Source organism: Staphylococcus sp. mip270_02, from assembly GCF_054031535.1.
The window spans coordinates 2,249,188-2,306,858 of record NZ_CM132934.1; the positions used below are offsets into that span (position 1 = coordinate 2,249,188).

Genomic DNA, 57,671 nt, shown 5'->3' on the forward strand with positions numbered 1-57,671 from the left:
GTAATGACTAACGGATAATCAATATACTTTGCATTCCGACCTATATATCGAAAAAATTGTTTCACATTATTCATTTGACATATCATCCAATTCTCATTATTTATTATCACTAATTAAATACTTTGTATTAATTCGACTTATGTTCAATAACTTAGTTGTCTTTAAAAACTTTTTTTCAACATGTAAAATAAATTGTACTTCAAATATTATAACAAACATTCTATCAATTTTCCGAATAAATATAACAAAACATCATTTTTTAGATACTCATTATTTAACTATTTAAACATGACAAAGGTGGCTAAGATATAATCAACAATTATTGATATCCTAGCCACCTGCAGTATACTTATGTAGTTTAATAATGAACACCATATAAGTTTTTATATTTTTTGAACGTGGAACACAAGTTTCCCAGCTATAAAACTATTTTATTTAACCCAATTAAACGTTTGTAAATGCATCATGCAATTTAGAAAGTTCTTTTTCTAATCGAAGCATTAAATCTTTGCCCACTTCTCTATCAACTAAACCAAGTTGTACAGCGAAATCTACTTCTTTTTGTAATCCAAACATCTGTGTATCAAGTACTTCTTCATACAATGGGCATTGAGGTAATGTAAGATTATCCATTTGTACTTTAATAAGTTGGAGAATCCTATCAGCATCTTTATTCAACTGGTCATATGCCACATTACTAATATTTTGATTTTTTACCAAGACATACTCCCCCTATCAATTGTAACTTTATATGACGAGTTTATCTTAATGCATACTAAAAAGCAAGTGAATTCAGGAATATACGTAATACTAGTATTTGTGATAAAATTGTAATTAACAATTATTTATTTTGATTGAATTTATAACGATACTAAGTGTCAGACGCGCAATGCCAATATATTAGCTGATTGTTGTCAGAATATTTCGCTTTAACAATAAGATATACTTTTTTATTTCAAACATGTATTTGTTCACAAAAAAGTCAGATTCAATATAATATATTAACGTTGTGATTGATTACTTAATAACGTTTTAATTCTGAAACAAGATATCAAATAGGAGTGGGATTATGATTCAAATTAAGGGTGAAGTTAAATTTCCAATTACTTTAGACAGTACAACTTGGATTTTTGACGACAGAAAAGTTCAACTAGAAGATTTAGAGCAAGGTATATTCGACGGTACCAAACCAATCAATTTTGATGATAATCGTGAATGGAATAGAGCAATTTTAGAAGGTCAAACTAATCCACCAACGTTAAATTCTGAAATTAAATATAAAAAAAGAGCCGTTTTAGAAAATTCATTTGTCATTAATATGGCTCCATTTTTCAAAAATGCTGAACCGTTTGATCACGCAAAAACGATTCGTTTATTTAATGATAACGAGTCAATAGAATTACCTATTGACTTATTACCATATCTTTTTTTCCAATTTGCAAAAGACGGTAAAAAATTATATGACGATTATTCAGTAGATAGCTTTGTATATATTCCTGATGAAGGTTATTCATACGAATTTAAGTATGTCACTCATATCGAGGTGATTTAATATGAAAAAAGTTCAATGCATAATTTGCGATACTGAAGTATTTATAGATCAAAATACTTTAGAAGCTAAAAGATTACGCAATGATCCAATGCATACTTTTATGTGTGATGAATGTAAAAGTAGACTTGATACACCTAAACAACGTAATCAAATAACTACTTATGATCACCGTTAATATAAATCACCCCATCTTTTTTGCGACGGGGCTTATTTCAGACTGCCAACAAAGTCGGGGACTTTGTTGGCAGTTTTTTTGTGAATGCTTTCCACCAGCACTGCCTGAACCAGTTGTCTCCGGTTATTGCTCTGCCCTCAAGAGTCAGTCTAATTACTGCCAATATTCACTAAAAGATTATAATATATAAATAAACCTTAGGTGAACTATCACCTAAGGTTTATCTAAGTTCTGAGCCCATCATTTTTACGATCTGACTGATTTATTAACATATATCACGCTATTACTTTAACAATAAATAGAACTGAGACATTTATGTCCCAGCTCTATAATCATGCTTATTTTAATTTCGTATTTTATTCATCTTCTTGCATTAATTGTTTAATACGTTTCGCTTCTTTTTCACGAGCATTTTTTTCTAATACAGTTTTTCTAATACGGATATTTTCTGGTGTAGCTTCTACAAGTTCGTCGTCATTAATAAATTGTAAAGCTTCTTCAAGAGTTAAAGTTCTAGGACGTTTCATAGTTACTGTTTGATCTTTGTTAGAAGAACGTACGTTGGTTTGGTTTTTCTCTTTCGTAACATTGACTGTTAAGTCATTTTCACGATTATGTTCACCAACAACCATGCCTTCATAAACTTCAGTACCTGGTTCCATGAAGTTAATACCACGGTCTTCTAAGCCCATAAGTGCATACGAACTTGCTTTACCCGTGTCTAATGATACTAATGCACCATTTCTTCTACCGCCAATACGACCTTTAACACGAGGTTTAAATTCTTCAAATGTGTGGTTTATAATACCATATCCACGTGTTTGAGACATAAATTCAGTAGTATAACCAATTAATCCACGTGCTGGTACCATGAAGATAATACGTGTTAAGCCATTATCTGTAGTTACCATATCTAACATTTCACCTTTACGTTGGCCTAATGATTCAATAACAGCACCTGTGTATTCTTGTGGCACTTCACATTGTACACGTTCAAATGGTTCACATTTCACGCCATCAATTTCTCTTAAAATAACTTGTGGTTTAGAAACTTGTAATTCGAAACCTTCACGTCTCATATTTTCAATTAAAATAGATAAGTGTAATTCACCACGGCCGGCAACAATCCATTTATCTGGTGAATCAGTTTCTGTAACTTTTAATGACACATCTGTTTCTAATTGTTGATCTAAACGTTCTTGAATTTGACGAGATGTTACATAATCACCTTCACGACCAGCGAATGGAGAATTATTTACTCTGAAAGTCATTTCTAATGTTGGTTCGTCAATTCTTAATACAGGTAAAGCATCTCTATTATCTATTGGTGTAACAGTTTCACCAACATTGATGTCTTCCATACCTGATACAGCAATTAAGTCGCCTGCATGTGCTTCATTAACTTCTTCACGTTTCAAACCAAAGTAACCAAATATCTTAGTTACACGGAAATTTTTAACTGTACCATCTAATTTAATTAGTGAAACATTATCACCTACACGCATTGTTCCTCTGAATACACGTCCAACACCAATACGACCTAAATAATCACTATAATCTAGTAACGCCGTTTGGAATTGTAATGGCTCATCTCTATTGTCAACAGGAGCCGGAACATAATCAATAATCGTTTCGTATAATGATTGCATGTTTTCGTCTTGTTTCTCTGGATCTAAGCTTGCTGTACCATTAACAGCTGAAGCATAGACTACTGGGAAATCTAATTGCTCATCATTTGCTTCTAATTCGATAAACAAGTCTAATACTTCATCAACTACACCTTCAGGTCTAGCTTCAGGTTTATCGATTTTATTAACTACAACTACTGGTTTTAAGTTTTGTTCTAAAGCTTTTTTCAATACGAAACGAGTTTGTGGCATTGTGCCTTCATATGCGTCAACTACTAAGACAACGCCATCAACCATTTTCATGATACGCTCAACTTCTCCACCGAAATCGGCGTGACCTGGTGTATCTAAAATATTAATACGATTATCTTTATAATTCACTGCTGTATTTTTAGCAAGGATTGTAATACCACGTTCTCTTTCGATATCATTTGAATCCATTGCTCTTTCATCTACATGCTCATTCTCACGGAAAATTCCTGATTGTTTTAATAATTCATCTACAAGTGTCGTTTTACCATGGTCAACGTGAGCGATGATTGCTATATTACGCACATCTTCTCTTAATTTAGTCATTTTATACAATTTCCTTTCTCGAGTAAATTCCCACTTTTCTTTGCAACTTTTTTATTATATCATATAATTGGTTAAAGAAAACTATAAAGGTGTGGTATAATGCAACAAAAAAAATCCAAATCAATTTTCTGGGTACTCGCTATAGTAGCTATTGTCTTTTTGCTATTATTCAGCTTTAGTATAGCTGCTACAAATGTTCCATTCATGATTTTAACATTTATATTATTCATTGCAACATTTGGTTACGGTTTCACATTAAAAAAGAAATATCGTGAAAATGATTGGCTGTAATTGAATGATTTTGACTATATTTAATAACTAAGTGTCCCATTCCCTCAAAACAGGATTGAGACGCTTTTTTTATAAGTTTATCTATAACATATACACTAATTCCTAGTTTTTTAATCGCTGCTGTAATAACTCAATAATTTCGTTATTTTTTTGAAAATGATGTTCGATTAATTCAGAGTGTAACTGTGCATTGGCCATAACAATTGAATTTGGTTCATAAATTGATAATGTATCTCCCATTAAATTTGTACCAAGTCCTCCTACTTCATTTAAAATAATCAAACCACCTGCGAAATCCCAAGGCTGTAATCTGGGGGTTACATAACCGCCCAATTTGCCTGTTGCGACATGTATAATCTCTAACGCTGCAGAGCCATATGCTCGTGCACTCCTAGCTTCCTCTACTATAGGTTTGAACACTTCTCCTAATTTCGGCTTTGTAAGCCAATTTGGATTAATTCCAATAATACTTGTCTTTAATGGCGTACTCACGATTTTAGGTAACAATGTACCATTTTCATACGCACCTTCACCAGTTTTAGCATGATACAACACATCATTCATAACATCGTAAACAAATCCAGCATATGGATTCCCGTTATTATAAATACCAATAGATATTGCAAAATTTTCTTTTTGATGTACAAAATTTAACGTACCATCTATTGGATCGATGACCCAAACTACACCTGTTTCATCTTTTAAGTCATGCCCGTGTCCTTCTTCTCCAATCACTAAATGATTAGGATAAGTTTCCGTTATATTATCAAAAAGATATTTTTCTGTAGCTTTATCGACATTTGTCACTAAATCATTAGGATTAGATTTAGTTTCTACTTTTATATCTTCTTTCATTATTTTTCTAACATTAATTCCTGCTTCTAATATAAGACCTTTGGCAAATTCATAGACAGTCATCGTATCAGCTCCTTATTCATCCTTCATTATACATTAACTAACTTTCAAAAAGATATTAACCAACCTTTATTATTTCAATAATTATACGAATTAAGAATAAGGTGAATTTAAGATTATTCAATATATTTTACCTTTACCCTGTTCAAACATAGTGTACACAATGCATAGCAAATCATTTACTATTTAAAAAATAAGAAGCATGTAAAATGTCTATCAGAGTATAATGTGCTACAATACATACAAAAATAATGATTATAGGAGGCACAAATGACTCAATATACATTTAAACCTAAAGACTTCAAAGTATTTACAGTAGATGGCTTAGATGCCAGAATGGAAGCACTTAATAACCATGTTAGACCACAATTGCATGCTTTAGGTGATTATTTCTCACAATATTTAGAAACTGCTACCGGTGAAGTATTCTATCCTCACGTAGCCAAACACGCTCGTCGAAGTGTTAATCCACCTAAAGATACATGGGTTGCATTTGCAACTAATAAACGCGGTTATAAAATGCAGCCTCATTTTCAAATAGGGCTATTTGAAAATCAATTATTTATTATGTATGGTGTTATGCATGAGGCGAAGGATAAAGCACAGCAAGTTACAGCTTTCGAAAATCAATTTGAAACATTAAAAAATCTACCAAATGATTTTAGTATAAGCTTAGATCATATGAGCCAAGAAAAAACATACATACACGAAATGACCGATGAAGACATATACAAAGCATTTAAACGTGTTAAAGAAGTTAAAAAAGGTGAATTTTTCGTAGCTCGTACGTTAGCTCCAGGCTCTGAAGTACTTGAGAATGATAAGTCATTTTTAGAATTTTTAGAAGACACATTTGAATATCTATTGAAATTTTACAAATAAACAAATAAAAATGGAAATATGATGATAGTCATTTTCTCTATAATACTTGCGTTATATTATTCTATTACAAATAGTAATTGCATAAGAAGAGCTTGGGACATATATACTCATTCTCAAAATAAAGGACTAATCCATTTTAGAATGGGTTAGTCCTTTTTATATAAAAACTTCACGATTGCGCTCGTGCATGTTTGCCTGGTTTATGGTCCAAGCTTGGGGTCCTCTCCACTCATACTATCCTCTGGGGGTCAACACGTTACTATATCGGTTCAATTTGTTTATTAATATAGAATAAACCGCCCCCCTTTCCTATAATGAAATTAACATCGCATGATTTTGAAACGAGGTGGCGTATTTATAAAATTAATAACACGACTCAATTTACACTACCAGTAGCAACTTCAATATTTCATACAATCAAAAAACATCAATTTCTATATATTCAGTAGAAATTGATGTTCATTCTTTAGTCAGAGATATTTAAGTCCCGTACCCAATCATTATAGTGGTATTAACTTGAGGTTTCATTTTTTAAGGACACTTCTAAATTTATTGAGTTATCTGACCTTACACAAGAGCTTAAAATCTTGTGGATTGACTTAAAATTATCTTATCTAAAGGATTTTAGTAAATATATGGATCATCTTCTTTTTTCTTTTTCATTTCATTTTCTGGGTTAATTTCTGCTTGTTTACGCTGATTATTTTGCTCGTCAAAATTATGTTGAGGAAACTCTCTGTCATTTTGGTTTACCCCATCATACGGACCTTTTCTTACAAACAACATGATAGCAACAACAAACCATAATATCAGTGCAATAAAGTTTCCTGCAAATATACCAGTAATTGCTGCAATAATTAAAATGCAGCCTGCTAATATACGATTTCCCTTAATAGTCAATGTACCGATAATACCTAGTATCGTTGAAATAATTAAAAAGCTACCTTGGAAAATCATGGAAGTTTTAAATGCTTCAATTGACATTTCTACACCTTGTTGCTGATTCATCTCTTTAAATGTTTCTTGAAATTCTGGCACATTTAGGAAAGAAAATACAAGGATCATAAGTAACAAAAATAATATACTTAGACCATTTGCTACCCAGGCTGTGATTCTTTCAGCTTTTCTTTTCATAATCTTCCTCCTATTTTTTATTAATTCTATCATAGCAAATTTATATTGCTTTAAAAATCATCACGTCCTAATTGCTACGTATTTTTATTATATATGTTTAAATATAATAATTAATTCAGTAAAAATAAAATAACTTTCACTGCACTGTTTAGGTTGACCTAATCTTTTTTTTGGAGTAATCTATGAAATGTTAACAAATGTATATGGAGGTGAGGGTATTGAGCAAAACTATTCAATCCCATAATAAGAGTTTAGATGAAATCAATAATACAGTTTCCGTCAATACTCACGGCAAGTTTAGCCAAAAACTTTTTTCTTATCTAGGACCCGGCCTACTAGTAGCTGTAGGATATATGGATCCTGGTAACTGGATTACATCTATGCAAGGTGGTGCACAGTTCGGCTACATTTTGCTATTCGTGATTTTACTTTCAAGTCTGTCAGCCATGTTATTGCAAAGTATGACAGTGAGGTTAGGAATAGCAACAGGTATGGACTTAGCGCAAGCAACAAAACACTATTTAAATAAACCTATCGCTTTTGTATTTTGGATCATTGCAGAATTAGCAATTATCGCAACAGATATAGCTGAAGTAATAGGTAGTGCAATCGCACTTGATTTACTCTTTGGCATTCCATTATTGGTGGGGGCGTTAATCACTGTCTTAGATGTGTTTCTATTATTGTTCATTATGAAATTTGGCTTTAGAAAAATTGAAGCTATTGTAGGTACACTAATTTTTACTGTGCTTGTTATATTTATCTTTGAAGTCTTTGTAGCTTCCCCACATGTATCGGAAGTATTAAATGGATTCTTACCTAGTAAGACAATTATCACAGATAACAGTGCACTCTTTATTGCTTTAGGTATAATTGGAGCGACAATCATGCCTCATAACTTATATTTACACTCATCCATTGTTCAATCAAGGATGTATGATCGTAAAAGTACTAAATCTAAAGCGCAAGCAATTAAATATGCAACTATAGATTCAAACATTCAATTGTCCATTGCTTTTGTGGTTAACTGCTTACTTTTAGTACTAGGTGCCGCTCTTTTCTTTGGTGTCAATTCTGAACAACTTGGTGGGTTTTATGACTTATTCAATGCCTTACAAAACCAACCTATATTAGGAGCTTCATTAGGAGCAATTATGAGTACGCTTTTTGCTATCGCATTACTAGCTTCTGGCCAAAATTCTACAATAACAGGGACAATGGCCGGTCAAATTGTGATGGAAGGTTTTATAAATTTAAAAATACCAAATTGGTTACGTAGATTAATTACTCGTTCAATTGCAATACTACCAATCATATTATGTTTAATTATCTTTAAAGGCAATGAAGCAAAAATGGAACAATTACTAGTATTCTCACAAGTATTTTTAAGCTTAGCTCTACCATTCTCATTAATTCCATTACAACTTTCAACAAATGATTATAGTTTAATGGGACAATTCAAAAATAAATCGTGGGTTAATATCATATCTTGGATCTTAATCATTATTTTAAGTTTATTAAATATATACTTAATTATACAGACTTTCCAAGAACTATAAACGAAATAAAGAAAAGGAGTGAGACATCAGTCTCGCTCCTTTTTTAAGTTTCAAATGAACTAGCATATCTCATAGCACATTTTAAAATATTTGTATCTCATTTATTGTCTTCAGAGTTGTCCGATTCAGATGTTTCTTTACTATCATGTTCAGCCGTATCATCAACAGTTTGTGAAGTCATTTTTTTACGTTCTTCAAAATTTTGTCTGCGCTGATTTACTGCACTTGGTTGTTGTTTGCGTCTTTCTTTCTCACGTTTTCTACGTTCTTTCTTCTCTTCTTTAATACGAGCTTTTTCTTCTGCTTTCTCTTGTTTCAATCTTGCCGCTTCTTCTGCTTCAGCTTGCTTACGACGTTGTTCTTCTTCGTATGCTTCCTGCTTTCTTCGTTGCTCTTCTTCATACGCTTCTTGTCTTCTCTGTGCAGCTTCTGCTTCAGCTTGTTCATCATACTCTGTAGTTGTATTATCAACTCCAGTTTGATTTTGATTTGAAACTGCTTCTCCATTTTCATCATAAACATCGCTTACTGGACCAAATTCATCTGTTTGTTGTTGGTCATCTTCAGTTTGTTTTTTATGTTTATAATTGTATTTCGCTTGTCTCGAAAGTACTTGAGGTCCTTCATGTGCCTCTTGAGTATCAGAGTTCACTTTTTCTGCTACTTCAGAAGAATAGCCACCTCTTCTTAGTTGGTTCTCTTTTCTCGCTTGTTGTTCAACGTCAGAAGTATGTTCTCTCTCTAAATATTGCGGTGTTGGTTCAGCTTGTTGTTCATATTCTGAATAACGACCTTGGTAACCTTCACCATAATAAGTAGGCACCGTTTCCACCTTATCTTTACGTGCAAACATCATAACTGCTACGATTAAAAATAGGATTGGAATAATCAGCGGAACAAATAATAACACTAACGGCAACGTAACTATTGTAGCTAAGAGGAATAAAAACCCTGACAGCATTCTAATATTCATTGAGATAAGTGCTAAGAATGATAATAATAAACACACAATAAAGTAAACGATAATAGCCCACACACCATTTTGTAACCAAATCACAAATTGCGTCGTATTCAAACTATTATTAGCTAAAATTTGCTGAACAAAATCATTCCCATTTAATGTAGTTTCTAAATTTTGTATTGATGTCTCACTACTAAAAGATACTAGTGCAATAAACATCGTAATAATGGTTAGTAATAATAAAAATACCCAGCTTAACCAACCTAATACTTTTTCTGCTAGTCGACTCACAGGACGTCTAACTTGAGTATATTGCTCTCCTGACATGTCTATACAACTCCTTATAATGCTTTCAAACTATTATAGCGAAAATACGCTAAAATAACTACTAACTTAGATTTATTTTAATGACATTTTAAAATTTAAAAATCTTTCGTTATATTCACTTAATGTTTCTTTTCCTAAATCTCTATATACTTCTAAGTTTTCTTGTGACTCTTGTGATGGATAAAAGCGTTCATCATTTTTCACTTCATCTGGAAGTAAATGTCTTGCTGCTTTATTTGGTGTTGCATAACCAACCCATTCTGTATTCTGCTTATTATTTTGTGCGTCCAATAAGAAATTCATAAACTTATATGCGCCTGCTTTATTTTGAGCAGTTTTAGGTATTACCATATTATCAAACCATAAGTTCGAGCCTTCTTTAGGCACAACATAATCAAATTCATCACTACCTTGAACCATAGGAGCAGCAACACCACTCCACACAACAGCAATATTCGCTTCATGTTGTTCTAGCATCATAGTGATTTCGTCACCTACGACACCTTTAACATTCGGACCTAAATGTCTTAAATTTCTTTCCGCTTTTTCTAGGTGTTGTGAATTCGTATCATTTAAACTGTATCCTAATTTATTCAATGCTAAACCTATTACTTCTCTTGCACCATCTACTAATAATACATCATTACTATACTTTTTATTATATAATTGATTCCAAGAATCAAAATTATCATTAGGATATGCTTTTTTATTATAGATAATTCCTACAGTTCCAAAAAAATATGGCAATGAATATTGATTATTTTTATCAAAAGACATATTCATATAATCTGAATCTAAATTTTTGATATTAGGAATCTTATCATGATTTATTGGTAATAACATATTTTGTCTTTTTAATTTTTGAACAGTATATTCACTAGGAAAAGCGACGTCGTAATGTGTGCCACCGTTACGTATTTTTGCTTCCATAGCTTCATTAGAATCAAAAGTTTCATAGATTACTTCAATCCCTGTTTCCTTTTGGAATTTTTTAATTAAACTAGGATCAATATATTCTCCCCAATTATAAACATAAATTTTTTCACCATTTTTTGAATGGTCTTTCGCTGTAAACTTATGACTGATAAACAGACATATCAATCCAACAACAACTGAAACTATGATTAATTGTAAGAATCGCTTCATTACTGTATACCTCGTTTCACTTGCTTTTTATGTTTCATCATATTTTGGATGAAATAATAACCAAAAATACTTAACATAATGACTACAAATAATATTGTAGAAATAGCATTGATTTCCATGCTAATGCCTTTTCTAGCCATAGCATAAACTTCTACTGATAATACACTAAATCCATTACCAGTCACAAAGAAACTTACAGTAAAGTCATCTAGTGAATATGTGAGGGCCATAAAAAAACCACCAATGATTGCAGGCATCAGATGCGGTAACATTACTTTATTTAATACTTGGAATTCAGTTGCGCCTAAATCACGCGCTGCATTTAGTGTGTAATCATTCATTTCATAAAGTTTAGGTAAAACAATGATGACAACGATTGGTATACAGAATGCAATATGAGAAATTAACACAGTCGTGAATCCAAGTCCTAGACCTGTAAAATGGCCAATAGCCGTAAACATAATTAAAAATGACGCACCGATAACAACATCTGATGAAACCATCAATACATTATTTAATGTTAATAATGAAACTTTTAACTTTTTATTTCTCAGATGAAATAAAACAATTGCACCCATCGTACCAATCACAGTTGCAAAGGCTGCTGCTAATAAAGCAACAGCAATTGTATTAAAAATAACTGCCATGAGACGTTCATTATTAAATAAAGATTGATAATGTTCCAATGTAAATCCTTCAAAGTGAATCATGTTACCTGCAGAATTAAAGGAATAAAGCATTAAAAATATAATCGGGATATACAATACTGCCGTTAATATGTAGATATATAACTTACCATACCATTTCACTTGTTTCACCCTCTTCCATTCGAAGATTTAGTATTAGTAATAATCAAGACTAGCGCCATAAATATAATAAGGCACAGCGCAATCGTTGAACCCATACCGTAATTTTGAATTACAAGAAATTGCTCTTCAATCGCAGTTCCTATATTAATTACTTTATTTCCTGCAATTAATCTCGTTATCATAAACAATGATAATGCAGGAATGAACGTTACTTGAATACCTGTTAATACACCTTGCTTAGTCAATGGAAGTATTACTTTTCTAAAAGTAGTAAACGGACTTGCGCCTAAGTCACTAGATGCCTGTAATATATTATTAGGAATGTCTTTCATACTATTAAAAATAGGTAAAATCATAAATGGAATATAAATATAACTTGCTACAATTAAAAACGCAGGAACAGTAAACAATAAATCAATTTCAGGTAAATGTAATAACCTTAACATTTGATTGATAATACCATCATGACTCAATAACCCAATAAATGCATAGGTCTTCAGTAGTAAATTAATCCATGTAGGTATGATTAATATCAATAACCATAAATTTTGGAATTTTGAGGACCTAATAAAATAAGCAGCTGGATAACTAACTAACAATGTAATGAGTGTGATAACAGCTGCAAAAACTACTGAGTCCCAAATCATACGAAAATATTTCCATGTCAGAATTTGCTTATAATTGTCAAAACTGAAATGCCCGTGTAAATCAAATAAGGAGAAGTAGACAAGCAAAAGTACTGGAACTATAATAAATAGTATCATCCATAACACATAAGGAATGAATAAGACTTTGTTTATTTTACGCATGGTTATGCTCCTCATAACTTTCGATACGTTGATCAAATTCTGCTTCAGTTTCTCCTGGGACCATAATATGAATCGCTTCAGGATCAAAATACAAGCCAACTTTACTTCCTATTTCTGCTTTTTTAGTGGAATGAATCATCCATTCATAGCCTTTTCTGTCTATACAATTAATTTCATAGTGAACTCCTCTAAATAGCATCGAATCAACAGTGACCTCAAATAAACCTTCTGCAGCTGCTATCAAACTAATATCTTCTGGTCTTATAACAACCTCAACCTTTTTCTGAGAAGCTATGCCCATATCAACACAGTCAAAATCTTGACCATAAATATTAACTAAATAGTCATCAATCATTGTACCTTCAACAATATTAGATTCTCCTATAAAGTCTGCCACGAAGCGATTGACCGGTTCATCATAAATATCAGTTGGTGTGCCGAATTGTTGAATTTTACCATCTTTCATAACAAAGATATAATCACTAAGAGCCAAGGCTTCCTCTTGGTCATGAGTTACAAAAATAAACGTTATCCCTAATCTGGATTGTATCTCTCTTAACTCATATTGCATTTGTGTACGTAACTTTAAATCCAGTGCAGACAACGATTCATCTAATAATAGTATTTCAGGCTCATTAACTATAGCTCGTGCAATTGCTATGCGTTGTTTTTGACCACCACTCATACCATCAATTGTGCGTGTCTCATACCCTGTTAATTTCACAAGCTGTAAAGCTTCTTCAACTTTCCTTTTAATTTCAGACTTACTCATTTTTTTAAGTTTTAATCCAAAAGCTATATTGTCATAAACATTAAGGTGTGGAAATAACGCATAATCCTGAAATACTGTATTTACTTTACGTTTATTTGCCGGTGTTTGGTTTATTTTCTTGTTTTGATAAATAATCTCTCCATTATCTGCAGCCTCAAAGCCAGCAATGAGTTTTAATATGGTAGTTTTACCACAACCTGATGGTCCAAGTAGTGTATAAAAATGACCTGACTCTATATCAATATCAATCTTGTCTAAAATCTGTAAATCATCATAACTTTTACTTACAGATTTGAAAGATAATAAAGGTTCCATGTATATATCCTCCTATAAATAAGAAGCAGTAACGACTATCATCACTTGAGCTTCTTCTGATGTTGGGTTTATTAATCTATGTAACTGGTTAGCCTTAAAATAAAGCGCATCGCCTTCTACAGCATGGTGCTCATTATCACCTAATTTCAAAGTAATTTGCCCTTTTAAACAATAGATAAAAGTATCTGATTCTGAAGGTTCAAAGTTTTTATATGAAGCATTTCCTTTCAACGTTAGTAATAATGGTTCCATTTCAAATTCATTAGATTGTGTAACCGGCCAATTTAATATATATCCTTTATCATATTCATCATAAGTAACTTGTGATGCCTTTTTATATAACACTTTTTCTGTTCGTGGTTCTTTGAAAAAATCACTGGGAGCCGTGCCCAATACTTCTAATATGCTCAAAAAGGTTTCCATACTTGGCGATGCATGTTGACTTTCTATTTGTGATATATAACCTTTTGATAAGTCAGTACGTTCTGCTAATTCTTCTTGTGTTAAATGCTTAATGATACGTAAATTCTTAATTTTTTTACCTATATCCATTAATTTCACCTTTTCAAAAAATTATAGTGAAAAATTTTAATTTTCATCATAACTATAATTTATGGTCTTAAAAAAATAAAAAGCTATATTCTGTTTACTCTTATCAAACATTTTGTTTAATGCTTAATAAAAATATCAGAATATAGCTATTATGACAATAGTTATTTTTATTTTGCTGAAAAATATCTTTGTTCTGGTGAAGTTTGTACCGCTTTAACTACTTGATAACTGTTATAACCACTACTATTTTCAAATTCTTTAAAGATCTGTTTCTCTTCAGCTTTGCCAGGTACAATTTCTTTAAATTGCTTATAACGATCTAGTACGCGTTGCCCTTCAACTTTAGATTCATAATAAGCTTCAACAGCATTGAAAAATGACACGACTTGCATCATCTCATCATTTGTCCAATCTAAATCTATTGGATATTGATATTCCATTGTTCTTTACCTCCAATTCAACTGACTTATCTTCATTATATTTTAAACAAATATTTTGTATCATCTAAATGGTATATACAGAAAAAATCCGAGACATCTATTTATGTCCCGGACTCAATTGTCATATTGGCAATAAATGATTACGATGAGCATAACTTAATTTAAGCTATGCTCAATCACAAACATTTTTACCAGAGTGTGATAACAAATACTTGTTATGTCACATTCTTTTTTTAACTCTAGTATGAAATTCTAAAGAAATTACATTGTATGGATAGGTAATCCTAATGCTTTTTCAGCAGCTTCCATAGACATTTCACCTAATGTTGGGTGAGCATGAATAGTTAAAGATAAGTCTTCAGCATTCATACCTGATTCAATTGCTAAACCTAATTCAGAAATAATATCTGAAGCGCCAGTACCAACTACTTGAGCACCTACTAATGTATTGTCTTCTTTAAGTGTTAACAATTTAACAAATCCAGTTGTATCATCTAATGATAAAGCACGACCATTAGCTGCATAAGGGAATTTAGAAGCTGTAACTGCTAAACCTTCTTCTTTAGCTTGAGCTTCAGTGTAACCTACAGTAGCAAGTTCTGGTTCAGTGAAGCATACAGCAGGCATACCAATGTAGTCTACTTCAGATGCTTCACCAGCGATTACTTCAGCAGCAACTTTAGCTTCATAGCTAGCTTTATGTGCAAGTGGTAAACCAGGAACGATATCACCAATTGCAAAAATGTTTTCAGCTGAAGTACGGCTTTGTTTATCTACTTCTAATAATCCACGATCTGCAAATTTAAGGCCTAACTCTTCTAAGCCTAATTCGTCAGTGTTAGGACGACGTCCTACAGTAACTAATACGTAATCAGCATCGATTGTTTGTTCTTCGCCTTTTACTTCATAAGTTATTTTAACACCATTTTCAGTTTCTTCAGCAGATTTAGCCATTGCTTCAGTTACAATTTCAACGCCTTTTTCTTTCATACCTTTTTTAACAGGTTGCGTCATTTGTTTTTCGAAACCGCCTAAGATGTCTTTTGCACCTTCTAAGATAGTAACTTCTGAACCAAAGTTAGCAAAAGCAGTTCCTAATTCTGAACCAATATAACCACCACCAACGACAACTAATTTACCAGGAACTTCTTGTAAATTTAGAGCGCCAGTAGAATCGATTACGCGGTTACCAAATTTGAAGTTAGGGATTTCAATTGGTCTAGAACCAGTTGCAATAATCGCGTTTTTGAAGTTATAAGTTTGAGCACTTTTCTCATCCATAACACGTAGGCTATTGTTATCAACAAAGTAAGCTTCACCTTTTACGATTTCAACTTTATTACCTTTTAATAATCCTTCAACACCACCAGTTAATTTCTTAACAACTGATTGTTTGAATTCTTGAACTTTATCAAATTTTAGTGAAACACTTTCAGCGATTACACCTAAATTTTCAGAGTTCTTAGTTTCGTCATAACGATGCGAAGCATGCAATAACGCTTTCGAAGGAATACATCCTACGTTTAGACATACACCACCAAGTTCGCCTTTTTCTACGATTGTTACTTTTTGACCTAATTGTGCTGCACGAATTGCCGCAACATATCCGCCAGGTCCTGCTCCGATTACAATAGTGTCTGTTTCAATTGGGAAATCTCCAACTACCATGTTTTACCCCTCCATTAATAATAATTCTGGATTATTTAATAAACGTTTAATATGATTCATAGCATTTTGTCCAGTAGCACCATCAATTTGTCTGTGGTCAAAGCTTAATGATAATGATAATACTGGAGCTGCAACAATTTCACCATCTTTAACGATAGGTTTTTGTGCAATGCGTCCGATACCTAAGATTGCAACTTCTGGGTTATTGATAACTGGTGTGAACCATTGTCCACCAGCTGAACCGATGTTACTGATTGTACAAGTAGCACCTTTCATTTCATCAGCTGATAATTTACCGTCACGAGCTTTAACAGCAAGTTCGTTAATTTCATCTGAAATTGCAAACATAGATTTGCGATCAGCATTTTTAACTACTGGTACTAATAAACCTCTATCTGTATCAGCTGCGATACCAATATTCCAGTAATGTTTATGCACGATTTCGCCAGCTTCTTCATTGAATTCTGTGTTAAGTGCTGGATATTTTTTAAGTGCAGAAACAAGTGCTTTTACAACGTAAGGTAAGAAAGTTAATTTAGTACCTTGCTCAGCTGCAACTTCTTTGAATTTTTTACGGTGATCCCATAATTCTTGAACATCAATTTCATCCATTAATGTTACGTGTGGTGCAGTGTGTTTTGAGTTAACCATTGCTTTAGCAATTGCTTTACGCATTGCAGGTATTTTTTCAGTAGTTTCTGGGTATTCCCCTTCAGTCGAAACTGCTGCTGGTTGTGAAGCGCTTGTGCTAGTTGTTTCTTCGCTAGCTGCTGCACTTTCGTTTGAAGCAGTTGATTGACCACCATTTAAGTAAGCGTCAACGTCTTCTTTAGTAGTACGTCCGTTTTTACCTGAACCTGAAACAGCTTTAATATTAACGCCTTTTTCACGTGCATATTTACGAACTGAAGGCATCGCTTTAACGCGTTTGCTTTCATCTACTTCTTCATTATTTGAAGATTGTGCAGGTGCTTCTGGTGTACTTTCTTCTGCTGGCGCCTCTGTTTCTTCACTAGCAGCTTCGTCACTTTCGCTACCTTTAAATTGCATATCTTCTGCATCTGGTGCATCGATTTTAACAATTGTATCACCAACAACTGCTACAGTACCTTCGTCTACTAAAACTTCTTCAATAGTACCTGAAACAGGAGATGGAATTTCTACAACTGATTTATCATTTTGTACTTCAGCTAATACATCATCTTCTTCAATTGTATCTCCAGCTTTAACAAACCATTTTACAATTTCACCTTCGTGGATACCTTCACCAATGTCGGGTAATTTAAATTCAAATGCCACGTTATTATCCTCCTAAAAATTCATATTAAGTCAAAAATTAGAAAACAGGTTGAGATATACTACTCATACCTTCTTTGTTGTATATATAAACTTGAATGGAGTATCGTATACGCTACTCCATTCAATGAGTATATTAAAATTCTAATGTTTCTTTCGCTTTTTCAATGATATCGTTTTTGTTTGGTAACCAAACATTTTCAGCTTGTGTAAACGGATAGACAGTGTCAGCCGCTGCAACTCTTGCAATAGGAGCTTCTAATGAAAGAATTGAACGCTCAGCTAATTCAGATGCAACTGTTGCACCAACACCAGCTTGACGTTGAGCTTCTTGAACTACTACCGCACGACCAGTTTTTTCAACTGAAGCGACAAGTGTTTCAATATCAATTGGTTGAACAGTACGTAAATCAATTACTTCTACTGAGTAACCTTCTTTTTCTAATTCTTCTGCTGCTTTTAATGACTCTTGTACCATTGCACCGTATGCAATAAGTGTGATGTCATTACCTTCTTGTTTTACGCTAGCTTTTCCGATTTCAATTGTGTACTCTTCTTCAGGTACTTCGTCACGGAAAGAACGATATAATTTCATGTGCTCTAAATATACAACTGGGTCATTACTTCTAATTGCAGAAATTAATAATCCTTTAGCGTCGTATGGATTTGAAGGGATTACCACGTGTAAACCAGGTGATTGAGCTAAAATACCTTCTAAGTTATCAGCGTGTAATTCTGGTGTATGCACACCGCCACCAAATGGTGCACGAATTGTAACTGGAGCTTGTTTAGAGTTACCAGAACGGAAACGCGTACGCGCAATTTGTCCTGCTACAGAGTCGAATACTTCAAATACAAATCCTAAGAATTGTATTTCCATAACTGGACGGTATCCTTGTGTAGTTAAACCTAGAGCTAAACCACCAATACCAGATTCCGCTAAAGGTGTATCGAATACACGATCTTCACCGAATTCTTTTTGTAAACCTTCAGTTACACGGAAAACACCACCGTTAACACCGACGTCTTCACCGAAAAGTAAGACATTTTCATCATTTTGTAATTCGGTTTTAAGCGCATTATTAATCGCTTGAACCATTGTCATTTGTGCCATCGGTTACTTCGACTCCTTCTCTTTATAAATTTCATATTGCTCAGCTAAATTTTGAGGCATTTCATCGTACATATTTTCCATCAAGTCAACAACTGTTTGTTTTTCAGTGTTGTCTGCTTCTTTAATAGCAGCTTTGATTTCAGATTTAGCACGTTCAATAACTTCGTTTTCTTTTTCTTCAGTCCATAAGCCTTTATTTTCAAGGAATTTTCTGAAGCGTACTAATGGATCCTTTTTCTCCCATTCAGAATCTTCATCAGATGTTCTGTATTTAGTTGGATCGTCACCAGCCATTGTATGTGGACCGTAACGGTATGTGATTGTTTCAATTAAAGTTGGACCTTCACCATTTACAGCACGATCACGCGCTTCTTTAGTTGCTTGATATACTGCTAATGCATCCATACCATCAACTTGGATACCAGGAATACCAACTGAGATTGCTTTTTGAGCTAAAGTTGTAGCTGCTGTTTGTTTACTACGTGGTGTAGAAATCGCATAGTTGTTATTTTGAATAACAAAAATTGCAGGTGCTTTATAAGCAGAAGCAAAGTTAATACCTTCATAGAAATCACCTTGTGACGAACCACCATCACCAGTGTAAGTGATTGCTACCGCTTGTTTACCACGTTTTTTAATACCTAATGCAACACCAGCTGTTTGAACATACTGAGCACCGATAATAATTTGTGGACTTAGAGCATTAACTCCTTCAGGCATTCTATTTCCTTTAAAGTGACCTCTTGAGAATAAGAAAGCTTCCGTTAAAGGTAAACCTTGCCAGATTAATTGCGGTACATCACGATAACCTGGTAAAATAAAGTCTTCTTGCTCTAAAGCATATTGTGAAGCTAATTGTGAAGCTTCTTGTCCTGCTGTTGGAGCATAGAAACCTAGTCTCCCTTGTCTATTTAATGAAATAGAACGTTGGTCAAGAATACGTGTCCATACCATTCTTTCCATTAATTCAACTAATTGCTCGTCTGACAATTCTGGTAATAAATCTTCATTAACAACATTGCCATCTTCATTCAAAATTTGAATCATTTCAAATTTAGATTCAGTATCATTCAATACCTTCTCTGCATCGAATTGGGCTTTTAATTTCTGAGCCATTCAATTCACCAAACCTTTCCCGTATAGTAGAAATTCATTTTATCCTATCACATTGTACCACAAAACTGTTACACTGTTAAACAATTTGAAAAAGTTCTGTAATACTCAAAATGGATACAGTTTTTCAATCTGTACTAATGAAAATTATAACACTGTATCACTAAAATTTCTGTGGCTGATTCTAAAACCTTCCATTAAATGTAAGCGCACCCAATGTTTATGCTATAATCAATTAACGCAAATTTCAAATATATTGCATTCAATTTTTAAGCAAGACTATCAACATCTTCTTTTTCTTGATTAACTTTGTTCATTGCATTTGAATATTCTTTAAATGTTTTATTCATATCTTTATATGATTTTGATACTGCTTCTGACTTTTTATCAATTTCAGATTGATCCACTTGATTACCTGATGTGTACTTGAACATATCTTTTTCTTTAGCCAAAATATTTTTATAAGCTTTAGAATAATTGTCGTGCGCTTTGTACTTATCTTTAAGTGCATTATTCAATTCTTCAACTTCTTTTTTCTTTTGTTTATCACTTATATTGTCGACATGTTCTTGTGCTTTTTTAAATTCTTTTTCAGAGTCATTAAGAGCTTTTTCTTCTTTTTTAAACTCTTTTTCCCTTTCCTCTACGTTATCTACAACTTTTTTTGAAGTTTCTTTAACTTCTTGCTGGTCTTTTCCGTTTATTTCTTTTACTAATTTTTGTTTTTCTTGCTCGAGGCTATTTAATTTTTTACCCACTGATGAAACAGGTTTCTCTTCATCAAATGCTTTTTGTACTTTTTCATTGTAGTCTTTAATTTCACCTTTATCTGTTGTACAACCTGCGACTAACATTGTAGAAGCAATTACTGCACCGATGCCATATTTTAATTTCATTTTGAGAAATCCTCCTTTATTTGTATGATATATTATATAATATTTTATGATAAATCAAATCTATTACTGTATTTTTCCTATTAAGTTTTGGTATATTTTATATTAAGGAAGGTGTATGAACAAATGTTAACAATGAAAGATATTATCCGTGATGGACATCCAACACTTCGACAAAAAGCACAAGATGTGCCGTTACCGATTTCTGAGGAAAATCGCAATATATTGAAATCAATGCGAGAATTTTTAATTAATAGTCAAGATGAGGAAACTGCTAATAAATACGGATTGCGTTCAGGCGTGGGACTAGCGGCTCCTCAAATCAATGTTTCTAAAAAAATGATAGCTGTATATTTACCAGATGATGGTAGTGGTAAAAGCTATGACCTTATGTTAGTTAATCCAAAAGTAGTAAGTCATAGTATTCAAGAAGCTTATTTACCTACTGGCGAGGGGTGCTTAAGCGTAGATGAAAATATTCCTGGACTTGTCCATCGTAAGAATAGAATTACAGTAAAAGCTACTGATATTGATGGTAAAGAAGTTAAATTACGTCTGAAAGGCTACCCAGCAATTGTGGTTCAACATGAAATTGACCATATCAATGGCGTTATGTTCTATGATCACATTGATCAAAACAATCCACTTCAACCACACGATGATGCAGTAGAAGTCTAGCTTATTCAGGTTTAAAAAATACCGTTAGCAATTTGATAATTTCAAGTTGCTAACGGTATTTTTACATAAAGTCATCTCTACGTTCATGATAAGGAATTTCTAATTCATTTAATTCCGATTTCAATAAATTTAACTCTTGAATGTCTATAAATTCTGGATCATGATTATGTTTTACATAAATTTGATTTCCATTTACATTATCAATAATTTCATTATAATTAAAAAACATGATTACTTGTTCAGCACGCACCTCAAAAGTTACATCTTGAAATATTTTATCAGTTCGTTTTTTTTCAACTTTTACATCTTCCACAATTCTCTTCACTTGATCCATTTCTATCACCCTCAACATCACGTTCACTACGATAATCTACTGATTTTGCAATGACAATAATTTTTCCTTCTCCCTATTATCTTATAATAACTTTCATTTCTTACTCAAGCTTAAACTTATTTTTTTACAAATTTTCTGAAAAAACAAGAAGTTAATTTTACATTCTTTATAAAATATAAGCATAATTGTTCGTATTAATGGCATGCAACAAGATAAAACTGCTTTATTTATTCTACTACATCATGTAAAATGAGAGATAACTGAAAACATACAAATAATTATATTTGTGTTTTTCTAATCGAACGAAATTAAGAAAATCGCCCTAGCAGCATACTGGGATAACTAGTATGTTCTATTTATATAATGGTAGCGTAAACATCACGTTTTGAAAATAATGATGATATTTTATAATCTTCATCGTTTTCATTCCACTTATAACACTAGGGTTTTACAATAAAATAAAAAGAAAATCAATAGATGATTTTTAGGAGGAAAATAATAAAATGGCAGTATTTAAAGTATTTTATCAACATAACAGTGAAGAAGTAATCGTACGTGAAAACACACAAACGATTTATGTTGAAGGACAAACAGAAGAACAAGTTAGAAGATATCTAAAAAACCGTAATTTTAATATTGAATTTATAACTAAATTAGAGGGCGCACATTTAGAGTATGAAAAACAATCAGATCATTTCAATGTGGAGCAAGCTGAATAATGAAACAAATTCATAAAAATGAAGTTGCGGTTTATGCACTTGGTGGCTTAGGTGAAATTGGTAAAAATACTTACGCCGTTGAGTATCAAGATGAAATCGTTATTATCGATGCTGGGATTAAATTTCCTGACGACAATTTATTAGGTATCGATTACGTTATTCCTGATATTACTTACCTAGAGCAGAATCAAGATAAAATCGTTGGGCTTTTTATTACTCATGGACACGAAGACCATATAGGTGGTGTGCCCTACCTATTAAAGAAAATTAATGTCCCTATTTATGGTGGGCCATTAGCTTTAGGCTTAATTAGAAATAAATTAGAAGAACATCACTTGTTAAGAACTACGGAACTTATTGAAATTGAAGAAAGTAGTGTAATTAAATCAAAACACTTTGAAGTTTCATTCTATTTAACTACACACAGTATTCCAGAATCATATGGTGTCATTGTAAATACACCTGAAGGTAATATTGTCCACACAGGAGATTTTAAATTTGATTTAACTCCGGTTGGCGAACCTGCTAATATAGCTAAAATGGCTAGACTTGGTGAAGAAGGCGTTCTGTGCTTACTCTCTGATTCAACTAACTCACTAGTACCTGACTTCACATTAAGTGAACGCGAAGTTGGTCAAAACGTCGAAAAAATATTCAGAAATTGTAATGGTAGAATAATATTTGCTACATTTGCTTCTAATATTTACCGTGTACAACAAGCGGTAGAAGCTGCAATCAAGTATAATCGTAAGATTGTAACTTTTGGTCGTTCGATGGAAAACAATATCAAAATTGGTATGGAATTAGGTTATATCAAAGCGCCACCAGAAACATTTGTTGAACCCAATAAAATCAATACAGTTCCGAAACATGAACTCTTGATTTTATGTACCGGTTCACAAGGTGAGCCAATGGCTGCACTTTCAAGAATCGCTAATGGTACACACAAACAAATTAAAATAATTCCTGAAGATACAGTTGTCTTTAGTTCATCACCTATCCCAGGTAATACAAAGAGTATCAACCGTACAATCAACTCACTATACCGTGCTGGTGCAGAAGTTATTCATAATAAAGTATCAAACATTCATACTTCAGGACATGGTTCAAAAGGCGACCAACAGTTGATGTTACGTTTATTACGTCCTAAGTTCTTCCTACCAATTCATGGTGAATACCGCATGCTGAAAGCGCACGGTCAATCCGGAATTGAATGTGGTGTTGAACCCGATAATGTCTTTATATTTGATATAGGTGATGTGTTAGCTTTAACACGAGATACAGCGCGTAAAGCTGGTAGAATTCCTTCAGGAAACGTACTTGTCGATGGTAGTGGCATTGGAGATATTGGTAATGTAGTTATTCGGGATAGAAAACTATTGTCTGAAGAAGGCTTAGTAATCGTTGTAGTAAGTATAGACTTTAATACAAACACACTGTTATCAGGTCCAGACCTTATTTCAAGAGGTTTCGTATATATGAGAGAATCAGGACAACTGATTTATGATGCTCAACGTAGAATCAAAACAGATGTAATTGCTAAATTAAATCAAAATCCAGAGATTCAATGGCATCAAATTAAATCATCTATTATCGAAACGTTGCAACCTTATCTATTTGAGAAAACTGCACGTAAACCAATGATATTACCTGTTATTATGAAAGTTAATGAAGATGATAATCAATCATTTTCTAAAAAACCTAATAATAATCAGCCTAAACCTAAGAAAAACAACACGAAGGCACCTGCTAAAACTAAAAAACCAACAGATAAGAATAATAAAAAGGTTAATAATAAAAAACCAAAACAAAATATTAATAAGAAGCAATCGACAGATTCAACAGATACATCATCAAACAAAGAATAATAATACATCGCACAAAATGTTGATTTACGATAGCAAACCTAAGAAAAATTAAAAGTAATTAATAACAATTCGTTTAGTAAATTCTAATAAAAAGATGAAGCTGAGACTTTAAATGAGGTCCCAGCTTCATCTTTTTTAGTGAATTTCAAACAACCACTTCTTAAGTAACTTTAAAAAAATGCGCTTAAAAGTAGCCATCCTATAAGTAGCTGCTTTTAAGCGCATTTTCTATTATTAACTGTTATGAAATATATAATTATTATAACTATTCATAAATTACTAACTTTAGTAGTTTAGTAATGGTTACCTCACTACTTTTTTCTCGAAACGATTTAAATCGTTATCGTGTCCTATCATTATTAAAATATCGCCTATTTCTATACTTAAGTTAGGATCTGGCGATACTAAGATTTCTCTACCACGTTTAATAGCAATAATACTAATGCCAAATTGTGCACGAATATCCAATTGTATAATTGTTTGACCTGCCATTTTCTCACTTGCTTTGATTTCAACGATGGAATGTTCATCTGCCAGCTCTAAATAATCTAACACACTTGCACTAGCAACATTATGCGCAATTCTTCTACCCATATCTCGTTCTGGGTGTACAACAGTATCAGCACCAATTTTATTTAAAATTTTGGCATGATAATCGTTTTGTGCTTTTGCTGTTACCTTCTTCACACCTAATTCTTTTAAAATTAAAGTCGTTAAGGTACTAGATTGAATATTCTCTCCAATTGCAACAATAACATGATCAAAGTTTCTGATACCTAAACTTTTCATTACAGCTTCATCCGTTGTATCTGCAACAACAGCGTGTGTTGCAATATCACTGTATTCATTTACTCGAGCTTCATTCATATCTATTGCCATAACATCCATGTCTAATGCATTTAATTCTCTTACTATACTGCCACCGAATCGGCCTAGGCCGATTACCACATATTCTTTATCCATATGCGTCCTCCAATTTAAAAATTGTGGCATATTACTTGAAAACTTTACTTTGAGAAGTATTGCTTTCAAGTAATATAACCACATTTGAAAATATTAAGTTATTTTTTGCCTTCTACATATTTTTTATCGAAGACAAATAATCTTAATAATAATATTAACGATGGAATGAGTAAAAGTAAACCTAAAATAAACACAATAATTAAGGCTATTGCCATGCTACTATTTACAACACCTTCATCTATTCGAATGTAAGGATATAATATATAAGGCAATTTACTGGCACCATATCCAAAGAACGCAAAGCCCATTTGTAAAATTACTAATGCAAAAGCATAACCATGTCCTTTTTTCATAAGTGTTAATACCATTGCACCAACAAAACATATAAAGCTTAATAGGAACATCCACCAATAATTTGTTACTGCATTTAAGAAGTGTCCTTCATTTTGTAAACGCAATGACAAGAATACAAATAATGATACAGCAATCATAGGAGCTCCCCAAATTAAGAACCAATATCTCAATAAATTGTATGCTGGCTTATCTTTTGCTTTAGAAGCGTAAAATGTAAGAAAACCTGACGAGATATAAAGTACTGAAATAATCGCTAAAAATACTACGGACCATGAATATGGACTAAGCAATAGTTCTAACCAGTTTAAATCTAAATGATTCTCTGTTCCAGTAATATATCCACCTTCAGATATTGTTAACGTTGTAGCTAGCGCAGCCGGAATCAATAATCCAGCAATGCCATACATCGCTAACCATGGTAACTTAGTATCTGGGCCATAGTTTTCAAACGCATAAAAGCCACCTCTAATCGAAAGCAAAATTAACGCAATTGACGCTGGCAATAGTAACACTGTACCAAAATACTTCGCTGTATCAGGGAAGAACCCAACCATTCCTACGAAGAAAAATACAAAGAACACATTTGTTACTTCCCATACTGGATTAAGATAACGAGCGATTAAATGATTAATTTTCTTATCTTGCTTCGTAATTTTTGCATGTAGTGTAAAAAAGCCTGCACCAAAATCAATTGAGGCGATAATGATGTAACAGAATAAGAAAATCCAAAGCACTGAAATACCAATGTAAGCAAATATCATTCTGCTTCACCTCTTTCTGAAGCTAATGCTTCAACGTCTTTATAAGCTGGTTTATGCCTAAACATACGAATCAGTACATAAGCAGAAGTAACCATAAGCACGATATAAAGTAACCCAAATAATATCGTTACAAGTGTCAGGCCACCTGCTTGTGTTGCAGCATCAGCTACTTTTAGATAGCCACGAACTATCCATGGTTGACGGCCTTGTTCTGTTAAGAACCAACCAAACTCAATTGCCAACATTGCCGCTGGTCCGGTCAATAAAGCACCATACAACATCGGTTTAGAATGTGTGTATTTCCGTAATTTTTTAAACACAAGTGTCAACACGTAGGCACCCGATACTATAAGGCAAAATACACCCATAGAAACCATTAAGTCAAAATAATAATGTACAATCATAGGCGGATGTAATTCCTTAGGGAAATCATTTAAACCTTTTACTTCTGTATCTGTATTATTATCTGCTAAGAAACTTAAAATGCCAGGAATTTTAAGCGCACCTGAAACTTCTTGCGTTTTTTCATCTAATGAACCAAATAATACTAAATCTGCATTTGATTCTGTATCAAAATGCCATTCATATGCTGCTAGTTTTTCTGGTTGCTCTTGATGTAAGAATTTTGCTGACAAGTCCCCAGCTAACATTGATCCCAAGGTAAATATTACACCTAAAATCATAGTTAATTTAAGTGCTTTTTTATGATACTCAGTATCTTTTTTAAATTTATTTTTTAACAATTTAAATGCTGCAATAGCAGCTAATACAAATGCCATTGTCATTAACGCAGTGGCTACAACGTGAAATGAACGTATTAAAAATGAATCATTAAACATTGCTGCTAGTGGCTCTACATTTACCATTTTTCCATTTTTCATTTCAAATCCAGCAGGTGTATTCATAAATGAGTTAACTGCTGTGATAAAGAATGCGGAAAATGAGCCACCTAATATAACTGGAATACTTATAAGAAAATGTGTCCATTTCCCTTTAAAACGATCCCATGTATATAAATAAATACTCAAGAAAATTGCTTCAAAGAAGAAAGCAAAAGTTTCCATAAATAACGGTAAAGCTATAACATGACCACCCATTTGCATAAAGGTTGGCCAAAGTAGCGACAATTGTAAACCAATTATAGTACCGGTTACAACACCGACTGCCACTGTAATGGTATATCCTTTGGACCATCTTTTAGCCATAGCCGTATATGATGGATCATTTTTCTTAATCCCTAAAAATTCAGCAACAGCAAACATGACCGGTACACCTACTCCGATTGTTGCAAAAATTATATGAACTGCGAGTGTCATCGCAGTTAGAAAGCGTGCTAATTCAACTGAATCCATAATATCACCTTTTTTATTTATTTGTGACAAAAATCACAACGTCCATTCATTATAAACTGCTTTACATTTTTTTAAAATAAATTGCGCTCAAAATAAAGTGACAAATTAATGACCAATAACATATATTTTTTAAACTTGAAATATTTATTAAAGTTTTTTATATTTAAGTAAATTATAATGAAGAAAGGACAAAGTACTATGACTGAAATTATTATTTACACTCAAAACGATTGCCCACCTTGTACATTTATCAAAAATTACTTATCAGATAAAGCAATTGACTATACTGAAAAAAATATTAGCAATTCAAAATTCAGAAACGAAATGATGGATTATGATGCATTTGCTACACCATTTATCTTAATAGATGGCGAACCAATGTATCAAATTGATATGGATAAAATCAATCAAAGTTTGAATTTAAATTAGTTACCCTTCTCCATCCCATTAACTTATATATCAAACCTAACTCAGAAAGTTGCATTTTACAATAATTGTGCATTAAAAGACTTGAATAATCAAAAAAACTGTTCACAAAGTTATTTAACTCTGTGAACAGTTTTTAAATGTAGCGAAACCTAAAGTAATTCAATACTTATATGCATTCGCTTACAAAATTATTCAAAAATTTTATTTCGCGTATTGTTCGACCAATTCTTGTACTTCTTCTGAAGTCGCACAATTAATTGCTCTATTCGCTAGTTCTTCCATTTCATTTTGACTTAAACCTTTGATTTGTCGACGTGCCTTCAATATAGATGTTGCACTCATTGAAAACTCATCTAAACCTAGACCTAGTAACAATGGAATAGCAGTTTCGTCTCCAGCCATTTCTCCGCACATACCAGTCCATTTACCTTCATTATGTGAAGCTTCAATCACTTGTTTCACTAAACGTAAAATTGAAGGATTGTATGGTTGATACAAGTAAGAAACACGCTCAGACATACGATCGGCAGCCATTGTATATTGAATCAAGTCATTTGTGCCAATACTAAAGAAATCAACTTCTTTAGCAAATACATCTGCTAGAGCAGCAGTTGATGGTATCTCTACCATAATACCTAATTCAATATCATCAGATACTTCAATGCCTTCGTTTATTAAATTTTCTTTTTCTTCTAATAATAGTGCTTTTGCATCGCGGAACTCTTTGATTGTGGCAACCATTGGGAACATGATATTTAATTTACCGTAAGTAGATGCACGTAATAATGCTCTTAATTGCGGTCTGAAAATATCTGGTTGATCTAAGCATAAACGAATTGCACGATATCCTAAGAACGGATTCATTTCTTCAGGTAAGTTTAAATACGGTAACTCTTTGTCGCCACCAATATCTAAAGTACGTACAACAACACGCTTATCTTCCATTGTTTCCAATACTTTTTTATAAGCCTCAAATTGTTCATCTTCAGTTGGCATTTCATCTCTACCCATATATAAGAACTCAGTACGGTATAATCCAATACCTTCTGCGCCATTTTCGATAACACCTTTTAAGTCATCTGGTGTACCTATATTAGCAGCAAGCTCTACATGCGTCCCATCAGCTGTTGTTGATGGTTCATCACGTAATTGTTGTAACGCTTGCTTATCTTCAAAGAAACGCTCACGTTTATTTTGATACGCTATAACTTCATCTTCAGTTGGGTCAATAATAACTTCACCAGTTAAACCATCAACGATAATCATATCGCCTTGTTTCACTTCTTTAGTAATTGACTTAGTGCCCACGACTGCAGCAATTTCTAATGAACGACTCATAATTGCAGAATGTGATGTTCTACCACCAATATTTGTAACAAACCCTTGTACAAATTCTTTGTTTAACTGAGCAGTATCTGAAGGTGTTAAATCATTTCCGATTATAACAACGCTTTCATCAATCATACTAGGATTTGGTAATTCTACACCTAAGATGTGTGCTAACACACGTTTTGAAACGTCTCTAATATCAGCAGCACGCTCTTTCATGTATTCATTATCCATTGATTCGAATATTGTGATAAATTGTCCAGTTACATCAGATAATGCAGTTGGTGCGTTAACTTGTTCGTTTTTAATTTTTTCTTCAATCGGTTGAATTAATTCAGGATCATCTAAAACTAATAAATGTGCATCAAAAATCGCTGCCTTATCGGCACCTAAATTCTCTTCTGCATTATTTCTAATCTTAGTTAATTCAACTTTAGATGTTTCGATAGCATGGTTAAACTTTGCAATTTCAGCGTCGACATCTGTTACCTTTTCACTATCAAATGAAAGGTCAGGTTCAACTAATAAATATGCTTTAGCAATAGCTACACCATCAGATGCAGCTATGCCATTAATATAATTAGACATAATTATTTAGTTAATCCTTCTTTAGATAAGATATCTGTTATCGCTTCAATTGCGTCAGTTTCATCGCTACCATCAGCGTAGATAGTGATTTCAGCATCTTTACCTACACCTAAACTCATAACACCCATGATTGATTTCAAGTTAACTTTTTTACCGTTATATTCTAATTGAATATCTGAGTCGAATTTTGAAGCAGTTTGAACAAGCATTGTCGCTGGACGAGCGTGGATACCTGTTTCGTCAATAATTACATATGATTTTTGTTCCATAATATGATATCTCCTTCGTATAGTTAGAATCGTTAGTTTATTATAAAACCTAGCATAGTTTTATATAATAACATTACCAAATTATACATATAAATTCAATTCGTTGCACCCATGATATGACAATATTCAACGAATTTTAACCATTTTGTGAAAACGCTATAGTTTTAAACTAGTGTTTTTACAACTTTTTCACATTTTTGTATATGTTCTTCCCCTATTTTCTTCATGAAGTAATAACTTATTGAAGCAGAGATTGCTTGACCAAGAATCGGAAACCATTTAGTTTGTTTTGCCGCTACTCGTTTAGCTACATCTCGAACAACCACTTTCAATATTGCATTGGATACTTTTTTACCTATAAATTGGCTTCCTTGGATTGCAGCCGCTGCAAAGACACGTTCTTTCATATCGTCTCCCATATTATTAACCTGTTTATGGTCAAGACCATATATCTTGTTAACATCTTCAATAATATCTCTCATAAGCTTAATATCTACACCGAAGTCTAAACCTGGAATCGGCACAATACTTACACTTGAAGATAAAACCGATTTTTTTCTAACAAGTGCTTGTGCTCTTTCACGACGTTCCTCAATCTCAATATTTGTTGTAGGTATATTACTTTTTTGTTTAATATCTTCAATTTTCAGTACTTTATTACCTACTTTATTTGTTAATTTATTCGTTATTTTATTTTTAAAGCTCATCTCGTTCACTCCTTAAGTAAATTCATTCACATTAAAAATAATACCCTTTTTTCATAGTTTTACTTTATTTTTACAAAAATAGCTTTTAGATATTTAGAAGGTTTGTAATGAGGATGTGTTTTAAAGTCTTTAGGCAAGCCCATTACATCAACAATTTCGTAATCTACATTTTCCGCTTCTAATGTTGAATTTACTACATTTTTAAATGCTTTTAATGAAAATGCGCTATTATTTGTACACAATAGTAGTGTACCATCAGGTCCAAGTATATCTAGAGCACCTAAAATTAATTTATCGTAATCTTTTTGTACAGAAAACGTTTTTTTCTTATTTCTAGAAAAACTTGGCGGATCTATAACAATCGTGTCATAAAATAAATCATGACGACGTGCATAATTATAAAAATCAAATGTATCCATTACATAAATATATTGCGATTTAGGGTCAATACTATTTAACCCAAAATTCTCTTCTGTTAAAGGACGAGAACGGTTTGCTAAATCTACGCTTGTTGTCATTTCAGCCTTTTCTGCTGCAACTACTGAAAATGCACCTGTATAACTAAAAACATTTAACACTTCTTTATCTTCCGCGTATTGATCTTTTAATTTTTTACGTACTTCTTTCTGATCTAGAAAGATACCAGTCATTGGTCCATCATCTAAGTGCACATTGTAGAAAGTATAGTTTTCTTCAATTACTATCGGGAAATCTGGTGCGTCACCATCAACAAAACCACCTTTAATTTCTGCATCTTTGAAACGCATTTTCTCGTATATTGAAGTATAAGGAAATATAGCTTTTAAGGCTGATAGTATATTATAACGGAATTTATAAATCCCTTTTGAATACCATTGAATTAAGAAATGACCATCGTAGTTGTCTATTGTCAGACCTCCAACACCATCACCTTCACCATTAAAAACTCTAAAAGCGTTTGTTCCGTCGACATTATAAAAATACGTTCTTTCAGATTTTGCTGTTTCAAATAATCTCTCAAAAAATTGCGTGTTAATCACTTCATTTTTATCGTAACTTAAAACCCAGCCAATTCCTTTATGTTGCTTACCGACATATGCAGTAGCAATATATTGTTCCTGGTTATTGACTAAATAAAATAAATCTCCTTCTTTTAAATGATCATGTGAGTAAATATCATCTTCATCTATAAGTGGATATTCATTTAAATACTTTGTTTCTTTACCTCTATTTAATGTGGCAGTTTTCATAAAATTATGTCAGCCTTTCTGCTTTTTATATTTATAATTTTTCTTCGCTTACTTATTCTATCATCTCAACCCTATCGTAACATCAATTATCTTTAAATCACTACATTATTGTTAGTAAAAATTAAAGGCCGAGACAACAAATATATGTCTCAGCCTTTAAAAATATTATTGGTAAAACCTGACTAAAATGAAAAAGTGCACTTATCATAAACTTTATTCTTCGATAGTCAACTTTAACGGTGTCAGTCGATATAACCTTATTTATTCATTAAGATCTAATCCTACTCTTTATCCACTTCAATATTGTTAGTACGTTAATATTTACTTGGTTCACGCAATTTCATTACAAAGGCTACTACAATAGCAATTAACATAATTAGTAATATTGGTGTTATGAAAATTGAAAGTAATAAGCCATGTACCATAATATTCACGAATTCAGTAAGTAATTTGAAGAATAATAGACTGACCATAAATAATTGTAAATAGTAAAATCTATCTTTTAAGAAATTCGTTAATGTCGTTAATATATAAATAATGATAATAAACATTAAGATTAGCAATGTTATCCACTCAATTACATATTGCGTTTGAGAAATCTCCCAATTGCCAGAAACGAACAATGAATTTCTATTGTTAAATTCAATTAAAGTGAAAAATAATAGCACTGCGCCACAAAACAATTCTACATATGCTGATTTTACCCATTTTGGTATTTTCATCCAATTAGGAATATCATCCTCTTGAATATCTATTTTATCTTTCCACTTTGTAATGAATTTATCCTTTTTATCTCTTACTTTTTGAATATCTACACTTCTACGTGTTTTTCTAGTAAATTCTGTTGTTTTATCTTGTAAGTTTTTCCAAGTTTCTTTCGTTTGATTCGTTACTGTGCCTTTACTTGTTCTTGATAATTCTGGTTCTTCTTCACCAAGTTCTTGCTTAGTTAATGGAAGAGATCTTCTTAAGAATAAGAAGTTCCAAATTGACATTTGACCTAATAACCACATAATTATGAAAAATGTGTTCACACTTAAAATATCAATCGGTATAATTTTATCACTATCAATTCTTCCGTATAGCACAATTTGCGTAATTAAATAACTAAAACCATAACTGAAAATAATCCAAAGATAATGGTATTTTCTATGCTCCGTATTTAACTCGTCCTTATAAACGATGTAACCAATGTGAATTGCAAATGGTATTACGAAAATAATAGCAAAAAAGCTATAAACTTGAGTCATTAATATTAACGTGATAATAAAGAATAATATACCAATAACTAAAAAGAATATTGAAATATCATAGTCGTATCTTGTTGTTCTAAATAGAGTAAAACCAAGCAAAACAACACCAATACCAAATAAAATGATTATAATGGCACTAAATACTGGGAAATTACCTATATAATTGCTTATCACTCTAATTATTTCACCAAAAAATGCGTTTATAAAATCCCATACATTATGAATATGTAAGTCAATTTTACCCTTGTTATTTAATTTATCAATTAAAGGTAAATTGATTAAAATGATGAGACCTGTGAAAAGCGAAACGATGCCTATAATATAACTATATAATATCTCAGCGTGTTTCTTCAAAAAAGACATACCATTCACCTCAAAAGTTATTATATATTAACAATTAGTTCTTGTCTTTAACAATTTAATAAATACGTCCATAGTATGATATAAATCGATGTATAGTCAACTTTCCACTTATATCATTCAATTAAACAATAAATTGATTATAACTAAGACTAAAATCTAAATCACTAGTTTTGTTTGATTTTTTTAAGTTGTGGTATATATACTTTATAGAAGTCATATACTTTAAAAGGAGTGTTTAATCTATGAGTAAAGAAGAATTAAACAAAAAAGCCGCAGAACAAGCAAAAGAAGCAGAAGATAAATTAAAAGATAAGAAAGAAACTGCTGAAGATAGTACAGAAGAAACTAAAAAGAATGTTCAAGATTCATTAGACTAAATTTTTCAATAATATAGGTTTCACATGCTTTAAAATATAAAAGTAAATCCGACAAGTGAGGCTGGGTCATAATAAATGTCCCAGCCTCACCTTTATTGTAATTTTTCAACGCCATTGCATTAGATATGTATTATATGTGTGAAGACAATATCTTCAGACGTAAATACCATATGTATTGGGATTTAATACGATTAAGATGGATGGTTGATATAAATAAAATAGCTCACTACCTTTTTATATGAGCAATTTTTAATTTGATTAAAGCGAAATAATTATTAACTTATATAGAAGTAAAGTACATATGTTATATATTAAATTTAATAGGCAGCCTTGACATTATGCCTTAAAAGTCATACATTATAGTTAAATTTAAATTAATCATTCGCACTAGGGGTGTTTTGTGACTGAGATGAGGTATACCCTCAAACCCTTTGAACCTGATCTAGATGAAACTAGCGTAGGAAAGTGTACTAATCACCTATTTTTCAGGTATTTGTATGCCTATATTTTAACGCGCAACTTTCTAGAAGGTTGTGCGTTTTTATATTAGGAGGATTTTTTATGTCAAAAGGATTAAAGCTTTCAGAAATTCTAGTGACTGTGCTAATTGCTGTTGTTTTTGCAATTATTTACAACATTTGGAATTTTGTGTATAAAGCGTTACAAGTTACAGGGTTACATTTTGAAGAATTAACATATGGCGCTTGGTTCATGGCTGCTATCGTCGCATACCTTATTATTCCTAAAGCTGGCATTGCAATATTAGCCGAATTTGCTGCTGGTGCCGGAGAAACTATTGTCATGGGTCGTTTTGATATTGCAACTATGGTCTATGCCTTATTACAAGGTTTAGCATGTGAAATTATATTTGCTATTTTCAGATATAAATCTCGTTCAGCAATGGTAGCAATGCTCGCTGGTCTCTTAGCCTCTATTTCAACATTGCCTTTAGACTTTGCTTATGGTTATTTAGGTGAAGTTGTAGGTTGGAATCTATCGTTATATATCGGATTCAGACTTATAAGCGGCGTCGTCGTTGCCGGCCTAATTTCCTACTATATAGTAAAAGCATTGGATCAAACGGGAGTAACCAAATTGTTCAGACCTGCCACAAAAAGTGACTATGATAATTTATAAGGAGCAATCACGTTGATAGCTACAAAAAATTTACGATTAAAATATCCAAACGGTAAGAAAAAGATATTTGATCATTTAACACTCCAAATCAAAGAAAACGAAAAAGTATTATTACTAGGACCATCAGGTTCTGGCAAAAGCACTTTATTAAATGTATTAAGTGGCATTGTACCAAATCTTATTGATTTACCTATTAAATATGACGAATTAATTATCGATGATTCCAGTAGTGTTATATTTCAAGATCCAGATAGTCAATTTTGTATGCCTAAAGTTGACGAAGAATTAGCATTTGTTTTAGAAAACCAACAAATCCCTCGTCACGAAATGGATAAACGTATAGATAATGCATTAAAAGCCGTAGATTTAAAAGTTGATAAAAACCAATACATTAATCAGCTAAGTGGCGGTATGAAACAAAAATTAGCAATTGCCGAAACGATATTACAACAGTCGAAAACCTTGTTTTTAGATGAACCTACTGCAATGTTGGATGTTGAATCGACTGCAGAATTATGGGGAAAAATTAAAGCTCTTTGGCAAGATAAAACAGTAATCATTGTCGAACATAAAGTGAATCATATATGGCAACATATGGATCGTGTCATCTTATTAAATTATGAGGGTGACATTATCGCTGACAATACGCCCGATGAAATTTTGAATGAACATGAAGATTTGTTAACAGAATATGGCGTTTGGCACCCTAATGCATGGCAATATGCTCCATCAACTATGCATTTCAATAGCAGTAGCTCAAAGTTAAACCTTGAATTTGATAACGTAACCATAAAACGTGGTAAACGTAATCTTATTAATATACCTCAATTAAGTGTAGGGACTGGAGAATGGATTACAATTACAGGCGCAAATGGCTCTGGAAAAACATCACTACTCGAATCAATGATGCAATTAATTAAATATGAAGGACGTATGTTAGTGAATAATCGTTCTTTCAATAAAATTAAAGTAGCTGCTAAATATATGTATTTAGTTTATCAAAATCCGGAGTTACAATTCATAACTTCTTCCGTTTATGATGAAGTTCATATTCAATATAAAAATAAATTTAATTCTAAACAAGAAGCTGCTGCTCAGACTGAATCAATGTTGGGTACACTTAATTTGCTATCCGTAAAATCTCAACATCCTTATGAACTTTCAATAGGTCAAAAGAGACGCTTAAGTGTTGCAATTGCACTAAGTTCATCATCTGAATTCATATTACTTGATGAACCTACATTTGGTCTCGATAGCCATAATACATTTAATTTAATAAAATTATTTCAACAACGTGTAGCTAGTGGTCAGACTATTATTATGGTGACACATGACTCAGAAATCATATCTCGTTACCCAACTCGAAGACTCCATTTATCACATCACGTCATAGAAGAAATGGTTGGTGATGATTATGTTTGATCTTTGGAAGAAACATTATACATTTGTAGATGATGTAAATATAATTACTAAGTTAGCAATCGCTGTTATTTTATTTTTCTTTGTTATACTTGTTCATCAATTTGATTTCATGCTCTACATTACATGTTTAATGCTTTTATTTTTATTAGCTTTTAATGGTTTGCAATTAAAAATCACCTTAACTTTTGTTATTTTAACGATGGTATTCAGTGTCATATCTGCGTTGTTTATGATTTTTTATGGCGATGGTACGCACACACTATTCCAATTTGGTTTTGTCCATATTACTTCAGAGAGTTTATATCGTGGCTTACATTTAGCCATGCGTACAACTACCATTTCATTTTTCGGAATTTTAATTGCTTTCACTTCTCAGATTGTTTTAGTTTTTTACAGTTTAATGCAACACTTAAAAGTAAAACCTAAAGTGGCTTATGCATTTATGGCAGCAATTCGTATGGTTCCATTGATGTTCATTTCACTAATACAACTTAGAAAATCATTAAAAATGCGTTATCAGTTAATTAACGCACAAAATTATCGTGGTTTAAAAAAATTAAAACATTTATTAATACCTTTATTAAGCCAAAACATTCGTAAAGCACATCAGCTTTCTGTAGCAATGGAAAAAAATGGATTTAAAGATGGTCCAAGAACGTATTATTATTATGCACCTTTCTCGTATAAAGATTTTCTATTAATTTTAATAATAGGTATCATTTTATTGAGTGCTTATTTATTAGCTCAATATATTCCTATTACCGGTATTGAAGATATACGTGTAACAAATATTTATTAAAAAGATTAACCAACTTTTTAAGTAGACATATTATCCAAAAAGAAAAGCGATTGGACAAAACTTAAACCACTTTGTCCAATCGCTTTTTAACTTTATGATAAATTTTCAACTATTTTATCGCTTTATTACTAATATCTTTACGATAGAAAAGCCCATCGCTCTCTACTTTATCGACCGCTTTATATGCATTAAATTTAGCTTCAGCAATATCTTCACCTTCGCCTAATGCTAATATGACACGACCGCCCGAAGTAACATACATATCATTTTCTTTCTTCAAACCACTGATAAAGTAATCGCCATTTAAATTAAAACCTGTTACTTGATGTCCTTTTTCATATTGTCCTGGATAACCTTTTGAAGCTAACATAACTCCTACAACCGCATTATCTTTCCATTCGAAATTGATAGGTGCTTTTGCTTCTAAATCAATTATATGTTGCATCAAGTCACTCTCCATACGTGTGAGTAGCACTTGTGCTTCAGGGTCACCAAAACGAGCATTAAATTCTATTACTTTTGGACCGTCTGTTGTAATAATTGCTCCTATATAAAGTACACCAAAGAATGAGTACCCTTCTTTGACCATAGCTTGGGCAATTGGCTGAGCAATTTCGTCATTAGTACGTTTCAAGATTGATTCATCAATATGAGGTACTGGGCAATAAGCGCCCATTCCACCTGTATTTGGTCCTTTATCATTATCATATGCGCGTTTATGATCTTGCGCAATACAATCAAATGGTACTGCATAGTCACCATTAACCATAGTCATAAGTGAAAATTCTTCGCCTTCAAGGAATTGTTCAAATACAACAACACCATCTTCCTCATGATATAAAGTTTCTACACCGGCTTGTGCTTCTTCATAATTATTTGCAATAATAACACCTTTACCAGCAGCCAACCCATCTTTCTTTAATACAACAGGATATTCACAAGATGCAATATATTGTAAGGCACTCTGTTTATTAGTAATTTCTTTGTATTCTGCCGTTGGTATTTTATATTTTTCCATTAATTGCTTTGCAAATAGTTTTGAACCTTCTATTTGCGCAGCAGCTTGATTTGGGCCAAATACTTTAACATCTGCTGCTTGTAATTTATCTGTTAAACCTTCTGTAAGTGGTTGTTCTGGCCCAATAATTGTCCACGCTATTTCATGTTGTCGCGCAAATGCTACTATTTTTTCATGATCAGTTTCAGCTATTTCCGTATGGATTATTGCTACGTCTGACATTGCATCATTACCTGGAATAGCATGTATTTCATTAACGAGAGGTGATTGACTTAACTTATGTGCTAAAACATGTTCTCTACCACCTGCACCAATTACAAGTACTTTCATATAATATATGGCCTCCATTATTAATGTTTAAAGTGTCTAACGCCTGTAGTTACCATAGCAATACCATGTTTGTTTGCCATATAAATAGATGCTTGATCCTTAATTGATCCACCTGGTTGAATAATCGCTTTAATTCCTGACTTGGCAGCTAGCTCGACAGTATCATCCATTGGGAAGAACCCGTCGGAAACCATTACTACATCATCATTAATTTCAATTGCACGATCAATAGCGATTTGTGCTGAACCAACACGGTTCATTTGACCTGCGCCAATGCCCACAGTCTGTTTGGCATTACTTAATATTATTGCATTACTTTTAACTGAAGCAACTACTTTCCAACCTAGTAACATCGCATCCCATTGTGCTTCTGTAGGTTCAACGTCAGTTACAACATTCATTTCTTCACGTTTCAAAGCTACATTGTCTTTATCTTGAACTAAGTAACCGCCGGAAACTGATACAACTTCTTGTTCGCTATTATCAATAGTCATATCAATTTCTAATAATCTAATATTTTTCTTTTGACTTAAAACATCCAAAGCTTCTTGTGTAAATTTTGGTGCAATAACAACTTCTAGAAAAATACCATGTAATGTTTCAGCTAATGATTTTTCAACTGTTCTATTTAAAGCAACAATACCACCAAAGATAGATTGGCTATCAGCTTCAAAGGCATACTGATAAGCTTCATCAATTGAATCAGCAACACCAACACCACAAGGATTCATATGTTTTACAGCAACTGCTGCTGGTCGTTCAAACTGTTTAACAAGTGACAAGGCAGCATCAGCATCTTTAATGTTATTATAACTTAATTGTTTACCGTGTAATTGCTTAGCACCAGCTAGTGTATGTGATGCATCCGAAGTACGTACAAAATATGCAGACTGCTGTGGGTTTTCCCCATAGCGTAAACTTTCTTTGTTATCTTTGAAATAATCGACAATCGCAGCATCATATTCATTTGTATGTTCAAATACTTTAATCATTAATGATTTACGATAGGCTTCATCTAATTGCCCTTCTTTTAATCTATTTATGATTTCATTATAATCAGCAGGATGAACTACCGTTATCACGTGTTTAAAGTTTTTAGCTGCTGCACGTAACATTGTAGGGCCACCAATATCAATATTTTCAATTGCGTCACCTTCTGTTACATCTGGGTTAGCAACCGTTTCTTTAAACGGGTAAAGATTCACGACGACCATATCTATTAAATCAATATGTTGTTCTTTTAATTGTTCTAAATGTTCAGGTTTATCACGATCTGCTAAAATACCACCATGTACAGATGGATGTAATGTCTTAACTCTGCCGTCCATAATTTCTTCAAATTGTGTTAAGTCAGAAATAGATTTTACAGGTACACCCGCTTCAGCAATTGCACGCATCGTGCCACCTGTTGAATATAATTCATAACCGTTTTCTATTAGTGATTGCGCAAACGCTACAATCCCTGTTTTATTAGACACACTTAAAATTGCTTTCTTCATTATTACTTGCACCTCTTATTGAATGATTTTTGAAATGACTGCTGGGTATAATTCATGTTCTAATGCTTTTATTCTCTCTTCTAAGTCTGATTTAGTGTCGTCCGGGTATATATCACATGTTCTTTGTTCGATAATTTCTCCTGTATCCATCCCACTATCGACATAATGTACCGTCGTACCCGTTATGTCATCACCACTTGCTAATGCTTGGCCCACCGCATCTTTACCTTTGTATTTGGGTAATAAGGATGGGTGAATATTTAAAATCCTTTTATCATAGGCTCTCAAAATATTTTCGCCAATTAATTTCATATAGCCTGCTAAGACTATCCATTCAACTTTTTCTGAAGTAAGCCACTCTATAATTTTTCGTTCGTAGTCTGCTTTAGAATCAAAGTTTTTCAATTCATTAATATGTACATCTAGATTGTATTTCCTAGCGCGTTCAATACAATATGCACTAACTTGATCTGTATACAATGCTGTCACTTCAATATGAGGAAGATTACCTTGCTCAATTTGTGTCATTATGCTTTCAAAATTACTACCTGACCCTGACGCAAAAATAGCTATTTTGGTCACTTTTATACCCCCCGTTAATTGAATTGGTTCATCGCCTTCAACGATTTCTCCAATTGCATAAGCATTTACATTTTGTTTGTTTAGTATATCTAAAGTTGTTTGTACTTGAGCCTCATCTACTACAATTGTATAACCAATACCCATATTAAATATGTTGTACATTTCTTCGGTTTCAATCTCTCCTTGTTGTTGTAACCAATCAAAAATTGGTAATGTTGGGAATTTAGTTACATCTATTTTAGCAGTGACACCATCGGGTAATGCTCTAGGGATATTTTCATAAAATCCACCACCTGTAATGTGTGTCATAGCATGAATCTTAATTGCTTCTTTAACAGCTAATATTGGACTAACATATAATCTTGTTGGTTCTAAAAACGCTTCTAAATATGTTTGTTCATCATTATAGTTAGCATGTAAATCAATCTTAGATTTTTCGATTAATTTTCTAACTAAGCTATATCCATTTGAATGAATTCCACTAGATTCAAGTCCTATGATAATTTGACCTGGCTTTACTGAAGAACCATCAATATATTCACTCTTTTCAACAGCACCTACAGCAAATCCTGCCAAGTCATATTCACCTTCGTGATACATATCACCCATCTCTGCAGTTTCTCCACCAATTAAAGCAGTATGCGTTTCTTCACAACCGTCACTTACCCCTTTGACAATTTGTTCGATGACTTCTGGAACAACTTTATGTGTTGCAATATAATCTAAGAAATACAGCGGTTCTGCACCTGTAGTTAAAATATCGTTGACGCACATAGCAACGGCATCAATACCAATTGTGTCATGTTTATCGTGATCTATTGCTAATTTCAGTTTTGTACCTACTCCGTCTGTACCTGAAACAAGTAATGGCTCTTTCATGTTTAATTGTGATAGGTCAAATGTTGCCCCAAAACCACCTAAACCACCAAGTACTTCTTTACGCATTGTTCTCTTAACGTGACTAGACATACGATTTACTGCTTCATAACCTGCATTAATATCTACACCGGCTTGTTGATATGCTTTAGACATTTAAATTACCCTCTCTATCAAAGAATTGTTTATGATCTGCAATATATGCTTTTTGGCGGTCGCTTAGATGTGCTATATAATCTTCTTCATAGTCATAAAGTCCTGCTGGATAGTCACCAGTAAAACTTTCTACACATAATCCACTGTATGGTGCATCTACATCAAGTCCAATGGAATCAATCAATCCATCAACTGATAGATAAGCTAAAGAATCTGCGCCAATATGTTCGCTTATTTCTTCTGGCGATTTGTTGGCAGAAATAAGTTCAGCTGTAGTCGAAACGTCGATGCCATAAAAGCTTGGGAACATAAACTCAGGCGACGCGATACGTACATGTACTTCTCTAGCTCCAGCATCTTTCAACATTTGCACGATGCGTCTACTAGTTGTACCTCGGACAATTGAATCATCTACAAGTACGATATTTTTATCTTGTACAATATCCTTAACCGCTGATAATTTTACGCGTACACCTTGTTCACGTAGTTCTTGGGTCGGTTGAATAAATGTTCGTGCAACGTATTGGTTTTTAACTAAGCCCATTTCATAAGGCAATCCGCTTTCTTCTGCGTAACCAGAAGCAGCAGACAATGAAGAGTTCGGCACTCCGATAACCATATCTGCGCTTTTAGCTGGGCTTTCTTTAGCTAGTTGCTTACCAGATTGCTTTCTAACTGCATGTACATTTTTACCAGCAATTGTAGAATCAGGTCTAGCAAAGTAAATATATTCCATCGCAGAAATAGCTGTCGTCGTGTGTCTAGTATATGACTCTACTCTAATACCTTCATCATTAATCACAACATATTCTCCTGCATGAATATCGCGCACAAATTCAGCACCTAAGACATCAATCGCACATGTTTCACTCGCAATCATGTAAGAGCCATTTTTCATTTTACCTACAGCTAATGGTCTAATTGCATTAGGATCAACTGCGCCGTATAATGCATCTTTAGTTAAAATAGCAAAAGTAAATCCACCCTTTATCTTTCTCAAACTTTCTTGGAATGCATCTTCAAAGGTTGGTGCTTTACTTCTTCTAATTAAATGCATGATGACTTCTGTGTCCGATGATGAATGAAAAATAGACCCTTGATGTTCTAATGAACGCTTTAAACTTTGTGCATTTATAAGATTTCCATTATGACAAACTGCAACACTCATATCGTAAAAGTGATATAAAAATGGTTGGATATTTTCAATACCTTTATTACCGGATGTTGCATATCTCACATGACCAATAGCGTGTTGGTATGATTTGAAAGTTTCAAGTTGAATATCCGATATTGCTTCTGTTAACAAACCCAAACCACGTTCACCAATTAACTTTTCACCATTAGAGCACACTATACCAGCACCTTCTTGTCCACGATGTTGTAAACTGTGTAACCCCATGTAAGTTAATTGTGCAGATTCGGGATGATCCCAAATACCAAATACACCACATTCTTCATTTAGTCCGTTGCTGTCATACATTTAGGTATTGCTCCTTCCCATATATCAGTAAGGTTTTGAACATTACGTGTTACTTGAACCTCATTATTAGCTACTTTAAATTGACCGTCATATGTTAATTGACCAATTTCCACAGCATTTTCAATTTCTAACGTTTGTCCTTCTTTTACTGCAACAATATAGCGCCCTTGTGTTTCACTAAACAATTGCGCGTTCGTTACATTTAATTGTACATTTAATCCAAGTTGGTAGTGTGCGCTCATACGTGCTAACGTCAACAATAAGCCACCTTTTCCAACGGTTTGAACATGTGATGCAACACCATTACGAATCACTTGTTTAATAGATTCACCTTTTTGTACTTCATTAGATAAATCAATTGCTTCAAATTCATGATTTACTTTCTTATATAGTAACTTCTCAACTTGGCTACCACCAAAGTCATCTTTTGTGTCACCCACTACATATAAAGTGTCGCCAACGCTTGGTTGGAAATCATTTAAGTAATCGATATCTTCGATTAACCCAACCATGCCTACAACTGGTGTAGGGAAGATAGATGTTTCTCTGGTTTCATTATAAAGTGATACATTACCTGATACGACTGGTGTATTTAATACTTCACACGCTTCTGACATACCTTTCGTTGAATCCGCTAACTGTTGATAAATTTCTTTCTTTTCTGGTGATCCATAGTTTAGACAGTCAGTCATTGCTAAAGGCGTAGCACCTACGGAAATCAAATTACGGTACGCTTCTGCTACAACCATTTTCCCACCTTCATAAGGGTTGTTAAATACATAACGTGCTTCACCGTCGATCGTAGATGCGATTGCTTTATTCGTACCTTCTACTCGAACTACAGATGATTGTAATCCTGGTTTCACAATTGTATTAGCGCCAACTTGTTGATCATATTGTTCATATAAATAACGTTTAGATGCAATAGTTGGATGTTGTAATAGTTCATCAAACACAAACTCTACATCAACTTTGCTATAATCGTTTTTACTCTCATTATAGTTCGGTGCTTCACCTTCTAATACATAAACAGGCGCTTCATCAGATAAAGGTTGCACGGGAATGTCCGCAAACACTTCATCTTCATACGTTAATACAAAGCGATCTGTATCCGTTACTTCACCAATCACAGCACTATCTAATTCATGTTTATCAAATAAGTCTAAGAATTTTTGTTCTGTACCTTTTTCAACAACAAGTAACATACGCTCTTGTGTTTCTGATAACATCATTTCATATGGTGATATACCTTTTTCTCTAGTTGGAACTTGTTCTAAACGTAAATGTAAACCGCTGCCACCTTTTGCAGCCATCTCTGAAGAAGATGAAGTCAACCCTGCAGCTCCCATATCTTGTATACCTACTAGTTCATCAAACGTAATCGCTTCTAATGTTGCCTCCATAAGTTTCTTACCAACAAATGGGTCACCAATTTGTACTGATGGTCGTTTACTTTCACTATCTTCGCTTAGTTCTTCAGAAGCAAATGTAGCGCCATGAATACCATCACGTCCAGTTTTTAATCCTACGTAAATTACTGAATTACCTACACCTTTTGCTGTACCTTTTTGAACCATATCATGATCGATAATACCTACACACATAGCATTTACTAAGGGATTTCCATCGTATCTATCATCAAACTCTATCTCACCGGCAGTAGTTGGAATACCTATACAGTTACCATAACCACCGATACCAGCAACCACACCACGTAATAAACGGCGGTTTTGTTTTTCAGTAAGTTCACCGAAGCGTAGGCTGTTTAATAAATTAATAGGTCTTGCGCCAATAGAAACGATATCTCTAATAATACCGCCGACACCAGTTGCCGCACCTTGATAAGGTTCTACAGCAGATGGATGGTTATGGGATTCTACTTTGAATACAACAGCTTGATTATCACCTATATCCACAACACCGGCACCTTCACCCGGTCCCATTAATACATGCTCACCAGAAGTTGGAAATTGTGTTAAGAATGGCTTAGAGTGCTTATAAGAACAATGCTCGCTCCACATTACAGAGAAGATACCTATTTCTGTAAAATTAGGTTCTTTACCTAAAATTTCGCAAACTTTTTCGTATTCTGTTTCACTTAAACCCATATCTTTATACAATTGCTCTAATTTGATTTCTTCTGCACTTGGTTCAATAAACTTAGACATTTTGTTCCCTCCAACTATTTACCATCGCTTCAAATAACTTCACACCGCTGTCAGTACCTAAAATGGATTCAATTGCGCGTTCTGGGTGTGGCATCATACCACAAACATTTCCCTGTTCATTTACAATACCGGCAATATCATTAAATGAACCATTTGGGTTATCAACATATTTTAAAATGATTTGATTGTTTTGATCTAAAGCTTCGTATGTTTCCGGCGTGCAGTAATAGTGTCCTTCACCATGTGCAACTGGGTATACTACCACTTCATTTTCATCATATAAATTTGTAAATGCTGTTTGATTGTTAACAACTTTTAAAGACTCATTACGACTGACAAACAAGTGCGAATCATTATGTAATAATGCGCCAGGTAATAGTCCTATTTCTGTTAATATCTGAAATCCATTACAAACACCTAATACTGGTTTACCTTCTGAAGCAAACCTTTTCACTTCTTCAGTAATCGGTGCCACACTAGCCATTGCGCCCGAACGTAGATAATCTCCAAATGAAAAACCTCCTGGAATTAACACGCCATCAAAACCATCTAAAGAAGTATTTCGATAATCAACATATTCTGCTTGTACGCCAGACTTTATAGCCGCATTATACATATCTCTATCACAATTGGAGCCTGGAAATTTTAGCACTGCAAATTTCATTATGCTTTCTCTCCTTCTTCCAATACTTTATAGCTATATTCTTCAATTACAGTATTAGCAAATAGTTTTTCACTTAATGTCGTAACCACATTGTGTACTTCAGCATCTGTAGCTTCATCTACTTTCATATATAAAACTTTTCCAACACGGATATCGTTAACTTGTTTATAGCCTAAATCGTGAACTGCACGGTTTAATGCTTGCCCTTGTGTATCTAATACTTGTGGTTGTAATGTGATGTGTAATTCAATTGTTTTCATTTTTATAAAGCCTCCAGTTTATTTAAAAAAGTTTGATATGTTTCAATGATTGATCCTCTATCTTCTCTATATACATCTTTATCAAAATTTGTATCGCTATCTTTATCCCAAATTCGGCATGTATCAGGTGAAATTTCATCAGCTAGTAAAATTTGTCCATCGTTTGTACGGCCAAACTCTATTTTAAAATCTACTAACCTTAAATTCATTTCATTCATCAATTGAACTAATACTTCATTTACTTCCTTTGCCGCTTCTTTTAATATATTAATTTCTTTCTCTTCAGCTAAATGTAGTAACTTAATATGATCTTCAGTTATTAATGGATCGTTTAGATCATCATTTTTATAGAAGAACTCAACAAGTGGTTCGTCAAATTCATGTCCTTTATCAAAACCAAGTCTTTTAGTTATAGATCCTGCAGCAATATTTCTTACCACTACTTCTAAAGGTATAATTTCAACTGATTGTACTAGTTGTTCAGTTTCAGATATCTGCTCGATAAAATGGCTTTTCACGCCTTTTTCTTTTAAATAATTAAAAATGCGAGAAGTGATTTGGTTATTTAAACGTCCTTTACCTTCTATTAAATCTTTTTTAGCACCATTTCCTGCAGTAACTTCATCTTTGTATTCAACGCGTAATACATCATTTTCACCAGTTGAAAATATTCTTTTTGCTTTACCTTCATATAATAAAGACATTATTCAGATCTCCCTTCAAATTTACCAAGTAGCGTTTGTTCGCATCTATTTATGTCAGTAGTCAACACTGTTAAATGACCCATCTTTCTATTTGGTTTTCTAGATGTTTTACCATATATATGCACATGCCATTCAGCATACTCACTAAATTGATCCTCTAATAAATCTAAATCTTTCCCCAATAAGTTCATCATTATTGCGGGTTTTAACAATTCAATTTGTTTTGGTAATTTTTGACCAGTAATCGCTAAGATATGTGTATCAAATTGTGAAAAATCACAGGCTTCTATTGAGTAATGACCAGAATTATGTGGTCTAGGTGCGATTTCGTTTACATACAAACGATTTTCACCATCTATAAAGAACTCCACAGTAAAAGTACCTACGAAATGTATTTTTTTGATTATTTTATCAACTTCATTTCGAGCTTCTGCTTCTTTTTCATATTCTGTACGTGCAGGTACGACTGTTTTAAAGAGAATTTGATTCTGATGTTCATTTTCTTGCAGTGGAAAATACGTGATTTGATTATCAGTACCAATGGTTACAGTTAGAGATACTTCTTTCTCTAATTGCAAATATTGTTCAGCAACACATTCTTGTTTTTCTACAAGTGCCTTTGCTTCATCTATGTCTGATGTTGAATTAACTAATATTTGACCTTTACCATCATAGCCACCGAATCTTGTTTTCACAATAAAAGGATAACCGATTGTTTCTATTGCAACATTCAAGTCATCCGGCTTAGATAATTGTACAAATGATGCAATTTTGCAATTTGCTTCTTGTAATGTTTGCTTTTCAGTCAATCGATCCTGGAGTAATTTTATAGCTTGATATCCTTGAGGAATATTATATTTTGAGACAAGTGTCTTTAATTGATTTGCTGATATATTTTCAAATTCATAAGTGATGACATCAGATGACTCTCCAAGTTGTTCCAATGCTTCTTGATTATCATAGTCAGCGTTAATAAATTCATGTGCGACATGTTGACATGGACATGATTTATCAGGATCGAGCACAATCACTTTATACCCCATCTTTTGAGCTGATTGTGCCATCATCTTTCCTAACTGACCGCCACCAATAATGCCGATTGTCGAACCGAACTTTAATTTATTGAAGTTCATCTTGCATTTCACTCACTTTCTGAACCAATGATTTTTCATAATTTTCCAAATTCTTTTGGATTGAATGATTACCAACACTTAGTATTCTTGCAGCTAATATACCCGCATTTTTAGCACCAGCTTTACCTATAGCTGTAGTCGCAACAGGAATACCTCCTGGCATTTGGACAATTGATAATAACGAATCTAAGCCTTTTAAACTTTTTGACTCAATTGGTACACCAATTACTGGTAATGTTGTCATCGATGCAACCATACCTGGTAAATGAGCGGCGCCACCTGCACCTGCAATAATGACATCATAACCATTCGATCTTGCTTCTTTAGAAAAATCAACCATTAATTGTGGCGTACGATGTGCTGAAACAACTTTCTTATCATACGGAATTTCCAATTGGTCTAACATAGAACAACTTTCTTTCATCGTTTCCCAATCTGACGAACTACCCATTATGACTACCACTTTCAAAACGAACACCCTTTCAGAAATTTGAAATATTACTACTATTAGATGTATATTACAGATATAGCATAACAATTAAACCATGCTTTTTCAATCAAAAATCGAACTTTAACAACAAAAAAGTTAATAATTTACGTCTTTTGGTTGTTAATTGCTATGGTTTTTATGTTAATGTTAAGTAAAGTTCATACATACAAGGAGGATTTTTATGGTCGCAAAGATTTTAGACGGAAAACAAATTGCTAAAGATTACAGACAAGGTCTCAAAGATCAAGTTGAAGCTTTACAATCTAAAGGTTATACACCTAAATTATCTGTGATTTTAGTGGGTAATGATGGTGCTAGCCAAAGTTATGTCAATTCAAAAAAGAAAGCCGCTGAAAAAATTGGTATGATTTCTGAAATTGTACATTTAGATCAGTCAACTTCTGAAGAAGAGGTATTGAAAGAGCTTAAACGTTTAAATGAAGATGATAGTGTTAGTGGTATATTAGTTCAAGTTCCATTACCTGAACAAGTAAGCGAACAAAAAATATTGGAATCTATAAATCCTGCTAAAGATGTGGATGGTTTTCATCCAGAAAATATCGGTAAGTTATATATTGATCAACAAACTTTTGTGCCATGTACACCACTTGGAATCATGGAACTTCTAAATCATGCTGATATTGATTTAGAAGGTAAAGATGCTGTTGTAATTGGCAGAAGCCATATTGTAGGTCAACCTGTTTCTAAATTGTTACTTCAAAAAAACGCAACTGTTACAATTTTGCATTCTAGAACAAAAGATATGCATAGCCATTTAAAAAATGCTGATGTTATCGTGAGTGCAGTCGGACGTCCAGGCCTAGTAACTAAAGACGACGTCAAAGAAGGTGCTGTCGTAATAGATGTTGGTAATACTCCGGATGAAAATGGCAAATTAAAAGGCGACATCGCTTATGATGAAGTTAAAGAAGTAGCAGGAGCAATTACACCAGTTCCAGGTGGCGTTGGCCCAATGACAATTACTATGGTATTAAATAATACACTTATCGCCGAAAAAATGCGTAGAGGCATTGAATAGTCAAATAAATAACGACTGTTAAATACTTAATGAGTTTAGAGCATCAGTATTTATTCTCATATTAAAATAAGATGAACGAATAAACTCGTTGCAATAGTTATAATCAATTGCCAAGTACTTGTAATAAACACACAAACTAGCCTTACCTTGACTTTCCACTATTGCTAATACAAAAATAAGAGGTTAAAACATAAAGTTTTCTACCTAAAAATAAACGTCAATTTCTAAATTATTTCAACAGAAATTGACGTTTATTTGCTTTATAACCTTTTATGAATTCCAGAATGCAAATGAATTATGAGCAAGCTATAGGATCAGATCACACAATCCTCTAGTACTCTATACACAATTAAAACAGTAAGATTATAAATATAAATTAGAGCTAACTTATGTGATTAGCTCTCGTATTTTTTAAAAGCTGATAAAGGTATTTTCCATCAGTAAAGGGGGCCTGTTTAGAGTTATACCCCCACGCTTAATCTAGGAATAAATGATTCGAAATGTATACGTTGTTCTTCCACACCGATTTCTTTTAATGTTGTAATAATTGATTGAAGGAATTTAACTCCTCCACAAACATAAATTTCAGTGTCTGCTGAAATAAATTGACTTAGATACGTTGCATCAATGTATCCATTCTTTTGTTTATCGTGAATAATATACGAGGCATTATCATTATTATTTGCAATATCTTCTATTTTATTGTTAAAAGGTATTTCTTGTACACTTTCAACATTTTGAATAAAGTCTACTTTTACATTTGATTTTGTAATTTCATTAAACATTGGAATTAAAGGAGTTACACCTATACCTGAACCGATAAACAACTGAGGCGCTGTATCATTTACTATTCCAAATCTTCCTACAGGAGCAGATAAATTAATCGTTCCACCTACTTGCATCTCATCATGTAAAATTGTTGATACTTCTCCCTCGTGTGAATCTGTCACATCTCTTTTCACTGCAAAAGTTAATGTATGTTCGTCGCCTTCAACAATCGAATAGTGGCGTTTGGCACGATATTCCAATTTATCACTTTCTACGTCCACTGTAATATATTGTCCTGCCTCAAATTTACTTAAGTTATATTCATCTGACTTAACAGTAAACGCCTTGATATCTGAAGTTGTTGGTTCTATATTGATAATTTCAAAAGGTTTAAAACCATCCCAAGTCATCTCATTGTAAATATCTTTCTCAACATTAATAAATACAGAAGCTATTTCACCGTATGCTTTTGCCCACGTAGCAATAATCGCATCATCTTCTGGGAGCCCTAGTACATTTTGAATAGCTGCCAATAAGTTTTCTCCTACAATATCGTATCCGGCTTCTGGTACTTGTAACGCGCAGTGCTTATAAGCAATTTCTTTAACAACTGGCATGATACGTGTTAAATCATCGATATTGATTGCTGCCGCTAATACACTTTGCGCTAACGCTGTAGATTGCAAACCCTTTTTCTGATTGGTTTGGTTGAACATATTTTTCAACTCAGGATGTCTCGTAAACATTCTATTATAAAAGTATGATGTGATTTCTTCTCCCTTTTGTTGTAATACAGGAACAGTCTCTTTAATTATATTTCGTTCTTTCTCATTCAACATTTAATTCACCCCTAATTTTATTTTATTGCTTCTTACATTTTTATCTTATTACAAAATTAGATGTTACAAAAGACTCATGTGATAAAATTCACAAAAAGTTCAATTTACATACTTTTAACCGGAAATTACAATGAAATTTATAGAAATAAGCTATATTAGGACTATAGTATGATGTATAATATAGCAAATTAAAGTATAGTAAGGTTTAATAAAATTAATGTTTTGCGTTCGGAGGTTACGTAATGAATAAATTAATACAATCTTTGTCTGCATTAGGTGTATCTGCTACGCTTGTATCACCTAATTTAAGCGCAGAAGCTACTGACAACTCAATTCCAGAACTTAAAGGAATTAACGATACAATTATCGATAAAGGCGACGACTACAATATATTAAACGGCGTGCGTGCATACGATAAAGAAGATGGAGATCTTACACATAAAATCACAGTTGACGGTAATATTAATACCGAAAAAACTGGTAAATATAAGATTGAATATAAAGTTGAAGATTCAGATGGCGCAACTAATAAATCTATTCGTTATATAGAAGTAAAATAATTTATAAATTTAATACATATACCCCTAAATGATAATGTTTATCACTATTTTATGAGTAATTTTGGTTTATTGTCTTAAATATGACACTTTTCACAAAATGTACACATAATTTTAACAAATCTTTGAAAGCCCACCAGACGTTGAGTTTGTTGGGTTTCTTTTAATTTTACAATATTTTTTTTTGTACAAACACTTGTAAATATTGCGTAATATCTTAAAATTGATGGTAAGCCCTACATTTGTAGTATTAGGAGGTCAAAAAAGTGTCAAAATTTAAGTCTTTGCTTCTACTCTTTGGCTCGCTAATTTTGCTTAGTGGTTGTTCTAACGTAGAAGTTTTAAACCCAAAAGGGCCGATGGCAAGCGATACGAAGTTTTTGATTATGTATTCAATCATCTTCATGCTTGTTATTATTGCCGCTGTTGTTATTTTATTCACGGTTTTCCTATATAAATATAGAATAGGAAATACTAAAGAATCAGGAAAGATGCACCACAATTCTTTAATGGAAACAATTTGGTTTATTATTCCTGTAATTATTGTAATTGCTTTAGCCATCCCAACGGTTAATTCACTTTACAATTATGAGGAAAAACCACAGAAAGAAGACGATCCACTTGTTGTTTATGCGACAAGCGCTGGTTATAAGTGGTTCTTCAGTTATCCTGAACAAAAAATCGAAACAGTTAATCATTTAACTATTCCGAAAGATCGCCCTGTTGTCTTCAAACTCCAATCAATGGATATGATGACAAGTTTCTGGATTCCACAATTAGGTGGCCAAAAATATGCGATGACAGGTATGACAATGGACTGGACATTAACAGCTAGTGAGGAAGGTACGTTCAGAGGACGTAACTCAAACTTCAATGGTGAAGGCTTCGAACGTCAAACATTTGATGTTAACTCTGTAAGCCAAAGTAAATTTGAGGATTGGGTAAAAGATGCGCAAAGCAAAAAAGTATTGGATCAAGATACGTTTGATAAGCAACTTTTACCAACTACTGAAAATAAAAACTTAACTTTCAGTGGTACGCATTTAGCATTTGTTGATCCTGCAGCTGATCCTGAGTATATTTTCTATGCTTATGATCGTTTCAATTATGTGCAGAAAGATCCAAACTTTAATACACCAGAAGAAATAAAAGAAGATGTATTAGATAAACCAGATAAACCTGCACGTAAACCACAAATCACAAATGCAAACTATGAACGTCATGGAATGAAAGCGACGATTCTAGGCAATAATGAACCATATGATAGTGAATTCAAAGATGAAGAATCACATAATATGGATGAAATGGAAAAAATCTCTGAAGGTGTTAAAGATGAAAAAGCATCTAAAATAGAGAAAAAAGACCATGAAAATGGAGGTGGACATTAATGAATTTTCCATGGGATCAATTACTCGTTCAAGGTAACTGGATGATAACGATGGCACAAATTGGTGCACCGTTTGCAGTTATAGCTGTGATCGCAGTAATTAGTTATTTTAAATTATGGAAATATCTATACAGAGAATGGTTCACATCTATTGACCATAAAAAAATTGGTGCAATGTACCTAATCTGTGCGGTATTAATGTTCGTACGTGGCGGTATTGATGCGTTAATGATGCGTACACAATTAGCAATTCCAGATAACACATTTTTAGAAGGAAACCATTACAATGAGGTCTTTAGTACGCACGGTGTAATAATGATCATCTTTATGGCAATGCCTTTCATCTTTGGTTTATGGAATGTCGTAGTACCATTACAAATTGGCGCGCGCGATGTTGCATTCCCTGTATTAAACAACGTAAGTTTCTGGTTATTCTTCTCAGGTATGATTTTATTCAACCTTTCATTTATAATCGGAGGTTCACCTGCAGCTGGTTGGACTAACTATGCACCGCTCGCAGGAGAATTCAGCCCAGGACCTGGGGTTAACTATTACTTAATAGCAATACAAATTTCCGGTATCGGTACATTAATGACCGGTATTAACTTCTTTGTTACTATACTTAGATGTAAAACACCAACTATGAAATTCATGGAAATGCCAATGTTCACGGTTACTACTTTCATTACGTCATTAATCGTTATCCTGGCTTTCCCTGTTTTAACAGTTGCATTAGCACTATTTACGACTGATAGAATATTCGACACTGCATTCTTCTCTGTCGCAAATGGTGGTATGCCAATGCTATGGGCTAACTTCTTCTGGGTATGGGGGCACCCCGAAGTGTATATCGTTATCTTGCCAGCATTTGGTATTTACTCTGAAATTATTCCGACATTTGCTCGTAAACGTCTATTCGGTCATCAAAGCATGGTCTGGGCAACTGCAGGTATCGCATTCTTAAGTTTCTTAGTTTGGGTTCACCATTTCTTCACAATGGGTAATGGTGCATTAATCAACTCATTCTTCTCAATTTCAACCATGCTGATTGGTATACCAACTGGTGTTAAAATCTTTAACTGGTTGTTTACACTTTATCAAGGCCGTATCACCTTTGAATCACCAATGCTATTCGCATTAGGTTTCATACCTAACTTCTTAATAGGTGGTGTGACTGGTGTAATGCTCTCTATGGCAGCAGCAGATTATCAATACCATAATACGTACTTCTTAGTAGCGCATTTCCACTACACATTAGTGGCTGGTGTTGTATTCGCTTGTCTAGGTGCTTTGATTTTCTGGTGGCCTAAGATGACTGGATTTAAGTTAAACGAAACATTAAACAAATGGTGTTTCTGGTTATTTATAATCGGATTTAACATTTGTTTCATACCACAATTCATTCTTGGTTTAGATGGTATGCCTCGTCGTTTATACACTTATATGCCAGAAGATGGTTGGTGGTTACTAAACGTAATTTCAACTGTCGGTGCCCTAATGATGGCATTAGGCTTTATGTTCTTAGTTGCAAGTATCGTTTACAGCTTCTTCAAAGCACCACGTGAAGCTACTGGCGATAACTGGGATGGTTTAGGTCGTACTTTAGAATGGGCAACTGCAAGCGCAATGCCACCTAAATACAACTTTGCTGTCACTCCAGATTGGAATGATTATGACACATTTGTAGATATGAAAGAACATGGTCGTCATTATTTAGATAACCATAATTATACTGATATCCACATGCCAAATAACACACCTGTTGGTTTCTTGATGGGAATTTTCTTCACTATTGGTGGATTCTTCCTTATCTTCGAAACAATTATTCCAGCAGTAATTTGTTTATTAGGTATCTTCGGTACTATGATTTATCGTAGTTTCCAAATAGACCATGGTTACCATATACCAGCGTCTGAAGTAGCAGAAACTGAAAAACGTTTACGTGATGCACGTATTAAAGAAAGGGAGGCTGTAAGTCATGAGTCATGATGCAAACACAATTGATCAACGTTCGCATGAAGGTAATTTAAATAGACTTGGCTTTTGGATTTTCCTTACAGCAGAATTCTCATTGTTCGGTACGTTGTTTGCGGCATTATTAACACTTCAACACGGCGGCGATTATGCCGGCAAAATGACTACTGAATTATTTGAATTACCACTTGTATTAATAATGACATTTGCATTATTAATTAGTTCTTACACTTGTGGTATAGCAATTTACTATATGAGAAAAGAAAAAGAAAAGTTAATGATGATCTGGATGATTATCACAGTTCTTCTAGGTGCTGTATTCGTAGGCTTTGAAATTTATGAGTTCGCGCATTACGTACACGAAGGTGTTAATCTAACTATTGGTTCTTACTGGTCTAGCTTCTTTATTCTATTAGGAACACATGGTGCCCACGTATCATTAGGTATTGTTTGGATTATTTGTTTATTAATTCAAGTTGCAATGCGAGGATTAAATAAAGACAATGCTCCTAAATTATTTATAGTAAGTTTATATTGGCACTTTTTAGATGTTGTATGGATTTTCATCTTTACTGCCGTATATATGATAGGGATGGTGTTTAGCGGATGAATACAATTGTAAAACATACTGTAGGTTTCATTGCCTCAATCGTTCTAACAATCTTAGCAGTATTCGTAACCTTATACACATCTATGGCACTTAATGCTAAGATTACCATCATCTTTGGTTTCGCTTTTATACAAGCTGCAGTTCAATTATTAATGTTCATGCACTTAACTGAAGGTAAAGATGGGAATTTACAAGGATTCAAAGTTGTATTTGCGATTATCATTACTTTAATTACTGTTATTGGTACTTATTGGGTAATGCAAGGTGGACACTCAAGCCACTTATAATCCTAAAAAAGACTTCTCTTCGGAGGAGTCTTTTTTTATTATTTTTAAAATCTCATTCCCGCTCTCCCCTTTTGTTATTTCTACTATGTTTAATACATTTTTTAAGCATTTAAACTACAAAAATTGTAAAATAAATATATACCCTATTTTATTAAAGGAGGTTAATTAATGAAACAACCTATAATTATAGACACTGATCCCGGTATTGATGATGCTGCGGCAATCAGTATTGCTTTAAATCACCCTGCGTTTGATTTAAAAATGATTACTACTGTCAATGGAAACGTAGGAATTGAAAAAACAACGGCAAACGCATTGAAACTTAAACAATTTTTCAAAAGTAATGTCCCTATACATAGAGGCGCTTCACAGCCCTTACTTTCAAACATCGTAGATGCAAGTTCAGTCCATGGAGAATCAGGCATGAACGGATATGATTTTCCTGAACCTAACTATAATGATTTAGCTTCAGTGCATGCTGTAGAATCTATGTATAAAGAATTAAAAGCGAATAAAGATCCCGTAACACTCATTCCCATTGGTCCACTAACGAACATTGCTTTATTAATATCTACTTATCCTGAAGCTAAAGATTATATTAAAGAAATTGTCTTCATGGGTGGTTCCACTGGTCGTGGTAACATAACACCATCTGCAGAATTTAATATTTATTGTGATCCAGAAGCTGCTCAAATCGTATTCAATTCAGGTTTACCCCTGACTATGGTTGGTCTTGATGTTGCAAGAAGTTCTACATTGAGTCATCGTACAGTAAACGAACTTCAGGCATTAAACCAAACTGGAGATATGCTACATCACCTTTTTAAACATTATAAAGGTGATGATTTTGAAAAAGGTATTAATGTTTATGATGTATATACTGTGCTTTATCTGCTTCATCCTGAAAAGTTTGATGTACAAGAAGCAGATGTTCAAGTTGAGACTAATGGTACATTGACAAAAGGTGAAACAGTTACAGATTTTAAATCTAA

57 protein-coding genes, 1 pseudogene and 1 riboswitch (2 of these 59 only partly in view) are annotated in these 57,671 nt (G+C 33.2%); of the genes and pseudogenes, 20 read left to right on the forward strand and 38 right to left on the reverse strand.

The annotated features are described in order from the left end of the window. On the reverse strand, positions 1-74 hold the 5' portion of the coding sequence (ftsW, locus tag ACW5YJ_RS10630; RefSeq protein WP_017724165.1) for a cell division peptidoglycan polymerase FtsW. The gene continues 1,162 nt to the left of window position 1, outside the view; the window shows 74 of its 1,236 coding nt (coding positions 1-74); its start codon is at positions 72-74; its stop codon lies off the left edge, out of view. A gap of 370 nt (positions 75-444) precedes the next feature. Further along, a complete protein-coding gene (locus ACW5YJ_RS10635; RefSeq protein ID WP_017724164.1) occupies positions 445-720 on the reverse strand; it encodes an Fpa/YlaN family protein in 276 nt (91 codons plus the stop codon). A 349-nt stretch (positions 721-1,069) separates the two neighbouring features. Between ACW5YJ_RS10635 and ACW5YJ_RS10640 the strand changes: the two genes are divergently transcribed. Together ACW5YJ_RS10640 and ACW5YJ_RS10645 are read left to right on the forward strand one after the other, a co-directional pair. Continuing rightward, positions 1,070-1,552 (forward strand): hypothetical protein, encoded by a 483-nt coding sequence (locus ACW5YJ_RS10640; RefSeq protein ID WP_017724163.1) that lies wholly within the window; start codon positions 1,070-1,072, stop codon positions 1,550-1,552. A 1-nt stretch (position 1,553) separates the two neighbouring features. Further along, positions 1,554-1,727: a DUF2197 domain-containing protein gene (locus ACW5YJ_RS10645; RefSeq protein ID WP_017724162.1), complete on the forward strand. Its 174-nt coding sequence runs from the start codon at positions 1,554-1,556 to the stop codon at positions 1,725-1,727. Between the two features lie 356 nt (positions 1,728-2,083). On the opposite strand, the gene typA is transcribed toward ACW5YJ_RS10645, so the two are convergent. After that, on the reverse strand, positions 2,084-3,931 hold the full coding sequence (gene typA / locus ACW5YJ_RS10650; protein WP_017724161.1) for a translational GTPase TypA: 1,848 nt from the start codon (positions 3,929-3,931) through the stop codon (positions 2,084-2,086). 99 nt (positions 3,932-4,030) lie between these two features. On the opposite strand from typA, the gene ACW5YJ_RS10655 reads away from it, so the two are divergent. Next, on the forward strand, positions 4,031-4,222 hold the full coding sequence (locus ACW5YJ_RS10655; RefSeq protein WP_017724160.1) for a DUF5325 family protein: 192 nt from the start codon (positions 4,031-4,033) through the stop codon (positions 4,220-4,222). A 102-nt stretch (positions 4,223-4,324) separates the two neighbouring features. Here the strand turns inward: ACW5YJ_RS10655 and ACW5YJ_RS10660 are convergent, their stop codons facing one another. Beyond that, positions 4,325-5,140, reverse strand: coding sequence for an inositol monophosphatase family protein (locus ACW5YJ_RS10660; RefSeq protein WP_017724159.1), 816 nt, complete (start codon positions 5,138-5,140; stop codon positions 4,325-4,327). A gap of 267 nt (positions 5,141-5,407) precedes the next feature. Between ACW5YJ_RS10660 and ACW5YJ_RS10665 the strand changes: the two genes are divergently transcribed. Continuing rightward, positions 5,408-6,019: a YktB family protein gene (locus ACW5YJ_RS10665; RefSeq protein WP_017724158.1), complete on the forward strand. Its 612-nt coding sequence runs from the start codon at positions 5,408-5,410 to the stop codon at positions 6,017-6,019. A 624-nt stretch (positions 6,020-6,643) separates the two neighbouring features. On the opposite strand, the gene ACW5YJ_RS10670 is transcribed toward ACW5YJ_RS10665, so the two are convergent. After that, positions 6,644-7,153, reverse strand: coding sequence for a DUF4064 domain-containing protein (locus tag ACW5YJ_RS10670; RefSeq protein ID WP_017724157.1), 510 nt, complete (start codon positions 7,151-7,153; stop codon positions 6,644-6,646). Between the two features lie 203 nt (positions 7,154-7,356). Between ACW5YJ_RS10670 and ACW5YJ_RS10675 the strand changes: the two genes are divergently transcribed. Continuing rightward, positions 7,357-8,712: an Nramp family divalent metal transporter gene (locus ACW5YJ_RS10675; RefSeq protein ID WP_171916604.1), complete on the forward strand. Its 1,356-nt coding sequence runs from the start codon at positions 7,357-7,359 to the stop codon at positions 8,710-8,712. Between the two features lie 97 nt (positions 8,713-8,809). Here ACW5YJ_RS10675 and auxB read toward each other — a convergent pair whose 3' ends face one another. From auxB to ACW5YJ_RS10735, 12 genes are all read right to left on the reverse strand, one after another. Beyond that, positions 8,810-10,000 (reverse strand): lipoteichoic acid stability factor AuxB, encoded by a 1,191-nt coding sequence (auxB, locus tag ACW5YJ_RS10680; protein ID WP_135092342.1) that lies wholly within the window; start codon positions 9,998-10,000, stop codon positions 8,810-8,812. 72 nt (positions 10,001-10,072) lie between these two features. Beyond that, entirely contained in the window at positions 10,073-11,146 is a 1,074-nt protein-coding gene (locus ACW5YJ_RS10685) for an ABC transporter substrate-binding protein (protein WP_017724154.1), read from the reverse strand. Then, positions 11,146-11,955: an ABC transporter permease gene (locus ACW5YJ_RS10690; RefSeq protein WP_457338159.1), complete on the reverse strand. Its 810-nt coding sequence runs from the start codon at positions 11,953-11,955 to the stop codon at positions 11,146-11,148. Before ACW5YJ_RS10690 ends, ACW5YJ_RS10685 begins: the two co-directional genes overlap by 1 nt. A gap of 5 nt (positions 11,956-11,960) precedes the next feature. Beyond that, a complete protein-coding gene (locus ACW5YJ_RS10695; RefSeq protein WP_017724152.1) occupies positions 11,961-12,764 on the reverse strand; it encodes an ABC transporter permease in 804 nt (267 codons plus the stop codon). Further along, positions 12,757-13,851 (reverse strand): ABC transporter ATP-binding protein, encoded by a 1,095-nt coding sequence (locus ACW5YJ_RS10700; protein ID WP_426432609.1) that lies wholly within the window; start codon positions 13,849-13,851, stop codon positions 12,757-12,759. Before ACW5YJ_RS10700 ends, ACW5YJ_RS10695 begins: the two co-directional genes overlap by 8 nt. Positions 13,852-13,863: 12 nt before the next feature. Continuing rightward, positions 13,864-14,403: a helix-turn-helix domain-containing protein gene (locus ACW5YJ_RS10705; RefSeq protein ID WP_017724150.1), complete on the reverse strand. Its 540-nt coding sequence runs from the start codon at positions 14,401-14,403 to the stop codon at positions 13,864-13,866. Between the two features lie 167 nt (positions 14,404-14,570). Beyond that, positions 14,571-14,843, reverse strand: a complete 273-nt coding sequence (locus tag ACW5YJ_RS10710; RefSeq protein WP_017724149.1) for a UPF0223 family protein — start codon at positions 14,841-14,843, stop codon at positions 14,571-14,573. Between the two features lie 261 nt (positions 14,844-15,104). Continuing rightward, a complete protein-coding gene (gene lpdA, locus ACW5YJ_RS10715; protein WP_017724148.1) occupies positions 15,105-16,511 on the reverse strand; it encodes a dihydrolipoyl dehydrogenase in 1,407 nt (468 codons plus the stop codon). A 3-nt stretch (positions 16,512-16,514) separates the two neighbouring features. Next, complete coding sequence (locus ACW5YJ_RS10720) at positions 16,515-17,810, reverse strand: dihydrolipoamide acetyltransferase family protein (protein WP_017724147.1); 1,296 nt, start codon at positions 17,808-17,810, stop codon at positions 16,515-16,517. A 133-nt stretch (positions 17,811-17,943) separates the two neighbouring features. Beyond that, positions 17,944-18,921 carry an alpha-ketoacid dehydrogenase subunit beta gene (locus ACW5YJ_RS10725; RefSeq protein WP_017724146.1) on the reverse strand — a complete coding sequence of 326 codons (978 nt, stop codon included), beginning with the start codon at positions 18,919-18,921 and terminating at the stop codon, positions 17,944-17,946. A gap of 3 nt (positions 18,922-18,924) precedes the next feature. Continuing rightward, positions 18,925-20,037 (reverse strand): pyruvate dehydrogenase (acetyl-transferring) E1 component subunit alpha, encoded by a 1,113-nt coding sequence (gene pdhA / locus ACW5YJ_RS10730; RefSeq protein WP_017724145.1) that lies wholly within the window; start codon positions 20,035-20,037, stop codon positions 18,925-18,927. Positions 20,038-20,303: 266 nt separating this feature from the next. Further along, positions 20,304-20,930, reverse strand: a complete 627-nt coding sequence (locus ACW5YJ_RS10735; RefSeq protein ID WP_457338160.1) for a YkyA family protein — start codon at positions 20,928-20,930, stop codon at positions 20,304-20,306. A gap of 123 nt (positions 20,931-21,053) precedes the next feature. On the opposite strand from ACW5YJ_RS10735, the gene def reads away from it, so the two are divergent. After that, positions 21,054-21,605: a peptide deformylase gene (gene def / locus ACW5YJ_RS10740; RefSeq protein WP_017724143.1), complete on the forward strand. Its 552-nt coding sequence runs from the start codon at positions 21,054-21,056 to the stop codon at positions 21,603-21,605. A gap of 61 nt (positions 21,606-21,666) precedes the next feature. Here the strand turns inward: def and ACW5YJ_RS10745 are convergent, their stop codons facing one another. Beyond that, complete coding sequence (locus ACW5YJ_RS10745) at positions 21,667-21,939, reverse strand: hypothetical protein (protein WP_017724142.1); 273 nt, start codon at positions 21,937-21,939, stop codon at positions 21,667-21,669. A gap of 503 nt (positions 21,940-22,442) precedes the next feature. Between ACW5YJ_RS10745 and ACW5YJ_RS10750 the strand changes: the two genes are divergently transcribed. Further along, positions 22,443-22,658, forward strand: coding sequence for a DNA-dependent RNA polymerase subunit epsilon (locus ACW5YJ_RS10750; RefSeq protein WP_017724141.1), 216 nt, complete (start codon positions 22,443-22,445; stop codon positions 22,656-22,658). Next, a complete protein-coding gene (gene rnjA / locus ACW5YJ_RS10755; RefSeq protein ID WP_017724140.1) occupies positions 22,658-24,526 on the forward strand; it encodes a ribonuclease J1 in 1,869 nt (622 codons plus the stop codon). Before ACW5YJ_RS10750 ends, rnjA begins: the two co-directional genes overlap by 1 nt. A gap of 303 nt (positions 24,527-24,829) precedes the next feature. Here the strand turns inward: rnjA and ACW5YJ_RS10760 are convergent, their stop codons facing one another. The 3 genes from ACW5YJ_RS10760 to ACW5YJ_RS10770 all read right to left on the reverse strand — a co-directional run bounded on the left by ACW5YJ_RS10760 (position 24,830) and on the right by ACW5YJ_RS10770 (position 27,956). Continuing rightward, the gene (locus ACW5YJ_RS10760; RefSeq protein ID WP_017724139.1) at positions 24,830-25,489 is read right to left on the reverse strand and encodes a potassium channel family protein; all 660 of its coding nucleotides are present in this window, start codon (positions 25,487-25,489) and stop codon (positions 24,830-24,832) included. A 98-nt stretch (positions 25,490-25,587) separates the two neighbouring features. Then, positions 25,588-26,604: a cytochrome d ubiquinol oxidase subunit II gene (locus ACW5YJ_RS10765; protein ID WP_017724138.1), complete on the reverse strand. Its 1,017-nt coding sequence runs from the start codon at positions 26,602-26,604 to the stop codon at positions 25,588-25,590. Further along, positions 26,601-27,956, reverse strand: a complete 1,356-nt coding sequence (locus tag ACW5YJ_RS10770; RefSeq protein ID WP_107552071.1) for a cytochrome ubiquinol oxidase subunit I — start codon at positions 27,954-27,956, stop codon at positions 26,601-26,603. Before ACW5YJ_RS10770 ends, ACW5YJ_RS10765 begins: the two co-directional genes overlap by 4 nt. A 198-nt stretch (positions 27,957-28,154) precedes the next feature. Here ACW5YJ_RS10770 and ACW5YJ_RS10775 point away from each other — a divergent pair, with 198 nt between their 5' ends. Beyond that, positions 28,155-28,385, forward strand: a complete 231-nt coding sequence (locus ACW5YJ_RS10775; RefSeq protein WP_017724136.1) for a glutaredoxin family protein — start codon at positions 28,155-28,157, stop codon at positions 28,383-28,385. Positions 28,386-28,586: 201 nt separating this feature from the next. On the opposite strand, the gene ptsP is transcribed toward ACW5YJ_RS10775, so the two are convergent. The 5 genes from ptsP to auxA all read right to left on the reverse strand — a co-directional run bounded on the left by ptsP (position 28,587) and on the right by auxA (position 34,123). Then, positions 28,587-30,302 carry a phosphoenolpyruvate--protein phosphotransferase gene (gene ptsP / locus ACW5YJ_RS10780; protein ID WP_017724135.1) on the reverse strand — a complete coding sequence of 572 codons (1,716 nt, stop codon included), beginning with the start codon at positions 30,300-30,302 and terminating at the stop codon, positions 28,587-28,589. 2 nt (positions 30,303-30,304) lie between these two features. Beyond that, complete coding sequence (locus tag ACW5YJ_RS10785; protein WP_017724134.1) at positions 30,305-30,571, reverse strand: phosphocarrier protein HPr; 267 nt, start codon at positions 30,569-30,571, stop codon at positions 30,305-30,307. A gap of 164 nt (positions 30,572-30,735) precedes the next feature. After that, positions 30,736-31,278 carry a hypothetical protein gene (locus ACW5YJ_RS10790; protein ID WP_017724133.1) on the reverse strand — a complete coding sequence of 181 codons (543 nt, stop codon included), beginning with the start codon at positions 31,276-31,278 and terminating at the stop codon, positions 30,736-30,738. Between the two features lie 59 nt (positions 31,279-31,337). Then, positions 31,338-32,507 carry a class I SAM-dependent rRNA methyltransferase gene (locus ACW5YJ_RS10795; protein ID WP_107552065.1) on the reverse strand — a complete coding sequence of 390 codons (1,170 nt, stop codon included), beginning with the start codon at positions 32,505-32,507 and terminating at the stop codon, positions 31,338-31,340. Positions 32,508-32,821: 314 nt separating this feature from the next. Further along, the gene (auxA, locus tag ACW5YJ_RS10800; protein ID WP_457338161.1) at positions 32,822-34,123 is read right to left on the reverse strand and encodes a lipoteichoic acid stability factor AuxA; all 1,302 of its coding nucleotides are present in this window, start codon (positions 34,121-34,123) and stop codon (positions 32,822-32,824) included. A 242-nt stretch (positions 34,124-34,365) separates the two neighbouring features. Here auxA and graF point away from each other — a divergent pair, with 242 nt between their 5' ends. From graF to ACW5YJ_RS10820, 4 genes are all read left to right on the forward strand, one after another. Then, positions 34,366-34,500: a glycopeptide resistance-associated protein GraF gene (gene graF / locus ACW5YJ_RS10805; RefSeq protein WP_017724130.1), complete on the forward strand. Its 135-nt coding sequence runs from the start codon at positions 34,366-34,368 to the stop codon at positions 34,498-34,500. A 379-nt stretch (positions 34,501-34,879) separates the two neighbouring features. Continuing rightward, positions 34,880-34,981, forward strand: a riboswitch (TPP riboswitch). Between the two features lie 80 nt (positions 34,982-35,061). Beyond that, complete coding sequence (locus ACW5YJ_RS10810) at positions 35,062-35,637, forward strand: ECF transporter S component (protein ID WP_107551740.1); 576 nt, start codon at positions 35,062-35,064, stop codon at positions 35,635-35,637. Between the two features lie 12 nt (positions 35,638-35,649). Further along, positions 35,650-37,059 (forward strand): ABC transporter ATP-binding protein, encoded by a 1,410-nt coding sequence (locus tag ACW5YJ_RS10815; protein ID WP_457338162.1) that lies wholly within the window; start codon positions 35,650-35,652, stop codon positions 37,057-37,059. Then, complete coding sequence (locus tag ACW5YJ_RS10820) at positions 37,052-37,858, forward strand: energy-coupling factor transporter transmembrane component T family protein (RefSeq protein WP_017724127.1); 807 nt, start codon at positions 37,052-37,054, stop codon at positions 37,856-37,858. The genes ACW5YJ_RS10815 and ACW5YJ_RS10820 overlap by 8 nt, the downstream gene beginning before the upstream one ends. 109 nt (positions 37,859-37,967) lie before the next feature. On the opposite strand, the gene purD is transcribed toward ACW5YJ_RS10820, so the two are convergent. The 11 genes and pseudogenes from purD to purE all read right to left on the reverse strand — a co-directional run bounded on the left by purD (position 37,968) and on the right by purE (position 49,197). After that, positions 37,968-39,206, reverse strand: a complete 1,239-nt coding sequence (gene purD, locus ACW5YJ_RS10825; RefSeq protein WP_017724126.1) for a phosphoribosylamine--glycine ligase — start codon at positions 39,204-39,206, stop codon at positions 37,968-37,970. 20 nt (positions 39,207-39,226) lie between these two features. Further along, positions 39,227-40,705, reverse strand: a complete 1,479-nt coding sequence (purH, locus tag ACW5YJ_RS10830) for a bifunctional phosphoribosylaminoimidazolecarboxamide formyltransferase/IMP cyclohydrolase (protein WP_457338163.1) — start codon at positions 40,703-40,705, stop codon at positions 39,227-39,229. A gap of 15 nt (positions 40,706-40,720) precedes the next feature. Beyond that, a complete protein-coding gene (gene purN, locus ACW5YJ_RS10835) occupies positions 40,721-41,287 on the reverse strand; it encodes a phosphoribosylglycinamide formyltransferase (protein WP_107551743.1) in 567 nt (188 codons plus the stop codon). Between the two features lie 9 nt (positions 41,288-41,296). Next, positions 41,297-42,319, reverse strand: a pseudogene (gene purM / locus ACW5YJ_RS10840) (phosphoribosylformylglycinamidine cyclo-ligase); the annotation flags it as partial. Next, a complete protein-coding gene (gene purF, locus ACW5YJ_RS10845) occupies positions 42,312-43,799 on the reverse strand; it encodes an amidophosphoribosyltransferase (RefSeq protein ID WP_017724122.1) in 1,488 nt (495 codons plus the stop codon). The gene purF and the pseudogene purM, both read right to left, overlap by 8 nt. After that, positions 43,778-45,967, reverse strand: coding sequence for a phosphoribosylformylglycinamidine synthase subunit PurL (gene purL / locus ACW5YJ_RS10850; protein WP_457338164.1), 2,190 nt, complete (start codon positions 45,965-45,967; stop codon positions 43,778-43,780). Before purL ends, purF begins: the two co-directional genes overlap by 22 nt. After that, positions 45,960-46,631: a phosphoribosylformylglycinamidine synthase I gene (purQ, locus tag ACW5YJ_RS10855; RefSeq protein ID WP_017724120.1), complete on the reverse strand. Its 672-nt coding sequence runs from the start codon at positions 46,629-46,631 to the stop codon at positions 45,960-45,962. Before purQ ends, purL begins: the two co-directional genes overlap by 8 nt. After that, positions 46,631-46,891: a phosphoribosylformylglycinamidine synthase subunit PurS gene (gene purS, locus ACW5YJ_RS10860; RefSeq protein ID WP_171916775.1), complete on the reverse strand. Its 261-nt coding sequence runs from the start codon at positions 46,889-46,891 to the stop codon at positions 46,631-46,633. The genes purQ and purS overlap by 1 nt, the downstream gene beginning before the upstream one ends. 2 nt (positions 46,892-46,893) lie before the next feature. After that, positions 46,894-47,595, reverse strand: coding sequence for a phosphoribosylaminoimidazolesuccinocarboxamide synthase (gene purC, locus ACW5YJ_RS10865; RefSeq protein WP_017724118.1), 702 nt, complete (start codon positions 47,593-47,595; stop codon positions 46,894-46,896). Continuing rightward, on the reverse strand, positions 47,595-48,728 hold the full coding sequence (gene purK, locus ACW5YJ_RS10870) for a 5-(carboxyamino)imidazole ribonucleotide synthase (protein ID WP_457338165.1): 1,134 nt from the start codon (positions 48,726-48,728) through the stop codon (positions 47,595-47,597). The genes purC and purK overlap by 1 nt, the downstream gene beginning before the upstream one ends. After that, positions 48,715-49,197 (reverse strand): 5-(carboxyamino)imidazole ribonucleotide mutase, encoded by a 483-nt coding sequence (purE, locus tag ACW5YJ_RS10875; RefSeq protein ID WP_107551747.1) that lies wholly within the window; start codon positions 49,195-49,197, stop codon positions 48,715-48,717. The genes purK and purE overlap by 14 nt, the downstream gene beginning before the upstream one ends. 202 nt (positions 49,198-49,399) lie before the next feature. Here purE and folD point away from each other — a divergent pair, with 202 nt between their 5' ends. Next, positions 49,400-50,257 carry a bifunctional methylenetetrahydrofolate dehydrogenase/methenyltetrahydrofolate cyclohydrolase FolD gene (gene folD, locus ACW5YJ_RS10880; RefSeq protein WP_457338166.1) on the forward strand — a complete coding sequence of 286 codons (858 nt, stop codon included), beginning with the start codon at positions 49,400-49,402 and terminating at the stop codon, positions 50,255-50,257. 461 nt (positions 50,258-50,718) lie between these two features. Here folD and ACW5YJ_RS10885 read toward each other — a convergent pair whose 3' ends face one another. After that, entirely contained in the window at positions 50,719-51,864 is a 1,146-nt protein-coding gene (locus ACW5YJ_RS10885; RefSeq protein ID WP_457338167.1) for a globin domain-containing protein, read from the reverse strand. Between the two features lie 242 nt (positions 51,865-52,106). Between ACW5YJ_RS10885 and ACW5YJ_RS10890 the strand changes: the two genes are divergently transcribed. The 6 genes from ACW5YJ_RS10890 to rihC form a co-directional block, all read left to right on the forward strand. Then, positions 52,107-52,424, forward strand: coding sequence for an immunoglobulin-like domain-containing protein (locus ACW5YJ_RS10890; protein ID WP_017724113.1), 318 nt, complete (start codon positions 52,107-52,109; stop codon positions 52,422-52,424). A gap of 263 nt (positions 52,425-52,687) precedes the next feature. Then, entirely contained in the window at positions 52,688-53,809 is a 1,122-nt protein-coding gene (gene qoxA, locus ACW5YJ_RS10895) for a cytochrome aa3 quinol oxidase subunit II (RefSeq protein WP_017724112.1), read from the forward strand. After that, entirely contained in the window at positions 53,809-55,797 is a 1,989-nt protein-coding gene (gene qoxB / locus ACW5YJ_RS10900; RefSeq protein ID WP_119603740.1) for a cytochrome aa3 quinol oxidase subunit I, read from the forward strand. The genes qoxA and qoxB overlap by 1 nt, the downstream gene beginning before the upstream one ends. Further along, positions 55,787-56,392 (forward strand): cytochrome aa3 quinol oxidase subunit III, encoded by a 606-nt coding sequence (gene qoxC, locus ACW5YJ_RS10905; RefSeq protein ID WP_017724110.1) that lies wholly within the window; start codon positions 55,787-55,789, stop codon positions 56,390-56,392. The genes qoxB and qoxC overlap by 11 nt, the downstream gene beginning before the upstream one ends. Then, positions 56,389-56,679, forward strand: a complete 291-nt coding sequence (qoxD, locus tag ACW5YJ_RS10910) for a cytochrome aa3 quinol oxidase subunit IV (protein WP_017724109.1) — start codon at positions 56,389-56,391, stop codon at positions 56,677-56,679. The genes qoxC and qoxD overlap by 4 nt, the downstream gene beginning before the upstream one ends. 168 nt (positions 56,680-56,847) lie before the next feature. Beyond that, positions 56,848-57,671, forward strand: the 5' portion of a protein-coding gene (gene rihC, locus ACW5YJ_RS10915; protein WP_107551749.1) for a ribonucleoside hydrolase RihC. The gene runs 85 nt beyond the window's last position; the window shows 824 of its 909 coding nt (coding positions 1-824); it begins with the start codon at positions 56,848-56,850; its stop codon lies off the right edge, out of view.

Bases quoted from the DNA above. Each gene is read 5' to 3' on its own strand.
- ACW5YJ_RS10640 (WP_017724163.1), top strand. From the start codon at position 1,070: ATGATTCAAATTAAGGGTGAAGTTAAATTTCCAATTACTTTAGACAGT.
- ACW5YJ_RS10645 (WP_017724162.1), top strand. From the start codon at position 1,554: ATGAAAAAAGTTCAATGCATAATTTGCGATACTGAAGTATTTATAGAT.
- typA (WP_017724161.1), bottom strand. From the start codon at position 3,931: ATGACTAAATTAAGAGAAGATGTGCGTAATATAGCAATCATCGCTCAC.
- ACW5YJ_RS10655 (WP_017724160.1), top strand. From the start codon at position 4,031: ATGCAACAAAAAAAATCCAAATCAATTTTCTGGGTACTCGCTATAGTA.
- ACW5YJ_RS10660 (WP_017724159.1), bottom strand. From the start codon at position 5,140: ATGACTGTCTATGAATTTGCCAAAGGTCTTATATTAGAAGCAGGAATT.
- ACW5YJ_RS10665 (WP_017724158.1), top strand. From the start codon at position 5,408: ATGACTCAATATACATTTAAACCTAAAGACTTCAAAGTATTTACAGTA.
- ACW5YJ_RS10670 (WP_017724157.1), bottom strand. From the start codon at position 7,153: ATGAAAAGAAAAGCTGAAAGAATCACAGCCTGGGTAGCAAATGGTCTA.
- ACW5YJ_RS10675 (WP_171916604.1), top strand. From the start codon at position 7,357: ATGGAGGTGAGGGTATTGAGCAAAACTATTCAATCCCATAATAAGAGT.
- auxB (WP_135092342.1), bottom strand. From the start codon at position 10,000: ATGTCAGGAGAGCAATATACTCAAGTTAGACGTCCTGTGAGTCGACTA.
- ACW5YJ_RS10685 (WP_017724154.1), bottom strand. From the start codon at position 11,146: ATGAAGCGATTCTTACAATTAATCATAGTTTCAGTTGTTGTTGGATTG.
- ACW5YJ_RS10695 (WP_017724152.1), bottom strand. From the start codon at position 12,764: ATGCGTAAAATAAACAAAGTCTTATTCATTCCTTATGTGTTATGGATG.
- ACW5YJ_RS10700 (WP_426432609.1), bottom strand. From the start codon at position 13,851: ATGGAACCTTTATTATCTTTCAAATCTGTAAGTAAAAGTTATGATGAT.
- ACW5YJ_RS10705 (WP_017724150.1), bottom strand. From the start codon at position 14,403: ATGGATATAGGTAAAAAAATTAAGAATTTACGTATCATTAAGCATTTA.
- ACW5YJ_RS10710 (WP_017724149.1), bottom strand. From the start codon at position 14,843: ATGGAATATCAATATCCAATAGATTTAGATTGGACAAATGATGAGATG.
- lpdA (WP_017724148.1), bottom strand. From the start codon at position 16,511: ATGGTAGTTGGAGATTTCCCAATTGAAACAGACACTATTGTAATCGGA.
- ACW5YJ_RS10725 (WP_017724146.1), bottom strand. From the start codon at position 18,921: ATGGCACAAATGACAATGGTTCAAGCGATTAATAATGCGCTTAAAACC.
- pdhA (WP_017724145.1), bottom strand. From the start codon at position 20,037: ATGGCTCAGAAATTAAAAGCCCAATTCGATGCAGAGAAGGTATTGAAT.
- ACW5YJ_RS10735 (WP_457338160.1), bottom strand. From the start codon at position 20,930: ATGAAATTAAAATATGGCATCGGTGCAGTAATTGCTTCTACAATGTTA.
- def (WP_017724143.1), top strand. From the start codon at position 21,054: ATGTTAACAATGAAAGATATTATCCGTGATGGACATCCAACACTTCGA.
- ACW5YJ_RS10745 (WP_017724142.1), bottom strand. From the start codon at position 21,939: ATGGATCAAGTGAAGAGAATTGTGGAAGATGTAAAAGTTGAAAAAAAA.
- ACW5YJ_RS10750 (WP_017724141.1), top strand. From the start codon at position 22,443: ATGGCAGTATTTAAAGTATTTTATCAACATAACAGTGAAGAAGTAATC.
- rnjA (WP_017724140.1), top strand. From the start codon at position 22,658: ATGAAACAAATTCATAAAAATGAAGTTGCGGTTTATGCACTTGGTGGC.
- ACW5YJ_RS10760 (WP_017724139.1), bottom strand. From the start codon at position 25,489: ATGGATAAAGAATATGTGGTAATCGGCCTAGGCCGATTCGGTGGCAGT.
- ACW5YJ_RS10765 (WP_017724138.1), bottom strand. From the start codon at position 26,604: ATGATATTTGCTTACATTGGTATTTCAGTGCTTTGGATTTTCTTATTC.
- ACW5YJ_RS10770 (WP_107552071.1), bottom strand. From the start codon at position 27,956: ATGGATTCAGTTGAATTAGCACGCTTTCTAACTGCGATGACACTCGCA.
- ACW5YJ_RS10775 (WP_017724136.1), top strand. From the start codon at position 28,155: ATGACTGAAATTATTATTTACACTCAAAACGATTGCCCACCTTGTACA.
- ptsP (WP_017724135.1), bottom strand. From the start codon at position 30,302: ATGTCTAATTATATTAATGGCATAGCTGCATCTGATGGTGTAGCTATT.
- ACW5YJ_RS10785 (WP_017724134.1), bottom strand. From the start codon at position 30,571: ATGGAACAAAAATCATATGTAATTATTGACGAAACAGGTATCCACGCT.
- ACW5YJ_RS10790 (WP_017724133.1), bottom strand. From the start codon at position 31,278: ATGAGCTTTAAAAATAAAATAACGAATAAATTAACAAATAAAGTAGGT.
- ACW5YJ_RS10795 (WP_107552065.1), bottom strand. From the start codon at position 32,507: ATGAAAACTGCCACATTAAATAGAGGTAAAGAAACAAAGTATTTAAAT.
- auxA (WP_457338161.1), bottom strand. From the start codon at position 34,123: ATGTCTTTTTTGAAGAAACACGCTGAGATATTATATAGTTATATTATA.
- graF (WP_017724130.1), top strand. From the start codon at position 34,366: ATGAGTAAAGAAGAATTAAACAAAAAAGCCGCAGAACAAGCAAAAGAA.
- ACW5YJ_RS10810 (WP_107551740.1), top strand. From the start codon at position 35,062: ATGTCAAAAGGATTAAAGCTTTCAGAAATTCTAGTGACTGTGCTAATT.
- ACW5YJ_RS10820 (WP_017724127.1), top strand. From the start codon at position 37,052: ATGTTTGATCTTTGGAAGAAACATTATACATTTGTAGATGATGTAAAT.
- purD (WP_017724126.1), bottom strand. From the start codon at position 39,206: ATGAAAGTACTTGTAATTGGTGCAGGTGGTAGAGAACATGTTTTAGCA.
- purH (WP_457338163.1), bottom strand. From the start codon at position 40,705: ATGAAGAAAGCAATTTTAAGTGTGTCTAATAAAACAGGGATTGTAGCG.
- purF (WP_017724122.1), bottom strand. From the start codon at position 43,799: ATGTATGACAGCAACGGACTAAATGAAGAATGTGGTGTATTTGGTATT.
- purL (WP_457338164.1), bottom strand. From the start codon at position 45,967: ATGTCTAAGTTTATTGAACCAAGTGCAGAAGAAATCAAATTAGAGCAA.
- purQ (WP_017724120.1), bottom strand. From the start codon at position 46,631: ATGAAATTTGCAGTGCTAAAATTTCCAGGCTCCAATTGTGATAGAGAT.
- purS (WP_171916775.1), bottom strand. From the start codon at position 46,891: ATGAAAACAATTGAATTACACATCACATTACAACCACAAGTATTAGAT.
- purC (WP_017724118.1), bottom strand. From the start codon at position 47,595: ATGTCTTTATTATATGAAGGTAAAGCAAAAAGAATATTTTCAACTGGT.
- purK (WP_457338165.1), bottom strand. From the start codon at position 48,728: ATGAACTTCAATAAATTAAAGTTCGGTTCGACAATCGGCATTATTGGT.
- folD (WP_457338166.1), top strand. From the start codon at position 49,400: ATGGTCGCAAAGATTTTAGACGGAAAACAAATTGCTAAAGATTACAGA.
- ACW5YJ_RS10885 (WP_457338167.1), bottom strand. From the start codon at position 51,864: ATGTTGAATGAGAAAGAACGAAATATAATTAAAGAGACTGTTCCTGTA.
- ACW5YJ_RS10890 (WP_017724113.1), top strand. From the start codon at position 52,107: ATGAATAAATTAATACAATCTTTGTCTGCATTAGGTGTATCTGCTACG.
- qoxB (WP_119603740.1), top strand. From the start codon at position 53,809: ATGAATTTTCCATGGGATCAATTACTCGTTCAAGGTAACTGGATGATA.
- qoxC (WP_017724110.1), top strand. From the start codon at position 55,787: ATGAGTCATGATGCAAACACAATTGATCAACGTTCGCATGAAGGTAAT.
- qoxD (WP_017724109.1), top strand. From the start codon at position 56,389: ATGAATACAATTGTAAAACATACTGTAGGTTTCATTGCCTCAATCGTT.